The sequence below is a fragment of the Achromobacter sp. 1011811831 genome (genome assembly GCF_059760905.1).
Genome location: NZ_JCBANG010000005.1, coordinates 1 through 56,300 on the forward strand (window position 1 = coordinate 1; position 56,300 = coordinate 56,300).

The following is a 56,300-nucleotide window of genomic DNA, read 5'->3' on the forward strand; positions in this document are numbered from 1 at the left end:
CCGGCAATACCGGTCGGCGCCAAGCGCTGCGCGCAGTCGGGTTCAGCGGTTCAGGTCGGCCAGCGCGGCGTCGTACTCGGCGCGCGCCTCGTCCAGCTTGCGCTGAGCCTTGTCGATCTTTTCCTGCTTGCCCTTGGCGCGAGCCTGCTTGAGTTCGCCTTCGCGTTCGGCGACCTTGTTCTGTTTCTCGCGCACGTCGGCTTCGCGCTGGTTCTGCAGGCGGCTATCGGTGCAGTGCGCCTTGGCTTCGGCCAGCGCGCGGCGCAGGCCGGCTTCCTGGCGGCTGTTGCCGTGCGCCTGGGCCTGCGCGATGTCGTTTTCGATCTGGCAGAACTTGGCGGCGCAGCCGCGCGCGGCCGAGCAGTCGGCTGCCTGGGCGGAACTCGTGGCCAGCAGGGCAAAGGCGGCGGCCGTCATGAGCGTAGGGAACAGGGCACGCATACGGAAAACTCCTGGATGATCGAAGGAGCTTTCATCATCGCGCGGCGCGAGGCGCCGGGCAATGTGCCCGGCGCAAAGCCGGCCGCGATTTCAGACGATGGCTGATTGCTCAGCGGATCAAGGTGCCCGCCAGCGCGGCCGCGATCAACAGCGCGCCCAGCCACAGGTTGGCGCGGAACAGGCGGAAGTTGCGGGCAGGGTGCTGGATGTCGAAGACCTTGAGCTGCCAGGCCAGGTGCAGGGCCACGGCGGCGATGCCTACGTAGTAAGCCCAGGACATGCCGATGGCGTAGCCTCCCCAGGCCCACAGCACGACGGTGGCCAGGTAGAAGCCGCCGATCCACAGCTTGCCCTGGTCGCCGAAACGCATGGCGGTGGAATGCAGGCCCAGGCTGCGGTCGTCGCGCACGTCCACATAGGCGTAGATGCTGTCGTAGCCGACCTGCCACAGCACCGCGCCCAGCCACATCGCCACGGCGGCCAGCGGCACGTGGTTCTGCGTGTCGGACCAGGCCATCAGCATGCCCCAGTTGAAGCAGATGCCCAGCACCACCTGCGGCCAATAGGTCACGCGCTTGCACAGCGGATAGACGAAGACGAAGGGCAGCACGGCCACCGCCAGCCAGCGGCTCATGTCGTTCAGGAAGAACAGCAGCGAGCCGCAGACCAGCAGCTGGCCGATCAGGAACGCCACCGCCTGGCGCATGCTCAGCTGCCCGCTGGTCAGGGGGCGAAAGCGCGTGCGCTCGACGTGCTTGTCGAAGTCGCGGTCGCACATGTCGTTGACCGTGCAGCCGATGCCGCGCATCAGCAGCGCGCCCAGCGAGAACACGATCAGCCGTTGCAGGTCAGGCAGCCCGCCCGCGGCCTGGACCAGCGCGGCGATACAGGGCAGCAGCGTCAGCCAGGTGCCGATGGGCCGGTCCAGCCGGCACAGGCGGGCATAGGGACGCCAGGACTTGGGCAGCCAGCGTTCGACCCAGTCGGTGAAGACGATGTCGCTGAGGTCGACGGGGGATTGGGGCGAGGCGCTCACTGTCACGGGCTTGAGGAAGGGGGAAAACCGACAGCATAAAACAACAACGGCCGGGCATCCTGCCCGGCCGTGACTTCGATACCGCAGGTGGGCTTACCTTACACAGCCTCTTTCAGAAGCTTGCCGAGGATGGCGATGCCCGTGCGGATCTTGTCTTCCGGCACCGTGGCGAAGCTCAGGCGCAGGGTGTTGGCACGGCCGCCGCCGCTGTAGAACGGCGCGCCCGGCACGAAGGCCACGTTCTGGGCGATGGCCTTCTCCAGCAGTTTGGCGCTGTCCATGTGCTCGGGCAGCGTGACCCAGATGAACATGCCGCCTTCCGGCTTGGTCCAGCTCACGCTGGCCGGGAATTCCTTCTGGATGGCGTCCAGCATGCAGCTGCCCTGCGCGCGGTAGATCTCGCGCACGTTGGGCAGGTGCTCTTCCAGGAAGCCGTCCTTGACGATCTCATACACGGCCATCTGCGTCAGCGTGGGCGTGTGCAGGTCGGTTGCCTGCTTGGCTTGCACCAGCTTGTTGATGATGGGGCGCGCGGCGGCGATGAAGCCCAGGCGCAGGCCGGGGGCCAGCACCTTCGAGAACGTGCCCAGGCGGACGACGTTGGCGCCGTATTCGGCGGCCAGCGTCAAGAGGCCCGGCTGCGGTTCGCCCGCGTAGCGCAGTTCGCCGTAGGGATCGTCTTCGATGATGGTCAGGTTCAGCTCGGCGGCGCGCTTGACCAGCGCGATGCGGCGTTCCAGGCTGAGCGTGCGGCCGGTGGGGTTCTGGAAGTTGGGCAGCGCATAGAGGAAGCGCGCGCCGCTGGCCAGCTCGGGGGTGATGGCCTCGGGGATCAGGCCGCCGTCATCGGTGGGCACCGGCACGTACTTGGGCTGGTACAGGCTGAACGATTGCAGCGCGCCCAGGTAGCTGGGGTCTTCGACCAGGATCTTGCTGTCCTTGTCGATCAGCACCTTGCCCAGCAGGTCCAGCGCCTGCTGCGAGCCGGACACGATCAGGACCTGGTCGGGCGACACGTCGGCGCCGGCGCGGGTCAGGTCTTCGGCGACCCACTTGCGCAGCGGCGCGTAGCCTTCGGTCGGGCCGTACTGCAGCGCGGCGCGGCCGTTGGTGGACAGGACCTTGTCGAATGCAGCGCGTACCACTTCTACCGGGAAGCCGCCGGGCGCAGGCAGGCCGCCGGCGAACGAAATGACTTCGGGCCGCTCGGTGACCTTGAGGATCTCGCGGATGGCGGAACTGGTGAGCTGCTGGGCGCGTTCCGAGAAGGAAAACGCAGGTTCGAAAGGCTTGTCCATGGATGGGCTTCTTGACCAAGAAGGGTTGGGAAAGGGACGCCGGCACGGGCGCCGGCGAAAATCTATTGTCACACAGGCGCGCGGGCCGGCCCCTTTTATGCTGGCGGGCCCTAAAATCACTTGCATCGATAAGCGCCTGTACAGTTACATTTACTCATATGTTTGAAGCCGCCCCGATTTCCGCCGATTCCAAGCCCGCCCTGTACGCCGAGCTGGCCGCGCAGGCCCGCGCGCTGCTGGAAGGCGAACACGACCGCATCGCCAACGCCGCCAATCTGAGCGCGCTGGTCTACCAGGCCTTGCCGCAGCTGAACTGGGCGGGCTTCTATCTCTACGACGGCACCGAGCTGGTGCTGGGCCCGTTCCAGGGCAAGCCGGCCTGCGTGCGCATTCCGCTGAATCGCGGCGTGTGCGGCGCGGCCGCCAGCCAGCGACGCACGCAGCGCGTGGCGGACGTGCACGCGTTTCCCGGCCACATCGCCTGCGACGCGGCCTCGCGTTCCGAGATCGTGGTGCCGCTGGTTCGTGATGGCGAGCTGATCGGCGTGTGGGACGTGGACAGCCCGGTGCCCGACCGTTTCGACGCCGACGACCAGGCTGGCATGGAAGCGCTGTGCGCGATCTTCCTGGCCAGCCTGCGCTGAGCGTCCGTTGCGCAGGGGGCGGCCGGCGCCGTTGACAGCCTGCCTGCCGCCCGGTAGATTTCCGCATCCGCGCATGCCGCGCGGCGCTTTCCGATTCATGATGATCCAGGCCATTCAATCCGCTGCCCCGTTCCGCGCCCTGTGCGTGGCGCTGGCTGCTGCCGGCCTGAAATCCAAAAAACAGCCGCTCATCTGACCGGAGCATGCTGTTCCGTCAGATGGGCGACGGAACAGCGGCCTTCCCGGCGGCGCATGGCGCCGCCCGCGACCTCCCAGCGCATTCCCGAGCACTTCTGTACGGTCCAACCACGGTCCATACCGAAGGAGTGTTCTCTCATGCCGACTCAAACATCCCCGTTCCAGGGCATCTGGATTCCCCTGGTCACGCCGTTCTCGGGCGGCGCCGTCGATGGCGGCGCGCTGCGCCGGCTGGTGCGTTACTACGCCGCGGCCGGCGTTGACGGCCTGGTCGTGTGCGGCAGCACCGGCGAGGCCGCGGCGCTGGATGACGCCGAGCAGCTGGCCGTGCTGGACGCGGTGCTGAACGTCGCCGACGGCCTGCCCGTGATGATGGGCCTGGCCGGCAACCACCAGGGTCATGTGCTGCGCCGCCTGTCGGCCTTCGGCACGCGGCCGCTGGCGGGCATCCTGGCGCCCGCGCCGTACTACGTGCGGCCCGGACAGGCCGGCGCGTCCGCCTATTTCCGCTGCCTGGCCGACGCCTCGCGCTTCCCGCTGGCGCTGTACGACATTCCCTACCGCACCGGCGCCACGCTGGACACGGCCACGCTGTTGGAGCTGGCGGCGCACCCGAACATCGCGGCCATCAAGGACTGTGGCGGCTCGCTGGAAAAGACCGTGGCGCTGATCGCCGACGGCCGGCTGCAAGTGATGGCAGGCGAGGATTTGCAGACGCTGTCGACCTTGTGCCTGGGCGGCTCCGGCATCATCGCGGCCGCCGCGCACATCCGGCCAGACCTGTTCGTGGCGCTGTACCGCGCCGTGCGCGAACAGCGGCTGGACCAGGCCCGCGCCCTGTTCCTGGCGCTGGCGCCGATGATCCAGCTGGCCTTCGCCGAGCCCAATCCCGGGCCCGTCAAGGCGCAGCTGGCGCGGCAGGGCCTGCTGACCGACGAGCTGCGCGCGCCCATGCCGGCGGCCAGCGCCGTGCTGGCGGACCGCCTGCAGGCGGCGGTGGCCGAGCTGGACCGTGCGTTTCCGCCGCGTTGAGCGCGGCGCGGGCGCCTGCCGGCCGCGCGGATGGGGCGTCCGGCAGGCTTTGTCCGCTTCGGATTCATTTGGTAATACATGCCTCCCCCGGATGCTGACGGATTGCTTATGATGCGGCCATTCTCCGGGTGAAATAAAAATTCCATGGCCCAAGCTTTTCAAGCCTTGTCCGTCTGGCAGGTCATGCTGGCGGGGCTGCTGTTTTTCGGCGGTATCTACCTGCTGTTCGGCGCGGCCACCTGGCTGCTGACGCATCACATCCTGCCCGCGCTCGGCATCGGGCGCCCGCTGGATCCGCGTCCGCTGGCGCCGGGCCAGCTGCGCCGCGAGCTGGCGCAGTCCGGCGTGTCGGTGCTGTTGTTCGGCACCGGCATGGTCTTTCCCTGGGGGCTGCTGCAGCTGGGCTGGGCGCATCTGGATCCGGACGCCAGCTGGCAGAAGATCACGCTGGAGATCCTGTTCCTGCTGGCCTGGAACGACGTGCACTTCTGGGTCAACCACCGCCTGCTGCATACCCGGCCGTTGCGGCGCTTTCACCTGCCGCATCACCGCTCGGTGGTGACCACGCCGTTCTCGACCTACAGCTTCCATCCGATCGAGGCGCTGATGCTGGGCAACGTGATCATGCTGCCCATGATGCTGCACGACTTCAGCTTCTGGTCGCTGGCCTCGGTGCCGCTGTTCAGCCTGTTCTTCAACTGCATCGGCCACGCCAACTACGATTTCTTCCCCAAGGTGTCCTATGCGCACTGGTTCGCCGCCAGCCGCCGGCACCACCTGCATCATGCCTGCTACAACGGCAATTACGGTTTCCAGTTCACCTTCATGGACCGGCTGTTCCGCACCCGGCTGAAGGCCGACGCGGCCGCCGCCCAACTGCAGGCTCACCAGAAGCGAGAGTCGCTTGGCGGACGCGCGTAGCCGGCGCTTTGCGTTGCCCACGCTGCGCAACCGGCGCGACTGGCAGAGCCTGGCCTATCTGGCCGCGCTGCCGGCGCTGGCGGCCTGGCAATGGATCTACGGCTTCTGGTGGCCGCTGTATGCGCTGATGCTGTTCCTCACGCTGGGCATCGGCGTGATCCACCACAACCACACGCACCTGCGCATGTGGCGCGGGCGCTGGGCCAACCGCGCCACCGACTTCTGGATCACGTTGCTGCAGGGACACCCCACCTTCGTGTTCTATCCGGCGCACGTGGCCAACCACCATCGCTACAAGCACGGTCCGGACGACAAGGCGCGCACCTATCGTTTCGGCGGCGACACCAACCATCTGTGGGGCTACCTGATCCATCCGGCGCAGGCGGTCTGGGTGCTGTATCCGCTGTTCTTCACCTGGCTGGGCCGGCTGCGCCGGCACTGGCCCGGCGCCTGGCGCTACTGCATGGCGCAGTACGGCGCCTGGCTGGGCCTGTGGGCGGGGCTGCTGGCGCTGAACCCGGCCAAGGCGCTGGTGTTCGTGATCGTGCCGCAGCTGCACGGCCTGCACTGGCTGCTGGCCACCAATTACCTGCAGCACGCCCACGCCGATGGCGGTCCCGGACGCGGCGCGGCGCTGAGCTATGCGCGCAATTTCGAGGGGCTGCTCAATCCGCTGCTGTTCAACATCGGCCTGCACACCGCGCATCACGAGCATTCGCGCGCGCACTGGGCCGAGCTGACCGAGCTGCACTACGGCCGTTACCGCGACCAGGTGCCCGCCGCGCTGAACGAAGGCGGCCTGGTCCCCTACATGTTCCGCGTTTTCGTGCTGGGCGCGTTCTGCTCGCGCTTCCGTACCCGTTCCCGCATGGCGGCCGAGCACATCCGCTAGGCCGCCACGCACATCACCAGAGGTCGTCATGCCCATCGCGTTTCATCGTGTCTACCTGGAGAGCGCCGGCTATTTCATGCCGGGCGAGCCCGTGTCCAATGACGACATGGACCGCTACATCGCGCCGCTGAACCGCATCTCGGGGCGCATCAAGCAGCGCATCCTGGCCGAGAACGGCATCAAGCAGCGCCATTACGCCATCGGGCCGGAAGGCGAGACCGTGTTCAGCAATGCGCAGCTCGCCGCCAACGCCATCCGCGACTGCCTGCGGCGCAACGAATCCGAGCTGGCCGACGTGTCGATGCTGGCCAGCGGCTCGTCAGGCGGCGACGCGCTGATGCCGGGCTTCGCCAACATGATCCAGGGCGAGATGGCCGCGCATCCGATGGAAACCCTGTCGGTGCACGGCATCTGCGCCGCCGGCGTGTCGGCCATCCAGGCGGCCGCGCAGGGCGTGGAAATGGGCGGGCACGCCAGCGCCCTGGCCGTGGCCAGCGAGCTGCCCTCGCGCCTGTTCAAGCGCTCGCGCTTCGCGGCGCGCGACTATGACGCCGACTTCGATGCGCACTTCCTGCGCTGGATGCTGTCCGACGGCGCCGGCGCGCTGCTGCTGGGCAATTCCGGCCGCGCGCTGCCGGGCATTTCGCGCGGCGTGCGCCTGCGGCTCAAGTGGGTGCACCAGCGCTCGTTCTCGGGCGACTATCCGGTCTGCATGCAGCTGGGCCTGTCGGCCGACCGCCAGCGCGGGCACCTGGACTACCCGTCCTGGACCGATGCCGAGGCCGACGGCGCGCTGTCGCTGCGCCAGGACATCCGGCTGCTGCCGCACCTGTTCGACATCGGCATCCATGAATACGCCAAGCTGGTGCGCGACGGCTGGGTGGATCCGGACCAGATCGATCACTTCCTGTGCCATTACTCGTCCGAGAAATTCATCCCGGTGGTGGCCGACCTGCTGGATAAGGCCGGCCTGGCCATTCCGCGCGAGCGCTGGTTCAGCAACCTGGCGTGGCGCGGCAACACCGGCGCGGCGTCCATCCTCATCATGCTGGCCGAGTTCCTGGAAACGCGCGAGATCAAGCCGGGCGAACAGCTGCTGTGCTACATCCCCGAGTCGGGCCGCTTCATGACCGCGTACATGCTGTTCGAGGCCGAGGCCGTGCATGAACAGCCCGCGCGGGCCGTCGCGTCCACGAGCCCGGCGGCCGCGCAAGCGCACGACGCGCATAGCGCCGATGCCGATGCCATCGCGCCGCCGCACGATCCCGACAGCGCGCCGCAGGGCCTGGGCCAGCTGCTGACCGAGCTGGCCTCGATCTGGCATGACTACCGTTCGCGCGTCTGGCGCACGCCGGTGGTGCGGCGCCTGCGCGAGCGCCGTTTCCAGACCGCCGACTACCTGACCTGGATGGAAAGCTGGATCCCGCAGGTGCGCGAGGGCAGCAAGTGGATGCGCGAGGGCGCGGCCTCGCTGAGCGAGGCCTACCAGCCGCTGGCGGCGCTGATCGACGTGCACGCGGGCGAGGAACAGAACGACTTCAAGATCCTGTTCCAGGACTACCGCAACGCCGGCGGCCCGGTGGACGACATCGACGCGCTGCGCCGCAATCCCGGCGGCGAGGCGCTCAACGCCTACCTGCACAGCCTGGCCGCCACGCGCGACCCCATCGGCCTGCTCGGCGCGATCTACATCATCGAGGGTACCGGCCAGCGCATCGTGCCGGCCCTGCTGCCGCTGCTCAAGGCCAGCCTGCCGCTGCCGCCGGACGCCTTCCGTTTCCTGGAATACCATGGCCAGAACGACGAGCACCATCTGGCGCGCTGGCTGGCGGCGGTGGAGCTGGCGCTGGACTGCGACGAGGACGGCCGCGCGGAGCGGCGCATCGTGGACACCGCGCGCCGCACCGCCGCGCTCTACCTGATGCAGTTCCATCACGTGATGGAGGACGAGGCGCAATGAAGCAAGAACCCGAGTTCCTGGCCAAGGCGCACGATCCGCTGGATCCCAGCCCCTGGCTGGCCCTGTACCTGGACCGCAGCACGCCCCTGCCGGACAAGGTCAAGAAAGCCTGGCTGACGGATTCGAGCAGCAGCTCGCGCCAATACCTGCTGCCCTTCCTGCGGCCGCTGGCGCGCGCCTTCATCGTGCTGATACAGGTGGTCAAGACCTTCGTGCCGCGGCGCTGGTCGCACTCGAAGCTGCTGCATCGCATCCTGGCCTGGGGCCTGAAGCGCTTCGTCTCGCCCGAGGCCAACTGGCTGATCCTGCGGCACTTCCACCTGGGCGCGCAGATCCTGGCCTTCATCGCCGCCAATTCGCCGGTGCCGGTCAGCACCACGCCGCTGGAGCCGCGCGATATCGACGACCTGAAGGACGAACTGTTCGTCAAGCACGACCTGAACCTGTTCAACTTCGTCATCCGGCTCAACACCGCGCTGCGCGAGGCGGGCGTGGAGATGCACGCGCCCGAGCGGGTCGACTTCTCCATGATCCGCGATCCCGGGCTGCTGCTGGACGACATGCCGCAGGCGCGGCTGAACTTCCTGGACCTGCAAAGCGCCATCGAGCTGTTCACGCCGCTGTACCAGCTCATGCTCACTGACAACGACTTCTGGCGCGCGGCCAATTCGCTGCAGCTGGACGAGACCATCGGCATCTACGCGGCCAAGCTGCTGGGCGCGCCGCAGCACCTGATCCTGGTCAACAACAGCCATCCGCTGGTGCCGATGTCGACGCTGCGGGCCGGCTATCGGCTGGTGCTGCACGGCCTGTCCACCGAGATGCTGCACAGCCTGCTGATGGAGATGAAGGCGGCGCAGGACGGCGGCGATCCGCCCGCGCCGATCGCCTGAGCGACGGCTGCGCCGGTCGGACGTCATGTCCGGCCGGAGCGCCTGCCGTGCCCAGGCGGGTGATGGCAGCGCGCATGGCCGGCAGGCGCGCGCGGCCGCGCCGCGGCCGTGCTCTTAGTATTGACCCGGTGTCGCGGGGACGGGGGCCTACGTTATATTGCGGCCCTTGCCCTGCGTGCCTTCAGGCGGGCAGGGCGCAGTCATTGCCCCTGATCACGGAAGCCCAGCCATGCCCCAGCCCATCGAAGTCATCGCCACCCTGTTGTTCGCGGTGGCGGTCCTTCATACGTTCTCGGTGCCGTTCTTCGCGCGGCTGGCGCACAAGGGCGGGCCGCACGCGGGCTTCTGGCACCTGTTCGCCGAGGTCGAGGCGGTGTTCGGCGTGTGGGCCTTCGCGCTCATCGTCGCCATGGCGGCGCTGTCCGGGCCGCCCGCGGCCATCGAGTACATGGACACGCGCAACTTCACCGAGCCGCTGTTCGTGTTCGTCATCATGGTGGTGGCGGCCAGCCGTCCGATCCTGGAACTGGTGGGACAGCTGGTGCGGCTGACGGCGCGCGTGCTGCCGCTGCGCCGCGAGCTGGCCACGTTCTTCGTGATCATGTCGCTGGTGCCGCTGGGCGGCTCCTTCATCACCGAGCCGGCCGCCATGACGCTGGCCGCCATCCTGCTGCGCGACGCCTATTTCCGCACCAGCGGCCGGGCCGGCTTCAAGTACCTGACGCTGGGCGTGCTGTTCGTCAACGTCTCCATCGGCGGCGTGCTCACGTCCTACGCCGCGCCGCCCGTGCTGATGGTGGCGACCACCTTCGGCTGGGATTCCGGCTTCATGCTGCAGCACTTCGGCTGGCGCGCCGCCGTGGCGGTGTGCCTGAACGCGGCGCTGCTGACGCTGATCTGCCGCAAGGCGCTGCTGGGACACAGCGTGGGCACCGGCGGCGGCGTCGACGCACCGGAAGGCGCGGACCGGCGTCCGCCGGTGCCGGCCGTGGTCATGCTGGTGCACCTGGTGTTCCTGGTCGCCGTGGTACTCACCGCGCACCATCCCGCGATCTTCCTGGGCTTGTTGATGATGTTCATCGGCTTCACGGAAGCGTACAAGCGCCACCAGAGCCGCCTGATGATCAAGGAAGGGCTGATGGTCGGCTTCTTCCTGGCCGGGCTGGTGGTGCTGGGCGGCCTGCAGAAATGGTGGCTGCAGGACCTGCTGGGCGGCTTGCAGCCCTTCGTGCTGTTCTGGGGCGCGACCGCGCTGACCGCCATCACGGACAATGCGGCCCTGACCTACCTGGGATCGCTGGTCGAGGGCACCGGCGAGGCCTGGCGTTACATGCTGGTGGCGGGCGCCGTCACCGGCGGCGGCCTGACCGTGATCGCCAATGCGCCGAATCCGGCCGGCTTCGCCATCCTGAAGAACCATTTCCCGGACGGCAGCATCTCGTCCGGCCGGCTGTTCCTGTCGGCCCTGGGGCCGACGCTGGTGGCGGCGCTGATGTTCCTGCTGCCGGTCTAGGCGGTCCGGCGGGAGGCGCGGGACCGGCCCTGGCCGGCCTGGGAACTGTCCGGAAAGCCGTCCGGCGGCTCGCGGAAAGCGGCGTGGGGCGTCCAGGGCAGGGCCGGGCGTGGCGCCCCGGGGGACCCGCCGCCCGGGTCGTCTCCGGTTGTTCATGAAAAACCGCTAAAATTCAAGACTTTCCCGTATTTTTTTGGCCTTGCCTTCAGCGCGGCATCCGCCGCCGCGTCCGTGGCCAGGCCATGGCCAGACCGCCAGGCCGTCCGCCCGCCGTGATTTGGCGAACGGGCTTTTGGAACGGTCTCTTGATACGCCGGGCTCGCGCCCGGGAGCACGAAATGCCCATTTACGCTTATAAGTGCAGCGCCTGCGGCCATGCCAAGGATGTGCTGCAGAAGATCTCCGATGCGCCGCTCACGGTTTGCCCCGAGTGCGGCCAGAGCGCCTTTTCCAAGCAGGTGACCGCGGCTGGCTTCCAGCTCAAGGGCTCCGGCTGGTATGTCACGGATTTCCGCGGCAACGGCAACGGCGGCGGCGCGTCCTCGCCGGCCTCGTCCGAGAGCGCCGCTCCCGCGGCCGCGCCGGCCACGCCCGCGGCTCCGGCCGCGCCCGCCGCCACCGGGACCGCGGCTTCCTAGAGCCACGCGATGCGAATGCGCGTCATCAAGAAGTACTTCATCACCGGCCTGCTGATCTGGGTTCCCCTGGTCATCACGGTGTGGGTGCTGGGTCTGCTGGTCGCCACCCTGGAAGGGTTCGTGCCCGGCTTCCTGTCGTCCGAATCGCTGTTCGGCGTCGACATCCCTGGCTTCCGCTTCGTCCTGGTCGTGGCGGTGGTGCTGCTGACGGGCATTTTCGCCGCCAACCTGATCGGCCGCACGATGGTGGACCAGTGGGAATCCCTGCTGGGCCGCATCCCGCTGGTGCGCTCCATCTATAACTCGGTCAAGCAGGTCAGCGACACGGTGCTGGCGCCCAACGGCCAGGCGTTTCGCCGCGCCGTGCTGGTGCAGTATCCGCGCGCCGGCGCCTGGACCATCGCCTTCGTCACCGGCACGCCCGGCGGCGAGGTGGCGGAACAGCTGCCCGGCGAGCACATCAGCGTCTATGTGCCGACCACGCCCAACCCGACCTCGGGCTTTTTCCTCATGGTGCCGCGCACCGAGGCGATCGACCTGCAGATGAGCGTGGACGCGGCCCTGAAGTACATCGTTTCCATGGGCGTGGTCGCCCCGGCCGCGGCGATGCCCGCCGCCGACCGGCCCGCCCCGCCCGTACCGGCGCCCCACGCCGATTCGTAACCCTTTACGCTATTACCAAGCACACAACGGAGTCATCCCGCATGCGTACCTGCTATACCGGCCAGGTTTGCCGTGACCATCTCGGCCAGACCGTCACCCTGTTCGGCTGGGTGAACCGCCGCCGCGACCACGGCGGGGTCATCTTCATCGACCTGCGCGACCGCGCGGGCCTGGCCCAGATCGTGTTCGATCCGGACAACGCCGCCTTCGCCACCGCCGAGCGCCTGCGCAACGAATTCTGCATCCGCGTCACCGGCCTGGTGCGCGAGCGTCCGGCCGGCACGGCCAACGCCGAACTGGCCTCGGGCGAGATCGAAGTGCTGTGCAAGGAAGTCGAGATCCTGAACGCGTCGGTCACGCCGCCGTTCCAGCTCGATGACGACAACCTGTCCGAGACCACCCGCCTGACGCACCGCGTGCTGGACCTGCGCCGCCCGCAGATGCAGCGCAACCTGATGCTGCGCTACCGCGTGTCGATCGAAGTGCGCAAGTTCCTGGACCAGCTGGGCTTCATCGACATCGAAACCCCGATGCTGACCAAGAGCACGCCCGAAGGCGCGCGCGACTACCTGGTGCCCTCGCGCGTGAACGCCGGCCACTTCTTCGCGCTGCCGCAGTCGCCGCAGCTGTTCAAGCAGATGCTGATGGTGTCGGGCTTCGACCGCTACTACCAGATCACCAAGTGCTTCCGCGACGAAGACCTGCGCGCCGACCGTCAGCCGGAATTCACCCAGATCGATTGCGAAACCTCGTTCCTGAGCGAACTCGAGATCCGCGAGATCTTCGAGAACATGATCCGCCACGTGTTCAAGGTGGTGCAGGACGTGGACCTGCCGTCGCCGTTCCCGATCATGACCTGGACCGAAGCCATGCGCCGCTACGGCTCGGACAAGCCGGACCTGCGCGTGAACCTGGAATTCACCGACATGACCGACGTCATGCGCGACGTGGACTTCAAGGTCTTCGCCGCCGCCGCCACGGCGCCGGGCAGCCGCGTGGTCGCCCTGCGCGTGCCGGGCGGGGCCGAGATGTCGCGCAGCGAGATCGACGCCTACACGCAGTTCGTCGGCATCTACGGCGCCAAGGGCCTGGCCTACATCAAGGTCAACGAAGTGGCCAAGGGCCGCGACGGCCTGCAATCGCCCATCGTCAAGAACCTGCATGACGCCGCGCTGGCCGAGCTGATCAAGCGCACCGGCGCCCAGGATGGCGACATCATCTTCTTCGGCGCGGACCGCGAGAAGGTCGTGAACGACGCCATCGGCGCGCTGCGCGTGAAGATCGGCCACAGCGAATTCGGCAAGAAGACCGGCCTGGCGATCGCCGGCTGGAAGCCGCTGTGGGTGGTCGACTTCCCGATGTTCGAATACGACGAGGAAGACGGCCGCTACACCGCCGCCCACCATCCCTTCACCAGCCCCAAGGACGGCCACGAGGACTTCCTCGAATCCGATCCGAGCAAGGCCTTCGCCAAGGCCTACGACATGGTGCTGAACGGCTGGGAAATCGGCGGCGGCTCGGTCCGTATCCACCGCGAGGAAGTGCAGAGCAAGGTGTTCCGCGCGCTGAAGATCGGCGCCGAGGAAGCCCGCGAGAAGTTCGGCTTCCTGCTGGACGCGCTGCAGTACGGCGCGCCGCCCCATGGCGGCATCGCCTTCGGCCTGGACCGCATCGTCACCATGATGACCGGCGCCGAGTCGATCCGCGACGTGATCGCCTTCCCGAAGACCCAGCGCGCGCAGTGTCTGCTGACGCAGGCGCCGTCGGAGGTCGACGAGAAGCAGCTGCGCGAGCTGCACATCCGCCTGCGCAATGTAGAGAAATAGCCCACCCCCGAAGCGCCTTCGGCGCTTCCCCCTCAAGGGGGCGCCACTGCGGACCGGCAGAGCCGGATCCGCGTGGCCTTGCTTGTGGGGCACTGGTGGCTTGCGGGGATAGCGCCTCGTAGTGGTGCTTCATTCTCAGTGGCAGTCGCCGGGTTTGGGTAGCAGGCCGTGAACGCCCTGGACTTGTCCGGGGCGTTTCTGTTTCTGGCTGCGTCGGGGGCGGTAAACGGCAACTGAAATGCGGTAATCTGGCAAGCGCCGCCGGGTGTGGCGGCGTCGGGTCGGGGTGCGCTTGCGGGCGTCCGGGCCGGCGGGTTCCGTGTCTTGTAAGGCGCCATCGCTTCCATGTCGCTCATCCGTGTCGTCAGCTACAACATCCATAAAGGCCGCTCGGCGCTGGGCCGGCGCGACTCCCTGAACGAGCTGCGCCTGGGCCTGTACGGGCTGCGTCCCGATCTGGTCTTCCTGCAGGAAGTGCAGGGGCGCAACGAAAACAAGTCGCTGCTGGATGCGCAGCATGAATCGCTGGCCGCGGCGCTGCGGCTGGACGTGGCCTACGGGCGCAACGCCATCCGCCACCAGACCGACCATGGCAACGCGCTGTTGTCACGCTTTCCGATCGTCGAGCACGAGAACCAGGACATCTCCGACCACCGCCTCGAACAGCGCGGCCTGCTGCATGCACGCATCGAGCTGGACGGGCGCGCCGTGCATTGCTTCGTGGTCCACCTGGGCCTGTTCGCCGGCAGCCGCAGCCGCCAGATCCTGGCGCTGACCGAGCGCATCCGTCGCCTGGTGCCCGAGGGTGACCCCATCCTCGTCGCCGGCGATTTCAATGATTGGGGCGACCGGCTGGCGCCGCTGTTCGTGCAGCAGCTCGGCCTGTACGAAGTGTTCTCGCACGCGCCGCGCAGCCATGGCGGCGAACTGCCGCGGTTGCGCGACTCGGTCAAGCGGCTCACCAACGCGCTGCGCGGCGTGCCCAACGGCATCTCGGTCATGGAGCGCACCAACCAGCTTGGCATGGACGGCAGCTCGCGCCTGCTGCTGCCGCCGCCGCGCACCTTTCCCGCCGTGTTCCCCTGGTTCCGGCTGGACCGCATCTACCAGCGCGGCTTTGCCGTGCGCAGCGCGCGCGTGCTGCGCGGCCGGGAATGGGCCCGGCTGTCCGATCATTCCCCGCTGCTGGCCGAGCTGGAACTGCCGTGAAGCGCGAGCCGGTCAGGCTGGACTGGACGGATGGCAACGACATCCGGCTGTTGCAGAACGGCGCGGACTTCTTCCCGTCCCTGTGCGCCGCCATCGATGCCGCCACGGTCAGCGTGCACCTGGAAACCTATATCTTCATGCTCGATCGCAGCGGCGAGATGGTGCTGCGGTGCCTGGCCGAGGCCGCGCTGCGCGGCGTCAAGGTGCGGGTGGTGCTTGACGGTTTCGGCAGCGCTGCCACCGCCGACGAGGTCCGCGTCAGGCTCACCAACGCCGGCGCCCAGTGCCGCATCTTCCGGCCCGAGCCGCGCTGGTTCGCCAAGCTGATCCCGTCGCGCAGCCGCCTGCGGCGCCTGCATCGCAAGGTCAGCGTGATCGACGGGCAGATCGCCTATGTGGGCGGCATCAATATCGTTGACGACTACGATGACCTGGATCCCACCGACGGCCTGACCGCGCCGCGCTTCGACTTCGCCGTCCAGGTGCGCGGGCCGGTGGTCACCGACGCCGCCTACGCCCAGGACCTGCTCTGGGTGCGGCTGAACTGGGCGCGCCTGCGGCGCCATCCGCGCGACTGGAACCGCATGCGGCTGGCCAAGCCGCATCATGTCGCCGTGGCGCCTTGTGGCCAGATGCGCGCCGCGCTGGTGCTGCGCGACAACCTGCGTTTTCGCCAGACCTTCGAGCGCGCCTATCTGCTGGGCATCACCGAGGCGCGGCGCGACATCCTCATCGCCAACGCCTATTTCTTTCCCGGCGTGCAATTCCGCCGCGCCCTGGCCAGGGCGGCCGCGCGCGGCGTGCGCGTGCGGCTGTTGCTGCAGGGCAAGGTCGAATACCGCATGCAGTACCACGCCACGCGTTCGCTATACGACCAGCTGCTGCGCGACGGCATCGAGATCTACGAATACATGCCCGGCTACCTGCATGCCAAGGTGGCCGTCATCGACAACGTGGCCACCGTGGGCTCGTCCAACCTGGATCCCTTCAGCCTGCTGCTGGCGCGCGAAGCGAACGTGGTGATCGACGACCAGCCTTTCGCCTGGGACCTGCAGGAACGGCTGGAGACGGCCATCCGCGAGGGTGGCCGCTTCATCCGGCCGCTGGACTACCAGCGGCGCGGGCTGCTGCGGCGCTGGGTGGATGCGGCGTCGTATGTACTGCTGCGGATCGGCGTGGCGTTGACGGGAACCTCGGACAAGTACTGAGCCCGTTTCCGTCACGGCGCCGTGCGCGCTACGCGGGCTTGCGCCGCGGGCCGATCAGCCCCAGCGCCAGCGCCGTGCCCACCAGGATCACGCCGGCGCCCGCCAGGATGGGACCGGTGATCGCCTCGTTCAGGAACCACGCGCCCCACATCACGCCGAAGATCGGCACCAGGAAGGTGACGCTGACCGCGCCGGTGGGGCCGACGTTGGCGATCAGGCGGAAGAACACGATATAGGCCGCGCCGGTACAGACCACGGCCAGCAGCACGGTGGCGCCCCAGGCCATGGCCGCGACCGGCGCCTGCGGCCAAGTCATCACGGCGGCCGGCAGTAGCACCAGCGAGGCGGCGACCATGCTGCCGGTGGCGTTGGTCAGCGCGTCCACGCCTGTCAGGAAGCGCTTGGTCCAGTTGGCCGCGATGCCGTAGAACACGGGCGCGGACACGGCCGCGAGCACGGCCGGGCCGGTACCGCCGGAGGTGAAGCTGAGCTTGTCCCAGACCAGCACCACGATGCCCAGCAGCGCGATCAGCAGGCCCAGCGAGCGTGACCAGGGCAGCTTGTCCTTGAGCCAGAGCCAGCCGATCACGGCGCCCCAGACGGGCGTCACCGCGTTGGATACCGACAGGAAGCCCGCGCCCAGCGATTGCGCCGAATAGGCATACAGGACGAAGGGCAGGGCGGCGTTGAGCGTGCCCACCACCAGGATGGCCTTCCAGTGCCGGGCCATCAGCGGCAGCCTGCCGCGCCAGATCGCGGCCGGCAGCAGGAACAGCGCGGCCAGTCCGACGCGCAGCTCGATCAGTGGCACCGGCCCGAATTCGGGCACGGCGATGCGCATGAACAGGAACGAGCCGCCCCATACGGCGGCCAGGACCAGCAGGTCCAGCAGATCGCGACGACGCATGTGCAGTCCAGTCTCAGGAGGGTTTCCGGGCAGAAGCCAGGTTCTTCATCTTCACCCGGTGCGCGAGCACCGCGCAGGTCAGGGACAGGGCAATACACAAGCCCAGGCCGGTCCGCACTCCGTTTAGTACGGAACTATGCGAAATCAGGATGCCCACCAGCGCAGTGCCCAGCGCGCTGCCGATCGCGCGCGTGGTCTGGACCAGGGCCGAGGCCACGCCCACGTCGCGTCGCTCGCTGAGCATCTGCATGAACAGGGTCAGGTTGGGCAGCAGGAAGCCCAGCGCGCAGCCGTTCACGAAGAAGGCCGACAGGATCCACAAGGCCGAGGTGCCGGGCGAGATCAGCAGCACCATCAAGGTGCCGGCCGCCAGCAGACAGGCGCCGAAGACCATCAGGCGCTGGGGCTCGGTCTGGCGGTGGAACAGCCGGCCGTTGATGATGCTGCCCACCGAGATGGCCGCCACCAGGGGCGTGAGCAGCAGCCCGGCCTGGCTGGGCGTATAGCCCAGAACCTGCTGCAGCAGCAGCGGGCTGTAGAAGATCAGCACGAACATCACCGCGCCCACGGTCATCGCCGCCAGGTTCAGCAGTTGCGGTTCGCGGCCCGCCAGCACGCGCAGCGGGAAGATCGGCGAAGCCACGCGCCGTTCGATCGGGACCAGCAGGGCGATGGCGGCGATGCCCGCCACGGCCAGGCCCAGCGCCAGACCGGGGTGGGCGTGATCGCCGCTGGCAAAGCCCAGCTCCAGCGCCGCCAGCGGCGCGCCCACGGCCACGACCAGCAGCAGGGCGCCCAGCCAGTCGATGCGGCGCTCGCCGGTGTGGACGGGCTTGATGCGGGGGAAGTAGCGCGCCAGCAGGAACAGCGCGACGGCGGCGGCGATCGGCGATATGAAAAAGGCGGCGCGCCAACCCAGCGCCTGGGTCGCCGCGCCGCCGAGCACCGGGCCGATGCCGCTGGCCATGGCGAAGGCGGCCGACACCAGCGCCATCCAGCGCACGCGCTGCTTGGCGTCGGGGAACAGGTCGGCGGGCGCGGCGAAGGCGGTGGCGATCATCATGCCGCCGCCGATGCCCTGCAGCGAGCGGAACAGGATCAGCTGGCCCATGCTCTGCGACAGCCCGCAGGCGATCGAGCCCAGCGCGATGATGAGCACCGACACCAGCATCAGCGGCTTGCGCCCGAACATGTCGCCCAGGCGGCCGAAGATCATGATGGAGGCGGCGGTGGCGAGCAGGTAGCCGGTGCCGACCCAGGCGTACAGCGCCATGCCGTTCAGCGCCTCGGCCACGCGCGGCAGGGTGGTGCTGATGATGGTGGAATCGAAGGCAGCCAGCACGACGGTGGCCGAAACACCGGCCATGGCCATCAGCAGGTCGCGGCGCGATGGCGGCGGGGTGGCGGGCTGAGCAGAGGGAGGCGGGTCTGGCTGGGGCTGCGGCGTAGGCGGGGGCGTGCTCATTTAGTTAGCATATCACCGCCGAATGGCCGCAACCGTCCCGGTTGGCCCGGCTGTCCACTACTTGTAGAGGGTGTGGTAACTCAGGAATACGGCGATCACCACCAGCACCAGCGCCCAGGACCAGCGGGAGTTGGACAGGCCGCGAGGCTCGGGCTCGGGTGGCGGGGGCGGCGGCGCCAGCCGCGGCTGGCCGGCCATGTAATCGATGAACGCGGCGAAGAAGCGCTCGATGATCTTCTCGCCCGCCTTCAGGATCAGGCTTTCACCGCATTCGGCCAGCTTGCCGCCGGTCATACCCGCCACGGTGTAGGCCACGCGGGTGCCCTGGTCCTTGGTGCTGAGGTTGACCTGGGCGGTGCCGATGGCCAGGCAGGCCGCCCGGCCCTTGCCCTCGAACACCAGGGTGCAACTGTTGGGGGGATCGATGTCCGACAGCAGAATCTCGCCGTCGTAGTCGGTGTCGATGCCGGCGACCTTGGCACGCAGGGTGACGGCGTACTCGGTGGGGGAGCGCTGCGTGACGTTGACGCATCCGGGGATGCATCGCTGCAGCACGGCAGGATCGGTCAAGGCGTCCCAGGTCTGGTGCTGGGTTGACGGGATCCATTGGGCATCGGCAATGCGCATGGCTGTCTCCTTGTAGAAACCGCTATATGGCCCATTCTTGCTCCGATTGGCGTTTTTCGCCACTGCATTGTGGCGCCGGCGGGCGAGTTCAACGCTGGCAGGCGAGGCCGGAATGCGGTTTCGGAGCGGCGTTGCGGCCTGCCAAGCTAAAATTGCCGCGCCCACCGAAGCGCAGGCCCCTGGCCAGGGGCCGGTCGCCGATAAGGCGTCCCGCGCCGGGTGGAGCGCCAACCGGCCGGAAGCCTCGGCTCTGCTTGCGTAGTAATAAATTGCACGTCGGTCGCCGTAGAACGTGCTCAGCCACTAAAATTGCGCGAAATTTCAAATCCGGTACTTTTATGGTTTATGTGCTAGTAGCATTTCTGATTTCGCTGGTGGTTACGCTGCTGCTCGTGCGCTACAACACCTTGCATGCGAAATATACGGCAGACCACGACTTGTCGGGCGTGCAGAAGTACCATGCGATACCCGTTCCGCGGGTTGGCGGGGTGTCGATAATGGCCGCGATGTTTGGTGTTTGCATGTTGGCGGTATTCCGGGAGCCCGCGCTCCGGCATGAACCGTTGATATTGATGGCTGTATCCATGCCCGCTTTCCTTGGGGGGCTGGCGGAAGACCTGACCAAGAAGGTCAGGGTGCTGGTGCGTCTCGGGCTGGCGATGATATCGGGGGCGGCAGCGTATTATTTTCTCGGCGCTCAACTGACGCGCCTGGATATTATTGGCGTGGATTGGCTGTTGCAATTTACCGTGGTTTCCTTCGTGTTCACGGCGGTGGCCATGGCCGGCGCAGCAAACGCCATCAATATCATCGACGGCTACAATGGCCTGGCGGCTGTCGTTTCCGCAATGATATTCGCTGGTTTTGCCTACGTTTCCTATTATCTTGGCGATCGCCTGTTGCTTGTCACCTCCGTTGGGATGATTGGTGCCATAGCAGGATTCCTGGTCTGGAATTATCCGCGCGGCCTGATTTTCCTGGGCGACGGCGGGGCGTATTTCATTGGATTCATGATCGGCGCGGTGTCGGTGCTGATGCTGGCCCGGCATCCGCAGGTTTCCGCGTGGTTCCCGTTGTTGCTCTGTATTTATCCTGTCTTCGAGACCTTGTTTTCCATTTATAGGAAAAAGTTTCTGAGGGGGCAATCTCCCGGCATGCCCGATGGAGTGCATCTGCATATGCTAATTTATAAGAGATTGATTCGGTGGGCAGGGGGAGAGGAACACCGGTATCAGGCCAAGAGAAATGCAATGACATCGCCTTATCTGTGGCTGTTGTCTTCCTTCGCGATCATTCCGGCAGTGCTGTTCTGGCAGTATCAATATGTGCTCATATTCTTTGTTTTTCTATTTTCTGCAACCTATCTGGTCCTGTACAGAAAGCTGGTGCGCTTCGATATGCCCAGCTGGCTGGTGATGCGGCCGAAAAAGAGGTTGCGGACGAAGCGGCGGCATCGTTGATGTTTCTGCCTGCAGTGCCGAAATCGGGATCAAATATCTGTTGATAGACAAATAAGAACAGGAAGAATCAGTGTTTTCTAAAGGAAAATGTGCCGTCATATCGGCGTTGTTTGCCCTGCTGTTCGTGGTCATGCTGCCGTTGCGGCCTCAATATGACGTCGCAGCGGGATTCAAAATAACAGCGACAGGCGAGCGCAATCCCGCAGCCAAGGGTGCGGAAGTGTGGCTGTCCTCGGCGCTGTTGACCGCGAACGAATCGGCGGTACAGCGGGATGGAGGGTGGGAGCGACGCGGCGAAAGCCTGGTCTCGTACCAGGGCCAGCCGGCGACCATTCTCTCGAACGCGGCCATTACGCCAGAAGACTTTCTGGTCTTCACCAAGCACGAATATTCAGGAATCGTCGAGATCTCCAGCGGGGATTTCAAGCGCCGCTATGATCTCTATTCCGCGACGCCCGGTTCGCTGCGTATCGATTTCTACGGTACGTTGCCGTTGAAATTGAACCCGTGGCGCACGCTTGGGCTGGGTTTGCTGATCTACGCGGCAGCGTTCGCCGCTTTCTTTGCCGCGACATCGCTGTGCCTTCGCGCCGGGGCGGGTGCCGGGCAAGCAGCACAGAATCGCAAGCCGGGCTGGAGCCTGTGGCTGATGGCGCCCAGCATCGCGGTTTACGGATTGGCCCTGGCCGCCTATTGGCCTGCCCAGATGTCGCCGGATTCAATAGACCAATGGCGGCAGATCGTGAATGGATACTATGCGGATGCCCATCCCGTACTGTCCACCTTCTTCTACAAGTTGGCGTATTTCGTATATCCCGCGCCCCAGGCGGCGGTGATTTTCCAGATACTGGTGTTTTCGCTGGTGACCTGGTTCTTCCTGCGGGAAATGATGGCTTGGGGCGTGCCGCGCTATGTCGCTGCGATCGCCGCCATCATCATCCCTGTGTTTCCTGCCAATTTCATGCTGGTCACCACGCTATGGAAGGACGTGCCGTTTACCATCGGCATCATCCTGCTGAGCGGGCTGGCGGCACGGGAAGTGCGGTTGGGCCTCACCCTCAAGTGGGGCTCCCTGATCGCGATGGGCTTGGCCGGAGTGCTGATCTTCGGCGTCCGGCACAATGGGATTGTCATCGTCGGCCTGTTTTTCGCGCTGCTGCTCTTGTTCGCAGCCGGCCGCCGCGCCAAGATCCGGGCGGCGGGGGCCCTGGTGGCTTCGATCGCCATTTTCATCTTCGCGAAGACGCTCTTGCTGAGCATGGTCGCGGCGGAGCCTGTGGCGCCGCACTACCGTTCCATCTTTGCGCTCCATGTGCTGGGAGCAATGGAGAGCGCCGGAGTGGAGTTTGACCCGGCTGACCAGGCGCTCATGGACAAGACGCTGCCGCGTCAGGAATGGCTGAACGGATACAACTGCAAATCCGTCGTTCCCCTTTTCTGGAACAAGCACGTTTCCTATTCCTTCCTGGCCACCAATGCGGCAGAGTTGAACCGTCTGATGTTCAAGGAAATTGTCCGTCATCCGGGAGTATTCCTGCGGCATCAGCTTTGTGTGACCGGATTGATCTGGCGCATCGGCGGAGAGCCTGGAGAGTTCACGATGCTCTCGCCGGGCGAAATCACCCAGATGAAGGAAAGCAAGGAGCTTGGGCTCAAGACGCGTTCGCTGTTGCCGGAATTGAAGTTGACGCTGGACACCTGGCATAGCCAGATATTCGCGCCTGCGGAAATCTATACGCGTCCTGCCTTGTACCTCCTGGTCGGACTGTGGGCCGCGCTGATGATGGTCTATCGCAGCTCCCGGGCATTCGTTCTTGTCGTCGCGCCGTCCTTGTGCAATTGCGTGGGCCTCGGCGTATTGATGAGCGCTCAGGACTATCGCTATCTATGGCCGTCGGTGGTGCTGGCCCTGTTGACGTTCATCATGGCTATCGGCCTGGCCATGTCCGGCAGGCAACTTGATCCGACGCTTACTCGAGCCAAATGATGTCGTCAAAAATTGCGGTTGTTATTCCAAGCTATAAAGTAAAAAGGCACGTGCTTGATGTCATCAAGCACATTGGCCCCGAAGTCTGCCGGATCTATGTCGTGGATGATTGCTGCCCGGATGGCTCCGGCGACTTTGTCGCTGAGAATTGCAGTGATCCCCGGGTAACGGTATTGCGCAACGAGCAGAACCAGGGCGTCGGCGGCGCAGTCATGACCGGCTATCTGGCGGCAATTGAAGATGGCATGGACATCATGGTGAAACTGGATGGCGACGGACAAATGGATCCGAAGCTGATTCCCGATTTCGTCGAGCCCATCGTCAGGGGGGAGGCGGATTACACGAAGGGAAACCGGTTCTTCGATCTGGAAGAGATCCGCGCAATGCCGAAAATGCGCCTCTTCGGAAATGCGGTGCTTTCCTTCATGACCAAGCTGTCTTCGGGTTACTGGAATTTGTTCGATCCCACCAATGGATACACGGCCATACACCGTGAGGTGGCGAAGCATCTGCCGATGAAGAAAATAAGCCGGCGCTATTTCTTTGAAACAGACCTCTTGTTCCGGCTCAACACGTTGCGAGCCGTGGTCGTTGATGTCCCGATGGATGCCAAGTACGGCGATGAAGTCAGTAACTTGCGGATTGGAAAGATAATCGGCGAATTTATGGCCAAGCACGCTCGGAATTTTTTCAAGAGGATTTTCTACAATTATTATCTGCGCGACATGTCCCTGGCTTCCATCGAGTTGCCGCTGGGCGCATTGTTGGTGCTGTTTGGCAGTGTTTTTGGAATTTATAACTGGATCGTGGCGGCCAGCCACGGCGCAACCACCTCCGCGGGCACCGTCATGCTGTCCGCGCTGCCTATTATTTTGGGACTTCAACTGATACTGGCCTTTCTCGGGCACGATATCAGCACGGTCCCTACCAGGCCATTTCACCGGATTCGAGGCAATTCGGCGTGCGGTTTGAAAAATTCGGAGAAATGAATTGCATAACGAGGATAAGGCTTGGTCGGATTATCGGGAAAAGTTCGCCGATGTCTATGACGAGAGAAACTACGAGAGCCCACTGCAATCCTGGGTGATGAGGGCCAGCCACAAGCTGACCGAGCAACCGTTCGGACCGGGTACCAAATTCGGCAAGGTGCTTGAGATCGGAGCGGGCACTGGCGAGCATCTGTCGTTCGTGCGGCACCAGTTCGACGAATATGTCCTGACGGACATGGATCCCAAGACGCTCGATATCGCCGCAAAGAAGATCGGCGACAAGTACGACGGCCGGATTTCCTATTCTGTTCAGGCCGGAGCCGATATCGCCAGCGAGGACAACAGCTACGATCGAGTGATCGCGACGCATGTGCTCGAGCATATTTACTATCCTCACCTGGCATTGAAAGAGTGGCAACGCGTCCTGAAACCGGGCGGCACGCTCTCCATTCTCATTCCGACGGATCCTGGCTTCGCCTGGCGTCTCGGGCGACGGCTGGGGCCGCGCAAGGCTGCGTTGGCGATGGGAATTCCCTATGACTATGTCATGGCCCGCGAGCACGTCAATCCCTGCAATAACCTGATGGCGATCTTGCGGCATTACTTTCCGAATGCCCAGGAATCGTGGTGGCCGACCAGGCTGCCCGCGATGGATCTGAATCTGTTCGTCGCATTCCATGCGGTTGTCGAAAAGAGCGGCGTGAAAAGCAAATGATGACTTATGTTGCCGCAGTGCTGTGCGTGGTGGGCCTGGCCATCGGACAGATCCTGTTCAAGGTCAGCGCATCCGCTCTCGCCCAGACGGGCACTTTCTTTTCCTGGCGGCCGCTTGGGGCGCTGTTCGGCGCGATGGTGCTGTATGGCCTCACGTCGATTGCATGGGTCTGGGTATTGCAGCGGGTCGAACTGGGCCGTGTGTACCCCATCATGGCGCTGGCGTTCATCCTGGTGCCCCTTGGTAGCCATCTGATTTTCGGCGAGCGTTTCAGTACCCAGTATTTCGCGGGCATTGCCCTGATCATGGTGGGAATCGTCGTGGCCGGGAAGAGCTGACGTTTCGGTGCGCCCGGCCTGGGCTTCCGAATGTCTGAAAACGCAAGAAAGCGCAAGCTCGCGGCCCGGCCTTCCAGGAGGCGTGTATGCTTCGGTGCGTTTTGAGGCCATCCTGCGGGGCAGGGAGGCCGGGCCGGCGAGGAGCCGGGAATGGCTGGCTGGCCAGGGTGGGCCAGGGGGCTTTTGATCTAAAATGCCCTCGGCCTTTTGTCCAGGGGATCGCTCGCGCTTGGCCTGTGCCGAGCCTGCATTTCCCAGGCTGCCGTGGCAGCACCCGACCGGAATCTGCATTGATCCGCCGGTTTGTAGATTAGCACTTCGAATCCTCCTTTTTCATGACATCTCATTCGACGAAATCCCCGTCGGCGCTGGAGCACGGCGCTTCATCAGTGGCAGAAGCCGAAGCGGCAAGGTTGCGCGTGGAGCTGGACAACGCGAAGGCATTGCTGGTGGACGCGGCACAGCGCTACCGCGAGATCGAAGGGTCCGTTGCCTACAAGGTCGGCCTGCGCCTGTCGCAGGGGCCGCTGGGCAAGATCTACCGCACGTTCCTGAAGCGTCGCCAGGAGGCGACGGTTCAACCGGCCGCTCCGGCGGTGAACACGGCGGCGCCGCAGGCCAGCGGCACTACGCGCCCAGAGCTATTGCCGGACGCAGCGCTACAAGCGCTGCCTTGCGATGTGCCTGTTGCGATCGCCCATCCCGACTGGCTGGGAATCCGCAGCTCGGCGGCCCAGATGTTCGAGCATTTGCTGCTGCTGACGGACGAATTGACCGCCGATGACGGCGAACGCATCGCTTCAGGCTTGATCGCGCGTCGCCCTGTCGCGGTCGTTCTGCAGGGCTTTCCGTTTTCCTATCAGCACCTGGTGCGCGCTCTGCACCGCCAGGCGCCGGACCTGCCGGTGCACGTCGTCTGGCATGGCACGTTCATGCAGGCGAGCGAGGACTATGCCTGGCGCAGCTTCCGGCTGATGTGCTCGCTGCAGGAGCAGGGCAAGATCCGGCGCATCGGCTGCGTCAAGAAAGGGCAGGAGCAGATTCTTCGCCATCGTGGCCTGGACGCGCACTATCTGCTGAATATGTATCGCGCCATTCCGGAACGGGCATCCCCGGTTCCGGTGGCTCCGATCAAGCTCGGAATTTGGAGCATTTCCGAATTGCGGCACAAGCCGCCATATGAAATGCTGGCCGCCGCCTCCACCATTGAGGGCGCCCAGGTTGTCGGGTCCGTTGCATCGGAGCGGATGCTCGAGTTCTGCAAGGAATTCGGCCTGAGCCAGGATTTCCTTGGCCGCATGGTGCCGCAAGACGAGATGCTCGCCCGTCTTGCCACGACGCACCTTAATCTATACGTGACGTTGAACGAGTGCGCGCCCATGTTGCCGCTTGAGAGCTTCGCGGCAGGCGTGCCTTGCGTCATCGGTCCCAATACCCCGTATTTCGAGAAGCACTCCTATCTGCGCGATCGCCTTGTGGTGGCGGCTCCTGACGATTCCTATGCGATCGCACAGAAAATCCGATTGGCGCTGGACGAACGGGAGCAGATCGTATCCGCCTACCGTGAATACGCGATTGAACATAACGCGGAGTCTGCGCTGATCTTGAAACGGTTCTTGAACTGATGCAGACAACCTGCTTTGTCAGCTATGAGTTGTTTCCCGTCACCCGCGGCGGTTGCGGCGCGTTGTTGCACAACGTGGCGGTGCAGTTGCTGGACGCAGGCGCACGTGTCGTTTTTCTGCTTGACGTCGATAAGGACGTCTTTGCAAGATTCAATTCCGTAGAACGGCTCAAGCTGCCAAACCCGAACAATTGCGTTGCCTACCGGGTAGGCGATCTTTGTGGCGATGATCTGCTGCCGCGGGAGCGTTTCTCCTCGTGGTACGAATGGCGTTCCTATATCTTGAACGTTGCGGCACTGAAGGTGCATGAGCGGGAACGGCCGCAACTGATCGAGTTTTTCGATTACCACGGCGTTGCCTACTATGCCCTGTGCGAAAAATTAGCGTTGGGAGCCTATGAGGGCACGCGTATCGCCGTTCGCTATCACGCGACGATAGAGGCGATGGATCGCGTGGACCTGACGAATTCGCTGCATCCCGAGCTATATCTGCTGTATTCCATGGAGCGCGCTGCGCTGCGCCTTGCCGATGCGGTTCTGGTGCCCTCGGAATCCGTCTTGAAGCGGACCCTGGCGAGCCTCTATCCCAAGGTCGAAGCGCATCATGTATTGGCGGTGCCGCCGTTGCAGAAGACGCTGAAGAAGCACGGCTCGGATGGCACCGAAAACGGCATTCTGTTCTACGGCAGGCTGTTTTCAATCAAGGGCGTCGATCTTTTGGTGGATGCCGCCGTGTTGTGGATGCGGCAGCGTCCGGATCTTTCGCCCGACTTTTATTTCGTAGGCGGGGATTCCAGGCAGCCGCCGGATGGCAGCGGCCTGTACGCCGACTATTTGAAGCGTCGCATACCCGCGGACCTGCGCGCGCGTTTTCATATTCTTGGGCATCTGTCCCATGAACAGACGGAAGCGCTATTGGAGAAGATCCGCTTCGCGGTGTTCCCGAATCGCGCGGAATCGTTCTGCTATGCCGCGCACGAGCTGTACGCGGGAGGCGTGCCGCTGGTCGTCTCCGACATTCCCGGGTTCGAGGACTTTTTCCAGCACGAGAAGAACTGCCTGGTATTCGATTGCGAATCATCGGATATGCTGGCCGCGACCATCGATCGTCTCTGGGACGATGAGGCGTTGCGTGAACGCCTGGCTTTTCCGTATCCCGTCGTGCCTGACGAGATCGCGCCCATCTATGACATGAAGGCTGGCGCGCCGGAGTGCGGCGATGAGCCGAAGGGTGATCAGACTTTTGGGATTCTTGTCGTCGTGCAGGCGGAGACGCTGTCCCGGGTTCAGCCGCTGTGCGCGCAACTCGCGTCCCGCGGATATGAAAGCGTGATCCTGCTGCCGGCGTTGCGCACGGAGTTGGAAGTTTCCGCCTTCCTGTTGGGACGCAATGTCCGATGCGTTGATCGTACCGGTCTGGCCATTGACTTGCACGCCATGAGGACGTCAGATGCGATGGTCATTCTGTCGGAAGGCGATGCCGTCGACCCGGATTATCTGGACATCGCGGCGCGCGTGCTCCGGACGCGCGCTGACATTCCGTTTGTGTCGGCGTGGTCCATCCGCACGCACGCTGCGGGCGAGCGGGCGATAGATCCCTACTCCCTGCCCCTGGCGCTGGATGCCGCGCCGATGAATGGACGCGGTCCCAGGACTCGCGCTGTTTTCCGTACGAGAGCCGGGCGGCCCGTGCTCGATATTTTCGACACCGGCCTTGCCGAGTATGCTGAATTCAAGCGCCTGTGGGCATTGGCCCAGGACGGCGAAGCCGGCCTGTTGATCCCGCGCCCATTGCTGGAATTGCCGGCCGAGGAGGCCGGCTATCCGAGCGCAAAGCAGATTTCCTATCTGTTGAACGGCGATGACAGCGCAGACCGCCGGAAAAGGCTTTCGCAGAGCAGCGTGGCGCATTGGAACGCCAGTCCTCTGGCGTCCGAGGGGGCGGTCCCGGTCAGGAAGCTGATGGACGAGGCGGGTGCTTTGCCGCCTGACCTGCTTCGATTGTTGCTGCGCATGGGCAACATGGTCGTCAGGATTTACCGGCGGTTCAGGGTGGCGCGGCCGATTGTAGGCTTCGCCAAGAGACTGCTGCGTCGCGGTGTCGCGAGCGCAGACAGATCCTAGTCGTAGAAATACCAGTGAGTTTGAGAGGTCACTCTTGATTGCCGAAGTGCTTCAAGTTGCGCGTGATATGGCTACGCGCCATCGCCAGCTAATTCTGCAGATGATCAAGCGCGAAGTGCTGGGCCGTTATCGCGGTTCGGTGTTTGGCCTTGCATGGTCTTTTTTCAATCCGTTGCTGCTGCTCATCGTCTACACCTTCGTGTTTTCCGTGGTGTTCAAGGCGCGCTGGGGCGGCGCGGGCGCGGCTGCGCCGCAATCCCACGGCGATTTCGCGGTGATCCTGTTCGCCGGGCTCATCATGAACAATCTCTTCGTGGAGTGCATGAACCGTGCGCCCGCGCTGATATTGTCGAACGTTTCCTACGTGAAAAAGGTGGTGTTCCCGCTGGAGACCCTGGCGGTGATTGCCCTGGGGTCAGCCGTTTTTCATCTGCTGGTCAGCCTGATCGTGCTGATCGCCGCACAGCTCATATTCATGGGCAGCGTGCCCTGGACCGTGGTGTATTTCCCGCTGATCCTGGTGCCTTTGCTGTTCCTGTGCCTGGGCTTGTCGTGGTTTCTCGCAGGGCTGGGCGTATACATCAGGGACATGACGCAAGCCGTATCGCTGTTCACCATCGTGCTGACGTTCATTTCGCCGATCTTCTACCCGCTTTCGGCGATCCCGGAGAGCATGCAACGCTACGTGAAATTGAATCCGATCACTTTCGTGGTTGAAGAGACGAGAAACGCGGTAATTTTCGGAAAGCCGTTCAATTGGTCCGGCTGGTGCGTGTATACGATCGTCGGGCTCGTGATCGCCGGCATTGGACTGATCTGGTTTCAGAAGGTGAGGAAAGGGTTCGCGGATGTGCTCTGATACGGTTTCCATACACGTCGAGAACCTCGGGAAAAGGTACTCGATCTATTCCAAGCCCCAAGACCGGCTCAAGGAAGCCTTGATGGCGCGCAGCGCCGGCCTGTTTGGTCGCGGCGTGAAGAGCTACGCGCAGGAATTCTGGGCCCTGTCGGGCGTTTCCTTCGACGTGAGAAAGGGTGAGACGGTAGGCATCGTCGGTCGGAACGGTTCGGGAAAATCGACGTTGCTGCAAATGATCTGCGGCACGGTGACGCCGTCCACAGGCTCCGTGAAGACGAATGGCCGCGTTGCCGCCCTGCTCGAGTTGGGCGCCGGCTTCAATCCGGAGTTTACGGGGCGCGAGAACGTCTACCTGAATGCTTCGTTGCTGGGTTTGACGCATGCCCAGATCGATGAGCGCTTCGACAGCATCGCGGGGTTCGCGGATATCGGCGAGTTCATTGAAAGCCCGGTCAAGAAATACTCCAGCGGCATGTTTGCGCGCCTGGCCTTTTCCGTGGCGATCCATACCGAGCCTGATATCCTCATCGTTGACGAAATCCTGGCCGTGGGAGACGCCGCCTTTCAGCGGCGCTGCCTCAAGAAGTTCTATGAGATCCGCGATATGGGTTGCACGATATTGTTCGTTTCGCACGATCAGTATCAGGTCAAGTCCATATGCCAGCGAGCGCTGTATCTTGAGAAGGGCGCGCAGAAGGCGTTCGGGCCCGCCGGCAAGGTGATTGACCAGTACACCATTGATATGCAGGCCGCCCTGCGGGAGTTCGAAGCGAAGGATGAGGCTGCCGGCAAGCATGCGGCCCACCATGCTCCCGCGGAGCTGGATGAGTTGGACAAGTCCAACCCTCCTGGCACGTCAGGCGCTGACGAAGGCGGGGCCGCGGCGCCGGTCGCGGCCGCGAAGTACCGAAAGGAGCCGGATCGTCTCTATGAGATTGACGAGGTCTGGCTTTCTTCGCCCGAAGGCGGGTCGGTGGACCATATCCGCACGGGCGGTTCCCTTACGCTGAATGCGCGATTCCATGCCGTCAGCGCCATCGTGCCGGAGCACATCAGCTTTGTGTTCAATCTGTACCGGCATGATGATCTTTACATCTGCGGTACGACGACCTTGATGGATGGCTATCAGGCACACGCAGGAGTGTCATCAGGCCAATTTAGCATCACGTTCCCCAACATCCCGCTGCTCAGCGGATCTTACAAGTGGCGCGTTGCCATCAATGACGGCGGGGGGTTCGTGGTGCACGCCGAAGCAAACAATGTCTGCCCTTTCCAGATTCTGGACGATTTCGAAGCTGTTGGGGTCATGAGTCTGCCGCGAGAATGGACTTTCGACGTTGCTTCTCGAACTGATTAAATCTGCTAATAAGCGTGCATAGAAAATGGAACGATTGAGTTTTGGACAAAGCAGCCGCTACGATGGAATGGAGGCGGCTATCCACATTGCCCGCTATTCATTCGCGAAAGAGCTGTGTGTCGGCAAGCGTGTGCTTGATGCCGCCTGTGGGGAGGGCTACGGTTCGCGCTTGCTGGCGAACTGGGGTGCAAAGGAAGTGGTGGGGGTCGATATCTCGGCCGAGGCGATCGAGAGCGCGCAGCGGCATTTCGCCAGCGATAGCGTGCGCTTCATTCAGAATGACGCTGAAACCCTGCCTCGTCACTTCGAACCTCACAGTTTCGATTTGATCGTATCGTTCGAGACCATCGAACATGTGCAGGATCCGGAGTTGTTCCTGCGTAACATCCGTGGCCTGCTCAAGCCGGGCGGCATGGTGGCCATCAGCTGCCCCAATGATTGGTGGTACTTCCCCACGGAGGCGGAGCGCAACCCCTTCCATCTGCGCAAATATCATCTGGAAGAATTCCAGGCTCAGGCGGAAGGCACCCTGGGCAAGGCGTCCGCTTGGTTCGTGGGCGGTCCCATCACGGGATTCGCCAACCTGCAGTTGAACAAGTATCTGGCCGACGACGGCGATTCGGGACAGATGCAAATGTTGCAAACTTCCCAATCCCTGCATGCGCAGTATGTTCCCGCGGAACTGGATGCCGGTCCGGGCCCCATCAATGCCAGTTACTTTGTCGGAATCTGGGGCGTTCCTGCGTATGAGTCCGCTGCCAATGCCGGGGCGGCGATCCTGCCCTTGTCGATGGACTGTTTCAAGAAGGGCATCTTCCAAGGGCATCTGCCGCGGGAGCAAGCCCAGCCGGCGCAGGCGGCACAGCCGCTGTCGGCAATTGACCTGTTCGACGCGATTTCTTCCGGAGATGTCGACCGGGCGGTAAGGGACGCGGCCTTGCGCGCGCAGGCGGCGAATACGGAGCTGGAGCTGGTGCACGGCATCATCGGCGAGCGTGACGCGCAATTGCGGGCCAAGGATGCAGAGGTCGCCGCCCTGCGCGATGATCTGGCCGCACTGCGGGCGGAAATCGATCACCTGGCTTTGCCGGCCGCCCGATACTTCCGCCTCAGGGACAAGATTCCCTCTTGGCTGCGCATCGTGGCGCTCAAGGTGTTCAAGGGTTCCAAGGGCCATTGATCGTGGGACATAAAGCGAACCTGGCGCCAGGGGTTACAGCGTATTCCTACGCGGCCGACCCGCGTCATTGCATGCTGGCGAGCGATGCGGCCAACATCGCGGGTCCGAACATCGGACGCAATGGCGAAAACCTGACCATTACCTGCCTGTCGCTCAATCGCAGCGAACTGACGCTGCGGCTGTTGAATTCGATTGCGGCGCAGGTTCCCTATTTCGCCGGGGAATTGCTGATCGTCGACAATGGCTCCACTCCGGAAGAGCTGCAGGTACTGCGCGCGGGTTGTGCAGGGTTGCCTTTCGAATGGCGCATCGTTGAACTGGGCAAGAACTACGGCGTTGCCGGTGGACGAAACCGCGCTTTCGCGGAGGTGCGCAGGGATTGGGTGCTTTGCCTGGACAACGATATCTACTTCCTGGCCAATCCCCTGCCCAGGATCCAGAGCGATATCGCGGTACTGGGCTGCCATTTCCTGAATCTGCCGCTGTTGGAGCCGGACCATGAAACCGTTTTCTCGTTTGGCGGACATCTGCACGTCGGCATCTCGGTCGGGTCCCTGCAGGTCGGCGCGAGCAGCGCCCTGGCGCAAGGACCGGCCCAGGATCGCGTCGGCGATCCTTTCCTGTCGACGTTCCTGCTCGGAGGCGCCTGCGTATGCAAGCGTGCCACGTTTGAACGCCTGGGCGGCTATGACGACAACATGTTCATCGGATTCGAGGACGTCGATTTCTCGATACGGCTGTTCCAGGAAGGCTACAAGATTGGTGTGACCGGACATGCGGTCCTGGTTCACGATCATCCGCCTCCGGAAAACGAAACGGACCACGCATACGAACGCCAGCGGTTTTCACGCCAGATGATTTATGAATCTGCGCGATACATGGAGAAGAAGCACGGTTTTGATGTCTGGAATGATGGCGTCGAGGGATGGATTGCGCGCCGGCACGAGCAGCTGGGTTTGACGCCAGAGACGGCGGCGCAATCGGGAGGCCCGTTGATCGCGGCTCGCACGGACAAGCCAAGAATCGCGATCGTCATCGATCTGGACGATTGGGCTTTTGGCAACATCGCGCGTCAGATCAAGCGGCACCTGTCCCACAAGTTCGACTTCAAGATCATCTCCTCCAGCGTGCTGGAGCATGTCGATCATATTTTCCTGGCTGCCGCAAAGTGCGACATGGTGCACTTCATGTGGCGCGAGTACTACCGGATCATCGACAGCGCCTGGTGCCGCAATCATGTGGAGCGCACCGGCGTGCCGTATGCGCTGTTCGATGAGCGGTTTGTCCGCAGCAAGCCGGTGACGACCAGCGTATACGACCACCTGTATCTCGAGCCGGCGGCGGTGCGCGAACGCGCCGCGTTCTTCAAGGACCGGGTCACGGCATACACCGTCTCGTCGAAGCGCTTGGAGTCCATTTATCAGGATCTGGAAGGGTTCCCCGCTCCGTCCACGGTCACCCGGGACGGTGTCGACCTTGCCTTGTTCCGGCCGTCCAATCTGGAGCGGCTGGACCAGGTGGGAGGCCGCCCCTTTGTCATCGGTTGGGCCGGCAACAGCAAATGGGCCAGGGAGCTGGAGGACGCCAAGGGATTCAACACGATCCTGCTGCCCGCCATTGAGCGGTTGCGGGCGGAGGGATACGCCATCGAGACGAGCTTTGCCGATCGTCAGGTCAGGTGGGTGCCGCACGATGAAATGCCGGCGTTCTACAACGGCATCGACCTGTACGTATGTCCGTCCTTGTTCGAGGGCACGCCGAATCCCGTGCTCGAGGCAATGGCGTGTGGCGTGCCTGTCCTCAGCCATGATGTCGGCGTCGTGCCTGAAGTATTTGGTCCGCAGCAGCGAGAGTTCATCGTCAAGGACAGAAGCGTCGAGGCGTTCGTCGAAAAGATGCGCGTGCTGTTGGAACAGCCGGCCATCCTGCGTCGACTTTCCGCAGAGAACCTGGAGCAGATCCAGCAATGGGACTGGAGCATCGCGACCAAGGCCTATGAGGCCTTCTTCGACGGGATCCTGGCACAGCGCCTGGGCTAGGGACTGGTTTCGTTCGCAACCAGACAGAGATGGTGGATTGAACGGCCGGCAAGCCGGCTGGTACGCATATGAGTTTAAAAAATATCGGCGTCTTCGCCAGTTTTGGGAACGTACAACGCGGCCCCCTCGGACAATTGGACCAAGCGCTGGATCACGCGCCGGCGCCCTATTGGTCCGAGGACCTGGACCGCTATCTGAATGAGCGGCAAGCGCGGCAGGCGGTGCTGTTCGGCCCCTTTGCTCCGCAAGCGCAATCGATAACGTTCATTCAATATGGAGAGCAGTGGCAGGCGCAAGCGGGCCAGGCGCCCGGCCTGTGGATGCTGGACAACTGGACGGGCCAGGTGGATGCCTTGGTGCGCTCGTGCAATGCGCCCGACACAGCATGGATCGTTTCGGCGAGCCTGATCGCCAGACTGGCGGATCCGCGGCCCCTGTTGCTCGCGCTGAAGCGGCTATGCCTGGACGGCAGCGGCCGGGTGCTGTTCGTGGTCGAAAGCGATCTGGCGCGATTGCGGGCGTGGAAACCGAAGGAGTTCGCGGCGTTCCTGGGCCAGAACGGGTTTTCCGTGACAAGCCGGCAAGCGACCGGTGCTGCCTTGTTGCTCGAGGCTGGCGTCGAGCGCGAAGCCTATGGCCGTTATCTGCGGGAATTGGGCCTGGCGCCGCAGCTTCTGGACGCAGACCTGCTGTTGCTGACGACGGAGGATGCCACCGTCAGGGCCACGGGGGGCATCGGCACCTACGTCAAGAACATCAAGGCCGTGGATCCGCGCGCCGCCGTACTGATGTGCGACGTCGACCTGAGTCCCGCTGCGCTCGATGGCAGGACGTTCGTGCCGCGCATGTTCGTGGACGGGATCGGCAAGGATAGCTTCTTCGATGGCCTGGGCTTGCTGGAAGTCCTGAAGGCCATTCTGTATGTGTTGCCGCGCCTGGCGGTGGTGGAAGCGCAGGACTACAAGTCCATCGGCTTTCGTGTCGTGCAGGCCAAGCGCACCGGCGCATTGCCGGCGTGGTTGCATACTCGCGTATTCATGCATGGTTCGATCGACTACGTGAAGTATGGCGTACAGAACGAAACCGCCATGGACTACACCCCGCACGAGTTGGCCTGGGCCGTGCGGGATAGTTATCTATTCAGGTTCGCGGACGAATGCTACGCGCCTTCACGCTATCTGGGCGAACGTTTGCTGCAGCAGGAGTTCGGCTACGAGCTGAACAACTTGTCCATTACCCGGCTGCCGTTCGATCTTGCGCTTATGCCCCAGGCGCGTCCGGTCGAATTCGGGAAGGTGAAGCGCATCGTCTTCATCGGGAAGTACAACCAGCTGAAAGGCTGGCCGGATTTTGTGGCCGCCATGGAGTCCCTGGCCGAGCAAGGCCTGTTGCGGGATATTGCCGAGGTGATATCGCTCGGGCCGCTGGGTCCGGGCAATGAAGACCGGCAGCGGCTTGATGCGATCTGTACCTACAAGGACATGCATCTGACGCACGAGCAGCTGCTGTCCTTCGCAAATGAACGCTTGGCCGATACCCTGTTCGTCGTGCCATCGCGTGGCGAAAACTATCCGTTTGTCATTCTGGAGCAGTTGCTGCTGGGCTCCTTGTTCGTCGCATACAACACCGGCGGCGCAGTCGAGGTGGTGGACGACCCGGATCACGTAGAGCGCTTCTTTTCGGATCCGAATGCGGTCGCGCTGGCGGCGAAGATGGGCGAAGTGCTGCGTACTTCACCCGTAGTTTATGGCCCCGATCTCAATGCGTCGCGCGAGCGTGTGCGTGCCAGGCAGATTGGCATCAATACCGGTTGGAGCCGCGCAGACCAGATTGCGCATGCCCACGCGTGGCCGGCTTTCAATGCCCAGCCGGCCTGCGACGTTTCCGTCGTCGTGCCGGTGTTCAATACGCCGTTGGGCTATGTAGAGGAGCTGCTTTCCTCCGTGCTCCGGTCGCGGCTCAAGCCCGCCGAGCTGATCATTATCGACGATGGTTCTGCCGCGGAATATCACACGCAGCTGGCCGAGTTGATCGAGCGCGTGCTTGGCGATGCGATGAGCGTGCGACTGCGGCGCCAGGAGAACAAGGGCCTGGCCGGAGCGCGCAATGAGGGGCTCGCGCTGTCGAAATCCGCATTGACCTTCTTTATCGACAGCGACGACGTGCTGTTGCCGCAAACGCTGGAAGAGGCCTGGACCGCGATGACGCTTGATGCCTCGCTCGTTGCGGCGACGGGGTTCGCCCTGCATTTCAGCGATCTGCCATCCCTGCCGAAAACGGCCGAGCCCCTGCGCGACGGCTGGTTCTGGAAACCGCTGGGCGTGCCGGAAGCCAAGGCGTTGGCCATACTGGAGAATCAGTACATTACGGCGAATGTCATGGTACGGACGGCGCGCCTGCGCGAGTTGGGCGGCTGGGACGATACGGACAGGTCGGTATGGGAGGATTGGGCGTTCTTCGCGAGACTTGCGTGGTCCGGACAGCGCTTTACGCTGATTCCGTCGTTGGGCTACCTCTATCGTAATACGCCGGGCAGCATGTCCAAGACTTACAACAAGTACTTTGGACGCAGACGCCTGGTCCGCAATCTGGCGGGCTTCAGCAAATTGGACGCCAACATCCTGTTCAGCCTGGCGAATGGGGGCGGCGGCGGCAAAGGCAGCGCGCAGCTTGCCGGCGCCAGCTTGTCTGAAAAGGAAATCGAGCTCATCAACCTGATCCGGTCGATGATCCAGAAGCCAAAGCTGCGTCGCATTGTGGTGGCGCTATATCGCGGCTATACGCGGATGCGGAGACTATTCCGATGAGTATGGTGCGGCGGGAGGTTGGCGCCAGCGCCGCGCGTCTTCCCGCGGTTCGGTTTTCCGTGCTCATGTCGGTCTATCACGGGGAACGGCCGGAGTATCTTGACGCCGCCTTGACCAGCTTGCAATCGTCCAGGGTTGCCTTGCCCGAAGTCGTATTGGTCGAGGATGGGCCTTTGCCGGACGCGCTGCATGTCGTTATCGGCCGCCATGCCGGCGTCCTGAATTTGCGGCGGGTCGTCTTGCAGGAGAATGCGGGATTGGGACCGGCGTTGACGGCGGGGCTGCAGCAATGCAGCCATGAGTGGGTCGCTCGTTTCGATACTGATGACTTGATCGTCGCGGACCGGTTCGAGCGGCAGCTCGAACAGATACGGCAGTTTCCCGATATAGACGTGTTCGGCGGCTGGATCCGCGAGTTTGACAATGACCTGAGCGAAGACAGCATGCGCTTGCGCCGCGTGCCGCGGGATCATGCGGATATCGTCGACTATGCCAAGGGGCGCAATCCGTTCAATCACATGACGGTTATGTTCAGGCGGGAGCTGGCGTTATCCTTGGGCGGGTATCGGAATGAATACCTGTACGAAGATTATGCGTTGTGGGTCAGAATGATCCAGGCGGGCGCCAGGACCGCCAATCTGCCGGTCGTGCTGGTGAACGCGCGGGCTGGGGCGGGGATGTACGGCCGGCGGGGTGGCTGGCGCTACGTGACGGGCGAAATCCGGGCGCAGTGGGGCTTCTACAGAACCGGATTCATCGGTTTGCCTCGATTGGCAGTGAATCTGCTGTCCAGAGTGCCGGTCAGGCTGATGCCCGGCGCAGTGAGGCGGTTCATCTATGAGCGCGTGTTGCGCGTGCACGGAAAATAAATAGGTCAGGTATGGACAAAACACTGCTGGTCACTGGCGGAGCCGGTTATATCGGTTCGCACACATTGCTGGCACTGATGGCGGCTGGATATCGGCTTGTCGTGCTGGATAACTATTCGAACAGTTCGCCGGAAGTGCTGCGGCGGGTGGAGCGGCTGAGCGGGCAGGCGGTCGAGTTCGTGCTGGGCGACATCCGTAACGCGAATCTGCTGGACAGCCTGTTCCAGGCTCAGGCAGGGGCTGCTCATCCCGTGCACGGCGTGGTGCATTTCGCCGCGCTCAAGGCTGTCGGAGAGTCGGTGGCGAATCCCCTGGCCTATTACGACAACAATGTCGGCGGCACCGTGGCCCTGTTGGCGGCGATGGATCGCGCCGGTGTACGCAACATCGTGTTCAGTTCTTCCGCGACGGTATATGGCGAGCCCGTCGATTTGCCGTATACGGAACAGCACAGGATCGCGCCCACCAACCCTTATGGTTGGAGCAAGGCGATGGTCGAGCAGATCTTGCGGGACTGGGCCGCGACGGGCGAGCAGCGCAGGGCCGTGGCGTTGCGCTATTTCAATCCCATTGGCGCGCACGCCAGCGGCATGCTGGGCGAGGCGCCACAAGGCCGGCCGAACAATCTCTTTCCGTTCATCACGCAAGTGGCGGTCGGCAAGCGGGAGTGCCTGTCGATCTATGGCGATGATTACGAAACCGAAGATGGCACCGGCGTGCGGGATTACCTGCATGTCGAGGACCTGGCGGACGGCCATGTGTGCGCCGTCAAGTACGCCGCAACGGCGTCCGAGCCTTTTTCGGCGATCAATCTTGGAACTGGCAGGGGCACCAGCGTGCTGCAGCTGGTGAGGGCATTCGAACAGGCCAGTGGCGTGTCCATTTCCTGTAAGGTGGAGGCCCGGCGGCCTGGCGATATTGCCGCTGCCTGGGCCGATCCTGCGCTGGCCCACCGGCTGCTGGGTTGGACGGCCGAGCGGTCGATCGAGCAGATGTGCATTGACGGCTGGCGCTGGCAGTCGAACAATCCGGACGGATACGGCAGTTGATCCTGCCGGGACCGGCGGGAGGCCGCCATGCGTTGTTTGTTTCCTTCGGCCTCGCAGGCTTTCAGGCTGGCGCAGCGGTAGCGGCGAAAACTCGAATCGGGCGCAAGCCCGCCCTAGCGGGCTCCACGGACGACAACATCTTATACGTATGGAAATCAGACCTATCCAATTCGACGAGAACTCGCTGAAGAGCTATTCATCGCTTTTTGCGCAGTGTTTCCCGCCTTCGGCCAAATTCGGCCTGGATGCCCTGAACTGGTTGTATACGCAGAATCCCGCGGGCAATGCGGTGGGATTCGACGCCTGGGAAGGCGAGCAGCTCGCGGCTCATTATGTGTGCGTGCCCGCGGTCATATCCTATGGCGGCAAGCCGAGCCGGATGCTGCTGTCGTTGAATACGGCAACCCATCCCTCCTTCCAGGGCAAGGGCTTGTTTACCAAGCTGGCGCAGGCCACTTATGACGCGGCGGCCGAGCTTGGGTTCGACGCCGTCCATGGGGTGGCGAATGCCAATAGCACGCCGGGTTTCATTCGCAAGCTTGGCTTTACGTTGGTCCAGCCCCTTGAGGCGCGTGTCGGGCTCGGCAACCTGGGCGTGGACAAGGCGCGGTTGGCGGCCAGCGCGCAATTTCAGCGGGTATGGACCGAGGAGCATCTGGCTTGGCGTTGCGCCAATCCGGTAAACAGGATTTCCGCGCGCGCCAGTGGCGGGGCAAGCCATTTTTTTGCAGCCGCCAAGGGCAAGGCCTTGCCGGTGTACGCGCGCCTGGAAAACAGCGAACTGGCCTCGGCTGCGGAAGCCCAGGGCCTCGCCTCCCCGGCAAGGCTGTTTCTTGGCCTGTACCCGGGCGATGCTTGCGGCTACGCCGGGTACTTTAATGTTCCGCAGCGCTTTCGCCCATCTCCCCTGAATTTCATTTTCCGCCCCCTGAAGGCCGGTTTGGCGCCCTTGGCGGCGGGGGGCGTCGCCTTTTCCTTCCTGGACTTCGATGCATACTGAGACTCGCGTTTCGGAGCCGGTCGCGCTGTTCTTCTTCGCTCATCAGGATGACGAGTTTGGCGTCTTTCAGGCCATCCTTGACGAGCGTAGCCAGGGCAGGCGCGTAATCTGCTGCTATCTCACCGACGGGGGCTTCGGCGGCGTATCCGTGACCCGCAGGAACAACGAATCCCTGGCCGTGCTGGGCAAGCTCGGCGTGGCCGGTGACGATGTCCTGTTCGCCGGGGAGGCCTTGTCCATCGCGGACGGGCGCCTGCCCGAGAACATGGAGCAGGCAGGCGCATGGATAGACGCCTGGCTGGCCCGATTCGATTCGATTCAGGCCATATACGTGACTGCCTGGGAGGGAGGGCATCACGATCATGACGCGCTGCACGCAATCGTGGCGACTGTCGCGCAGCGGCGTGGCCATCTGGCGCAGTGCCGCCAGTTTGCTCTGTACAACGCGTTCCATTGCCCTGGACCGCTGTTCCGGGTTCACAGTCCGTTGGCGGAAAACGGGGCAGTGGCATACACCGCTGTCCCCTTTGCGGACCGCCTGCGTTTCCTGAGGCTCTGCCTGAGCTATCCCTCGCAGGCCAAGACATGGATCGGCCTGTTCCCGTTTGTCGTGATCCACTATCTCACTGACGGACGTCAGGCTACCCAGGGCATGGACCTGCGGCGACTGTCGCAACGGCCGCACGACGGACTGCTCTACTACGAGAAGAGGCAGTTCTACCAATGGGAGAAAATGCAGGCGTCCGTGCAGTCGTGGCAAGCCAAATTTGGCGGGCTGGTGTAGATGATCCAGGCGCGCGACCCAAGGGGGATCCGGTCCCCGTTGGCTCGGCCATGCCTGGCAGCGTTTGTTGTACATTCGCTGCTTCAATCGCATGATCGTCAGTCTTGATGCCCACTCGTATCCTCATTGTCCGCACCTCGTCCCTGGGCGACCTCGTGCACATGCTGCCCGCCATCTCGGATATCGCTCGGCACGTCCCGGACGCTGAAATCGACTGGGTGGCCGAAGAGGCATTCGCCGAGATCCCCGCCTGGCACCCCGCCGTGAACGAGGTTATCAAGGTCGCTCACCGCCGTTGGCGCAAGGCATGGTGGTCGGCCCAGGTGCGGGCCGAGCGCAAGGCGCTGCGCGAGCGCCTGCGCGCCAAGAAATACGACATCGTGCTGGACATGCAGGCCCTGCTCAAGTCCGCCTGGCTGGTGCGCCAGGCGCGCGGCGTGCGCCATGGGCTGGACTGGCGCTCCGCGCGCGAGCCGCTGGCGTCCCTGTTCTACAACGTCCGCCACAAGGTGGAGTTCTGGCAGCCGGCGGTGATCCGCCAGCGCAAGCTGGCGGCGCTGACCTTCGGTTACCAATATGCCGGGCAGCCAGACTTCGGTTTGCAGTCTTTTGCACGGCAAGGCGGGCCGGGCTCGGTCGGCGATACGGTCCACGATGTCCCGAGCGAGGGGCTCAACGTATCCGACATGCCCAAGCTGCACCATCTGGACCTGGACCGGGGCTATGCCGTGGTCATGCCGTCCGCCAGCCGGGACGACAAGCTCTGGCCCGAGGACGACTGGCGCGCGGTGTTCCGCCGCCTGCGCGACGCCGGTTGCGCGCTGAAGCTGCTGGCTGGCAACGAACAGGAGGCCGAGCGCGCCCGCCTGCTGGTCGCCGGCATGGACGGCGCCGAGGTCTTGCCTCGCATGAGCCTCACGGACGTTGCCCGTCTGCTGGCCGGATCCCGTCTCATGGTGGGCCTGGACAGCGGGCTGACGCATCTTTCCGCCGCGCTGGGCCGCCCCACGATCGGCATCTACCGGGCCTCGACCCCGGTCCGCACGCCGCTGGTCGGCTCGAACTACACCGCCAGCCTCGGCGACCGCGGCGCCTCGCCCTCGCGCGAGGCGGTCATGGCATCGGTCGAGCAGGCGCTGGCCGCCAAATGACATGAACCGCGGTGTCTATACCCTGGCGCTGCGGGCCGCCTCGCCCCTGGTCTGGCTCTGGATGGCCCATCGGGCGCGCCGCGCCGGCGGGCATTGGCAGATTTTCTCCGCCGAACGTTTCGGCCGCGGCGCAGCGCCACCGGCCTCGTTCGCCTCGCCCGTCTGGGTGCATGCCGTGAGCCTGGGCGAGACGCGCGCCGCGCAGCCGCTGCTGCAAGCCTTGCTGGACCGAGGCCTGCCGGTGCTGCTGACCCACATCACGGCCACGGGACGGGCGGAAGGCGAACGGCTGTTCCCGGCCGCCGTTGCGAGCGGCCAACTGCGCCAGGCCTGGCTGCCCTACGACTTTCCCGGCGCCACCCGCCGTTTCCTGGCGCGCTGGCGGCCGCGCTGCGGCCTGTTGATCGAACGCGAAATCTGGCCGAACCTGCTGGCCGCGGCGCGCCGCGCGCGGGTGCCGATGGGCCTGGTCAGCGCCCGCTATTCCGAATCGTCGCTGCGCCAGGCCCGCCGCATGGGCGCGGTGATGCGCGAAGCGCTGGCAGGCCTGGACCTGGTGCTGGCGCAGACGCCGCAGGACGCGGAGCGGTTGCGGCAGGCAGGCGCGCCCCGGGCGGTGGTGACAGGCAGTTTGAAATTCGACCTGGCGCTGCCGTCGGCGCGCGTGGACGCCGGACGCCAGTGGCGCGCGGCGCTGGGCCGGCCGGTCGTGGCCGTGGCCAGCACGCGCGAAGGCGAGGATGCGGCTTTCATCGAGGCGATCAAGCGCGCGTCGGCCCTGCCGGGCGCGCCCTTGTTCCTGCTGATTCCCCGGCATCCGCAGCGCTTCGACGAAGCGGCGGGCCTGCTGGACGAGGCCGGGCTGCCCTTTGTCCGGCGTTCCCGGGATGTATCGCCGGGTCCGGACACGGCAGTGCTGCTGGGCGACAGCCTGGGCGAAATGGCTTTCTACTACGCGGCCTGCGATGTGGCGATCGTCGCCGGCAGCTTCGCGCCGCTGGGCGGGCAGAATCTGATCGAGGCCTGCGCGGCCGCGGTGCCCGTCATCGTGGGACCGCATACGTTCAATTTCCAGCAGGCGGCGATCGAGGCCATCGAGGCCGGCGGCGTCCTGCGCGCGGCCGACGCCGGGCAGGCGGTGCAGGCCGCGCTGGCATTGCTGCAAGACGATGTGCGTCGCCAGTCGATGGGGCGGGCCGGGCGGGCGTGGTTCGAGACGCATGCCGGCGCCGTGGCGCGCACGATGGACGCCTTGTCGCCCTGGTTGGCCTGAGCGCGCCGCCCAGTGCCCGGGCGGCATGACATCTCCGGGGGGGAGGGGCGTGGCGCTCGGCCGTCAGTGCTGCGGCGCGGCCTTGCCGGTGAGCGTGACCGCCCCGGCGTTCAATTCCTGGTTCAGGCGCCGCGCGTCGCGGCCCTCGTCTTCGGGACGCATGCCCAGCATGCCCTGTCCCAGCGCATAGGCCCACAGGTTCGCCAGCAGGATCAGGATGAACAGCACGCGCATGGACGGTTCGTCCCTTCAGTCCGGATGGCCGGCCGTGGCGCGGGCCATGGCGGCCAGGCCGTCGAGCACTGGGTGGTCCAGGTAGACGGGCACGGGCGTGGCGCCGAAGGCGCCGCCGGCGTCGGCGAGCAGGCGCTCGATTTCCTGGTGGACTTCGGGCCAGCCGCCGCCCGCGGCGAAGATCTGCGGGGTTTCGCCATAGCGCTGGCGGCCGGCCAGCCATTGGCGTACCACCGCGCCGGCCTGCGCGGCGGCGATGCCGGAGGCGATCGCCTCGTGCGTGTCGGCGGGATAGGCGACGACGCGGCCGTCGGCGACCGGCAGGTTGGCGGTGCCGTGGGCCAGCGCGTTGCGCATCATGGCGGGGCCGGGCAGGATCAGGCCGCCGACGAATACGTTGTCGGGGCCCACGGTGTCGATGGTGGTGGCGGTGCCGAAGCTGGCCAGCAGGAAGGGCGGATGCGCGCCGGGCAGGCGCGACAGCACGCCCAGCAGCGAAGCCCACCGGTCCGAGCCCAGCTGGGCCGGCTGGCGGTAGCCGTTGGTCAGCCCCAGCGTGCTGGGCTGCGAGCGGGCCCAGGTCACGGCGCAGCCGCGCTTGAGCAGGATCTCGGCGATGGCCGCGCCGCGCGCGTCGCCGGCCACGTTCACGCCCAGGGCGCGCAGCGGGCGGCGGGGCAGCCCATCCAGCCAGCGGTCCAGCGCCGCCAGGTCCAGCCCGTCGAACGCGACGGCGGCCGGCTCGCGCGGCATGTCGGGATTGCTGGCGTCGAGCCAGCCGACCTTCAGGCGGCTGTTGCCGGAATCGATGAGAATGATCATGCTTGTGGCCGAATCGAGATTTCGCCGACCGAGACGGGCATGTCGCCGGCCTCCGTGCGCAGCAGCAGCCGGCCTTGCGCGTCGACGCCGCGGGCGGTGCCGCTCATCAGCACGGTGCCCTTGTCCAGCACGTTCACCGGCCGTCCGGCCAGCGCATCCACGTCGGCGTAGCGTTGCGCGAAGGCGCCGAAGCCCTCGCGTTCCAGCGTGCGCACCGCGTCGTGCCAGGCCATGGCCGAGGCGCAGACCAGATCCGCGGGCGTCGAGGGCCGGGCGTCCGATTGCGCGGCCACGCGGGTCCAGTCGGCCACGTCGCGGCCCAGGGCCAGTGATAGCGCGTCGGCGTCGATCAGGTTCACGCCCATGCCGATGACCACGGTGTAGCCGGTGTCCGCGCCGCCCGGGTTGCGGGTGGTTTCCACCAGCACGCCGGCCAGTTTGGCATCGCCCCACTGGACGTCGTTGGGCCATTTCATGCACAGACCGGGCCGCGAACCGGGACCCGCGACGGACCGCAGCGCCTCACAGGCGGCGACCCCGGCCAGCGGGGACAGCGCGGGCAGCTGGGCGGCGGGCAGGTGCACGTCGAAGGCGCAGGAGAACATCAGGGTCGCGCCCGAGCGGTTCTGCCAGGGGCGGCCGGCCCGCCCGCGGCCGGTTTCCTGCAGGTGCGTGCCCAGCAGCCAGGGCTTGCCGGCGCCCTGTCCGGCGCGGGCGCGGCCCAGCAGGTCGGCATTGGTCGAGCCGGTGCTGGCCGTCCAGGCGACGTCTTGAAAGGCGGGCAGGCGCGAGCCGAGTTCCCGGGCCAGGGCTTCGGGCGCGGGCAGCGCGGCGTATGGGTCTTGAACGGGCATGCCCGCGATTGTAGGGCAGGAGCGCCGGATCCCGGCAAAAGGCGGCCCGGGCCGTTCCCCGTATGACCGCCGGGTCTCTGCGAGGCGCCAGTGATGCCTCGCGAGTGAAACGCGGCAGCGTATATGATGGCGGATACATTTTTTGCATCGGTGTGTCCTCCCTATGCCCCATTCCAACCCATGTCCGCCCGGCGCCGCGTCTTTCCGCAAGGAAGGCGGGGTGTGCCATGTGGCGGGAGACTGGAGCGTGCTGGCGCTGGCCCAGCCCGGCGAGGTCGAGCGCCGGCGCGAGGCCATGGCCCGCGCCGCGGGCGGCGAAGGCGTGCGCTGGGACCTGCACGGCATCAGCCGGCTGGACACCATCGGCGCGCTGCTGATCTGGCAGGCCTGGGGCGAACGCCTGCCGGATCGCGTGCGCTGGGCGGCCGGCCAGCAGGACGTGTTCAACGCGCTTTCCCTGAACAAGGGCGGCACCCGCGATGTGCCGGCCAAGGAAGATCCCTGGGGCTGGGTGCGCGCCGTGGGCGATGCCGTGTTCCGCGCGGCCGGCAATGGCCGCGCGCTGCTCATCATGCTGGGACAGCTGATCCTGGACCTGGGTGCCATGCTGCGCCGCCCTCGGTTGGGGCCGTGGCGAGAGATCTCGGCCCAGGTATACCGGGCCGGCGCGCAGGCGCTGGGCATCACGGCGCTGGTGGGCTTTCTGATCGGTGTCGTCTTGTCCTATTTGTCGGCGCAGCAATTACAGATGGTCGGCGCCGACCGCTTCATCGTGCGCCTGCTGGGCGTGTCCATCGTGCGCGAGCTGGGGCCGGTGCTGGCCGCCATCCTGGTGGCGGGCCGCTCGGGCTCGGCCATCACCGCCCAGATCGGCGTGATGCGGGTGACCCAGGAGCTGGATGCCATGCTGGTCATGGGCATCTCGCACGGGCAGCGCCTGATCCTGCCGCGCGTCGTGGCGCTGGCGGTGGTCATGCCGCTGCTGGTGCTGTGGACCGACGCCATGGCGTTGCTGGGCGGCATGCTGGCGGCGCAGGCGCAGCTGGGCGTGTCGGCGCAATGGTTCCTGACCTCGTTGCCGGACGCGATCTCGCTCACCAATTACTGGATTGGCATTCTCAAGGGAGTGACTTTCGGCGTGCTGATCGCGCTGATCGCCTGCCATTTCGGCCTGCGCATCCAGCCCAATACCGAAAGCCTGGGGCGCGGCACCACCACTTCCGTGGTTACGTCCATCACGGGAGTGATCCTGCTGGACGCCCTGTACGCGGTGATTTTCAGCACGGTGGGCATCTGATGGGACGGGGCCGATGAACGCCGCGACCCAGAACCGCCTGTTCGCCGAGGACGGCGTCACCACGGAACCGGTGATCTCGGTGCGCGGCCTGCGCACGGCCTTCGGCGACCACGTGGTGCACGACAACCTGGACCTGACCGTCTTTCGCGGCGAGATCATGGTGCTGGTGGGCGGTTCGGGCACGGGCAAGACGGTGTTGTTGCGGCAGATCATCGGCCTGGAGCGGCCGGCGGCCGGCGTCGTGCGGGTGCTGGGACAGTCCCTGTTCGACCTCGCGCCGGCCGAGCGGCGGCGCCTGTCGTACCGTTGGGGCATGCTGTTCCAGGCCGGGGCGCTATTCTCGGCGCTGTCGGTGTACGACAACGTGGCCCTGCCGCTGCGCGAACTGCGCACCATTCCCGAGGATCTGGTGCACGACGTGGTGATGTGCCGGCTGGCCATGGTGGGCCTGTCGGCGCAGGACGCCGGCAAGCGGCCGTCGGACCTGTCCGGCGGCATGGTCAAGCGGGTGGCGCTGGCGCGCGCGCTGTCGCTGGATCCCGAGCTGGTGTTCCTGGACGAGCCCACCGCGGGGCTGGATCCGCTGCGCTCGGACGAGTTCGTCGACCTGGTGCGCAGCCTGCACCGGCAGCTGGGGTTCACCGTTGTCATGGTGACGCACGACCTGGACACGCTGCTGGCGCTGGCCACGCGCGTGGCGGTGCTGGCGGACAAGCGGGTGATCGTGTGCGACACGGTGCCGGAAGTCCTGAAATTCGACCACCCGTTCATTCATACATTCTTCCTGGGCGAACGCGGCCTGCGCGCGCTCGGGGATCTGGCGCCGAAGGGATTGCAACATGGAAAACCGTAGTCATGCGCTCATGGCCGGTATCTTCACGCTGGTTTTGCTGGCCGCCGCCGCGCTGGTGGCCATCTGGATCGGACGGGACCGGACCCAGCTGCAGCCATATGAAATCGTCTCCGCCACCGCCGTCAGCGGCCTGAACTCGCAGTCGACCGTGCGCTACCAGGGCGTGCCGGTGGGCAAGGTGCAGTCGCTGGCGCTGAACCCGGACAAGCCGGGCCAGGTGCGCATCCGCATCGGCGTGGCGCCGTCCACGCCGATCACCGAATCGACCTGGGCCGAACTGGGCGTGCAGGGCGTGACGGGCTTGGCCAACGTCGAGCTGCGCGACGACGGCAGCTCGCTCAAGCGGCTGACCTCGACCGCGGCGCAGCCCGCCGCGATTCCGCTGCGGCCGGGCTTTTTCGAACGGCTCGAGCAGCGCGGCGGCAAGCTGATCTCGAACGTCGAGGAAGCAACCAACCAACTCAAGCTGGTGCTGAGCGAGCAGAACGTGCAGGCGCTGGGCACGGCGCTGCGCAACGCCGGCGAGCTGACCGAGTCGCTCAAGAACGCCAGCCGCGAGCTGCAGCCGGCCATGGCCAAGATCGGGCCGCTGGTCGATTCGCTGGGCGACGCCTCGCGCCAGGCCGGCCGCGCCGCGCGCGAAGTGGGCGATCTGGCGCAGCAGGCGCGCCAGTCCCTGGCCCGCCTGAACGCGCCCGACGGTCCGCTGGCCGTTGCTTCCCGCAGCCTGAGCGACATCGCGTCGGCCGCGGCGCGACTGGACGGCGAGACCCTGCCGGCCATTACCGGCATGGCCCAGAACATCGGCCAGGCCGCCCGCGGCGCCACCTCCACCCTGCGCCGTGTGGACAGCACGCCGCAATCCTTGCTGTTCGGCCCCGCGCCGGCGGCGCCCGGACCCGGCGAAGCCGGATTCGCCGGCTTTGGGAGCACGTCCAAATGAAGATGCGCAGCGCGTTTCTGGTCTTGACGCTGGCTTTGGCCGGCTGCGGCGTGGGCCGCGTCGGCACGCCGCCATCCGTGTTCGATCTTGGGGCCGACCTGCGGCCCGCCTTGCAGTTGCCGGCGCGCGCGCCGATCGCACTGGCCTACACATCGGTGCCCGCGCTGTCGGACACCGGCATCATCTGGCGCGTCGGCGACAGCGCGGCGCCCAAATCCTATGCCACTTACCGCTGGGCTTCCTCGCCGTCGGACCTGGTGCGCCAGCGCCTGACCGAGCGCCTGTCGCGCCAGGGGGCGGTGCTGGGCGAACGGGTCAACGGCCAGACGCCGCAGCTGCAGGTCCAGCTGCAGCAGTTTGAACAGGTCTTCGCGCCGGACGGCGCATCCAGCCAGGGCCGCGTGGTGCTGCAGGCGGTGCTGGTGAACGGGCACAAGGTGCTGGGCCAGACCCGCATCGCCGTCCAGGCGCCCGCGCCGACGCAGGACGCGGCCGGCGGCGTGGCCGCGCTGCGCCAGGCGACCGACGACGCCGCCGACCAGCTGGCGCAATGGCTGGCGACCGCGCTGCCGTCCGCCGGTTAACATCGCTGCTTTCCGCTACACCGCTTGAGTCCGCCCATGTCCGCACGCACCGAAACCCTGGCTTACACCGGCGCCGCTGGCCGCATCGATTGCGCCGTCGATTGGCCCGACGGCACGCCGCGGGGCTGGGCGCTGGTGCTGCACCCGCATCCGCTGCAAGGCGGCGCGCGCGAGAACAAGGTGGTCACCACCATCGCGCGGGCCTGCGTGCAGCATGGCCTGGTCGCGGTGCGCCCCAACTTTCGCGGCGTCGGTCTGTCCGAAGGCGAATTCGACAAGTCCGTGGGCGAGACCCGCGACATGTTGGCCCTGGTGACGCAGGTGCGCGAGCAGCTGCCCGAGCTGGCGCAGGCACCCTGGGTGCTGGCCGGCTTTTCCTTCGGCACCGCCGTCGCCGCGCAGACCTATGCGGCGCTGGCCGAGCAGGGCGATGCGCCGCTGCCCTCGGCGCTGATGCTGATGGGCCCGGCAGTGAACCGGTTCCAGTCGCACGAGGTGCAGGTGCCGGGCGACACGCTGATGGTGCATGGCGAGCAGGACGAAGTCGTGCCGCTGTCCGAGGCCATGGACTGGGCCCGGCCGCGCTCGATCCCGGTGGTCGTGATCCCGGGCGCCTCGCATTTCTTCCATGGCAAGCTGCTGGTGCTGCGCGAACTGGTGCAGGCGCGCCTGACGGTCGCGCTGGGCTGACGGGCGCCTGACCGCGGCGCCGCGGCCGCGCGGCGTTGCAACAGGTTGCATGTTGGAGCACGCGGGGAACCCCCCGCGCGCGGGACGGGTCCTATCGACTGCCTATAATTGTCAGCCACTTGCCCCGCGCCGGCGGGCGTCTTTCCTGGACCCACGTTGCCGATGAAGAATTTGCCTTACTCCGCCCAATCCCCCGTTGTCTTTGCCCGCCGTGCCCTGTCGGGCGCCGTGCTGGCCGCGCTGCTCGCCGCCGGCGCGCCGGTCCTGGCGCAGCAACAGGCGCCCGCCGCCGCGACCGCACCCGCGGCCGCCGTGCCGGCGACGACGGGAGTGGTGCCGGTGGGCGACGTGTCGGCCGTGCCCGCGCCCACCATCGCCGCCAGGGCCTGGATCGTCATCGACGTGAACAGCGGCCAGCTGCTGGCCGCGTCCAACCCGGACCAGAAGGTCGAGCCGGCCTCGCTGACCAAGATCATGACCGCCTACGTGGTCTTCAATGCGCTCGAGGAAAAGCGCCTGACGCTGGAGCAGACCGTGCCCGTGTCCGAGCACGCCTGGCGCACCGGCGGCTCGCGCATGTTCATCGAGCCGCGCAAGCCGGTCACGGTGGACGAGCTGAACCAGGGCATGATCGTGCAGTCGGGCAACGACGCCTCGGTCGCGCTGGCCGAGGCCGTGGGCGGCAGCGAGACCGCCTTCGCCGCGCTGATGAACCAGGAAGCCGAGCGCCTGGGCATGAAGAGCACGCACTTCATGAACGCCACCGGCCTGCCCGATCCGCAGCACACCACCAGCGTGCGCGACCTGGCCACGCTGTCCTCGCACCTGATCACCGACCATCCGCAGTTCTTCCACTACTACAAGCAGAAGAGCTACACCTACAACAAGATCACCCAGCCCAACCGCAACCGCCTGCTGTGGGCCGACCCGTCGGTCGACGGCATGAAGACCGGCCACACCGATTCGGCCGGCTACTGCCTGGTGTCGACCGCCATGCGCGGCGACCGCCGCATCCTGGTGGTGGTGGTGGGTACCGATAGCGAAGCGACCCGCGCCGAGGAAAGCCTGAAGCTGCTGAACTGGAGTTTCCAGAACTTCGACACGGTCAAGCTGTTCGACAAGAGCCAGCCGGGCATCGACGCCCGCGTCTGGGAAGGCACCGTCGAAACCGTCAAGCTCGGCCCGCCCAACCCGGTCTCGATCGCCGTGCCGCGCGGCAAGGCCGGCGAGCTCAAGCCGGTGGCGCAGCGCAACGATCCGCTGATCGCGCCGCTGGCCAAGGGCCAGCAGGTCGGCACCCTGCAATTCACGCTGGACGGCAAGGTGCTGCGCACCGAGCCGCTGGTGGTGCAGGACGCGGTCGAGCGCGCGGGCTTCTTCGGCCGCATGGTCGATACCGTCAAGCGCTGGTTCAATTAGGCTCACCCCCGAAGCGCCTTTGGCGCTTCCCCCTAGGCGGGCCCCCCTCGAGGGGGCGCCACTACGGACCGGCGGAGCCGGATCCGTGTGGCCCCGCTTGTGGGGCGGTGGTGGCTGGCGGGGGGCGTGCCTCGAACTCTCTTGAGTGTTCTTGGCTGTGGTTGTGCTGTCTCGTGGCTTTGTGATTTGAAGTTCCCACTTTGAAGAACCTCATCGTTTCTGCGCCGCCGTTGGCGGCGCGGGTGTAAGCTTGCTACGGGCGTTTCCCTTCGGGGGCGCCCGTTCTCCATTTGGGCGCGCGCCGGGCGGCGTGGCCCTGTCCAATTCATATTCTTGGGGGTTTCATGATTCCGGGCGTGCAGGGCGACAGCCAGGCTTATCTCAATGGTGATTTCCTGCGTATCGACGAGGCCAGGATCTCCGTGCTGGACCGGGGCTTCATCTTCGGCGACGGCATCTATGAAGTCGTGCCGGTGTACCACGGCAAGGCCTTCCGCATGGCCGAGCACCTGAACCGTCTGGATCGCAGCCTGGCGGCGCTGCGCATCGCCTCGCCCCACGACCGGGACGGCTGGGTCAAGCTGGTCAATGAGCTGTTGGCCCGCAATACCCAGGAGACCTGCATCGTCTACCTGCAGGTGACGCGCGGCGTGGCCAAGCGCGATCACCAGTTCCCCGCCGTGCCCGTGCCGCCCACGGTGTTCGGCATGGTCTCGCCCTGGGCGCCGCCGTCGGCCGCGCAGCGCGCCAGCGGCATGACGGCCATCAGCATTCCCGACGAGCGCTGGCTGCACTGCGAGATCAAGTCCGTGTCGTTGCTGGGCAATGTGCTGGCCAAGCAGCAGGCCGTGGATGCGCAGGTCGATGAAGTGGTGCAGTTCCGCGACGGCTTCCTGACCGAAGGCGCGTCCACCAACGTCTGGGTGGTGTCCGGCGGCAAGCTGCTGGCCCCGCCCAAGAACAACCTGATCCTGGAAGGCATCCGCTACGGCCTGATGGGGGAGCTGGCCGCCGAGGCCGGCATCCCCTTCGAGTCGCGCCGCATCACCCGCGAGGAAGTGGAAAACGCCGACGAACTGCTGATGTCCTCGGCCACCAAGGAAGTGTTGCCGCTGGTGGCACTGGACGGCAAGCCGGTGGGTTCGGGCAAGCCTGGCCCCGTTTATGAGCGCCTGCGCGCGGGTTATGATGCCCGCATCGCCGGCCTGTAAGCAGGCCGCAGCACGCGCCAGTTCCCACGCTTTCGTCGGTGCTGGCGCACCACCCGCGACGCCTGGACGGGCATCGCTACGCGGGTGGGTTTCACATCAGGCTTCCATCATGCACATCCCGCCCGAAGAATCCCTCATCGAGTACCCCAGCGACTTTCCCATCAAGGTCATGGGCAAGCAGCATCCCGAGCTGGCCCAGACGCTGACCGAGCTGGTGTTGCAGTTCGACCCGGGCTTTGACGCCGCCACTGTCGAGATGCGGCCCAGCAAGGGCGGCAACTACATGGGGCTGACCTTCACCGTGCGCGCCACCTCGCGCGAACAGCTCGATGCGCTGTACCGCGCGCTGCATGGCCACCCCATGGTGTCGATCGTCATCTAGGCCGGCATGGCTGTGATCAAGTGGCTCGCGAGTCCGGCCGACTACCTGTCGGTCTGGCGCGACATGCAGGACTACACCAACCTGCGCGGCGCCGACACGCCGGACGAGATCTGGCTCTGCGAGCACGCGCCGGTCTACACGCTGGGGCAGGCGGGCTCGCCCGAGCATGTGCTCAATCCCGATGGCATCCCCATCGTGCATTGCGACCGGGGCGGGCAGGTCACGTATCACGGCCCGGGCCAGGTCATGGCCTATGCGCTGTTCGACCTGCGGCGCGTTGACATGTACGTCAAGGAATACGTCACGTTGCTCGAGGGCGCGGTCATCGATACGCTGGCCGGGGCCGGCGTGGCGGGGGCCTGCCGCAAGCCCGGCGCGCCGGGCGTGTATGTGCCGGATCCCGACGGCGGCGGCGAGCTGGCCAAGATCGCCGCGCTGGGCATCAAGATCCGCAACGGCCGCGCCTATCACGGGGTGTCGTTGAACGTGGACATGGACCTGGCGCCCTTTCTGGGCATCAATCCCTGCGGCTACGCCGGCCTGCGCACCGTCGACATGGCGGCCTGCGGCGTGCGCCGCGAGCTGGCGGACGTGGGCGAGGCGCTGGCGCGCAATCTGGTTGCCGCCTGGCGCCGCGCACGGCCCACGGCGGTCGGCGGCGAACCCGCCTGTAGCCCCGTCTGAACGCCGGTTCAGACGCAGCCCCCGCCATCCGCCGTCCCGCCAGATCCTTCTCGTCCAACATGAAACCCATCACCGCGGCAGACATTTCCGCCACCACGCCCGAGCAGCTCGCCGCGCTGCGCGCCGGTCCGCCAGAGGCCTACGCCGCCTGGATCCAGGCCGCCGCCGACCTGGGGCTGCTGGAGGCCCAGGCCATCCTGGGCCAGATGCTGCTCGACGGCCATGGCATGGCGCGCGACGCCGAGGCCGCGCTGGGCTGGTTCAAGCGCGCCGCGCAGGCCGATCACCTCATGTCCATCAACATGGTGGGCCGCTGCTACGAGAACGGCTGGGGCGTGGCGCGCGACGAGACCGTGGCCGCCTATTGGTTCCGGCTGGCCGCCGATCGCGGCCTGGACTGGGGCATGTACAACTACGCCCACATGCTGCGCGATGGCCGCGGCGGCGTGGCGCAGGATCCGGCCGCCGCGCTGGCCCTGTACCAGCGCGCGGCGCAGTCCGGGCACGTGAAGTCCATCGGCGTGGTGGGGCGTTTCCACGAGGCCGGAAGCGTCGTGCCGCGGGATCTGGAGCAGGCGTTCGACTGCTACCGGCGCGCCGCCGAGGGCGGCGATTTTCGGGGCATGTTCCATCTGGGCCGGCTGCTGCTGCAACGCGGCCGGCGCGACGAGGCCAAGCCTTGGCTGGACCGCGTGCCCCAGACCGCCACGCCAGCCTTCCTGCGCGAAGCGGATGCCATGTTGCGGGACATGGGCGAAGCGGCGCGCTACGGCGCAGCCACCGTCCAGGGCGCGTAATCCGGCTCCGTCCGGCGGCTTTGCGCCGGACGCCGAGCGGTTCGCGTGGCTGGGCGAAGGTCGGTCACGCAGCCTGCTTCGTGCCTGCCGCATCGTCGGTGCGGCAGCCTGCAGCGCTCAGGTGCTGAGCCGCGCTTCCAGGACCGCCTCCAGCATGATGCGCGCGCCCGGTCCGCGATCGCCCGCCAGCCGTTCCAGCAGCAGCAGGCCGGCGCGCCGGCCCACCTCCGCCGCGCTGGCCGTGAGGGTGCTCAGGCCCGGCGCCCACTGCGCCGCGCTGCCGTCCTCCGAAAACCCCAGCACCGCGACATCCTGCGGCACATGCAGATCGCGGTTGTGGGCCTCGGACACGCAGGCGGCGGCCAGCAGGTCCGAACTGGCGAACACGGCGTCGAACAGGGTATTGGTGGCTAGCAGCCGCAGGAAGGCCATCCGGCCGTCGTTCAGCTGCCAGGCCTCGGGCTGCACGATGTCGGCTGCCAGTTCCAGGCCCAGCGTCCGCGCGGCGTCGAGGAAACCCTGGCGGCGCTCGCGTTCCCACGGCGTGTCGGCGCTGACGCAGGCGACGCGCGCGTAGCGCTTGTCGGCGAAATGGCGGGCAGCCAGGCGGCCCGATTCGGCATTGGCGAGCAGCACGGCGCTGTCCAGCGGGCCGGCGGGCGCCGCCCAGGTTTCCACGACAGGGATTTCCAGCGCCGCCAGGGCGGCGCGCAGGCCGGGAGGGTCCACCGGTCCAAGGCTTAGCGCGGCGGCCGGGGCCAGCGCATGCAGTCCTGGCCCCGATGCCGGCTCATGCCAGGGACCGGCCGCCAGGTAGTAGCCCGCGCCGGCCAGGATGCCGGCGCAGGCCTGGGCGGCTTGCGCCGCCGGCCCCGTGTCCAGGCGAGGGGCGATCAGGGCGATGGGGCGGGGTGTTGCGGACATGGGCGCGAGTCAAGGAAAACGACAGCCGTGACGATAACCCAGGCGCCGGCGTCGCCCCTGGATGGCCCCCCGGCGGGCGCGGCGGGGCCATGGAGGGTAAAATGCCCTTTTTTGTCTCGGACCGGGCGCCTGGGCGCGCCGGTCATGAAGGTGCCTCATGTCCACGCTTGTCGAGTCCCCTGTCCCCTCGGACGAATCCGCCGCCGCTTCCGCCGCGGCCTACGATCCGACGCAAAAGCAGAAGTCGCAGGCCAAGACCGCGCGCATTCCGATCAAGATCGTTCCGGCCGAACGCCTGAAGAAGCCGGAATGGATCCGCGTCAAGGCCGCCGCGCCCGGCTCGCGCTTCTACGACATCAAGCGCATCCTGCGCGAGCACAACCTGCACACGGTCTGCGAGGAAGCGTCCTGCCCCAACATCGGCGAATGCTTCGGCAAGGGCACGGCCACGTTCATGATCATGGGCGACAAGTGCACGCGCCGTTGCCCCTTCTGTGACGTGGGCCACGGACGTCCCGATCCGCTGGACCCCAAGGAACCCGAGAACCTCGCGCGCACCATCGCCGCGATGAAGCTGTCCTACGTGGTCATCACCTCGGTCGACCGGGACGACCTGCGCGACGGCGGCGCCGGCCATTTCGTCGATTGCATCACGCATATCCGCGAACTGTCGCCCACCACCCGCATCGAGGTGCTGGTGCCCGACTTCCGCGGCCGCCTGGACCGCGCGCTGACCATCCTGAACGCCGGTCCTCCGGACGTCATGAACCACAACCTGGAAACCGTGCCGCGCCTGTACAAGCAGGCTCGTCCGGGTTCGGACTACCTGCACTCGCTGAAGCTGCTGGCCGAGTTCAAGAAGCTGCATCCCGAGGTGCCGACCAAGTCCGGCCTGATGCTGGGCCTGGGCGAGACCGACGAGGAAATCCTGCAGGTGATGCGCGACATGCGCGAGCACAACGTGGACATGCTGACCATCGGCCAGTACCTGCAGCCGTCGGAGCACCATCTGCCGGTGCTGCGCTACGTGCATCCGGATACGTTCGCGATGTTCGAGCGCGAGGCCTATGCGATGGGCTTCACGCACGCGGCGGTGGGCGCGATGGTGCGGTCTTCGTACCATGCGGACGAGCAGGCGCACGCGGCGGGCGTCAACTGAGCGCCGGGGCCGGCGACGGCCCGGCCGCATTCACGGCCATGACGGACCGGACAGGGCTCTACGCCCGTCCGGTCCGTTTTTCTTTGCACGGCCGCAGGCGTCAGGGGAAATACTCCGCCGCCGCGAACGGCGGGGCCTGCTGGTCCTTGGCGGAAAGCTGAGGGTCCATGCCGGCGGGCCAGTCGATCGCCAACCGGGGGTCGTTCCAGATGATGCAACGCTCGAGGTCGGGTGCGTAGTATTCCGTCGTCTTGTACAGGAATTCGGCGGACTCGCTCAAGACCAGGAAGCCGTGGGCAAAGCCGGGCGGGATCCAGAGCTGGCGGCGATTCGTTTCGCTGAGCTCGGTGCCGACCCATTGCCCGAAGCTGGGCGAGCTCTTCCGGATATCGACCGCGACATCGAACACCGCGCCGCGCACCACGCGCACGAGCTTGCCTTGCGCCTTTGGCGCCAGCTGGTAGTGCAGGC

Annotated in this window: 52 protein-coding genes (1 of these 52 running past the window's edge); 41 read left to right on the top strand and 11 right to left on the bottom strand. The window is 65.6% G+C overall.

The annotated features are described in order from the left end of the window. Positions 1 to 42 precede the first annotated feature (42 nt). From AC6LJ9_RS03260 to AC6LJ9_RS03270, 3 genes are all read right to left on the bottom strand, one after another. On the bottom strand, positions 43 to 441 hold the full coding sequence (locus AC6LJ9_RS03260) for a DUF1090 domain-containing protein (protein WP_498146399.1): 399 nt from the start codon (positions 439 to 441) through the stop codon (positions 43 to 45). 109 nt (positions 442 to 550) lie between these two features. Then, a complete protein-coding gene (ubiA, locus tag AC6LJ9_RS03265; protein WP_498146400.1) occupies positions 551 to 1,477 on the bottom strand; it encodes a 4-hydroxybenzoate octaprenyltransferase in 927 nt (308 codons plus the stop codon). A 98-nt stretch (positions 1,478 to 1,575) separates the two neighbouring features. Next, on the bottom strand, positions 1,576 to 2,775 hold the full coding sequence (locus AC6LJ9_RS03270; protein ID WP_212312716.1) for an aminotransferase-like domain-containing protein: 1,200 nt from the start codon (positions 2,773 to 2,775) through the stop codon (positions 1,576 to 1,578). Between the two features lie 158 nt (positions 2,776 to 2,933). On the opposite strand from AC6LJ9_RS03270, the gene AC6LJ9_RS03275 reads away from it, so the two are divergent. From AC6LJ9_RS03275 to clsB, 12 genes are all read left to right on the top strand, one after another. Further along, the gene (locus AC6LJ9_RS03275) at positions 2,934 to 3,419 is read left to right on the top strand and encodes a free L-methionine (R)-S-oxide reductase MsrC (protein ID WP_212312715.1); all 486 of its coding nucleotides are present in this window, start codon (positions 2,934 to 2,936) and stop codon (positions 3,417 to 3,419) included. A gap of 336 nt (positions 3,420 to 3,755) precedes the next feature. Then, positions 3,756 to 4,649, top strand: a complete 894-nt coding sequence (gene dapA / locus AC6LJ9_RS03280) for a 4-hydroxy-tetrahydrodipicolinate synthase (protein ID WP_498146401.1) — start codon at positions 3,756 to 3,758, stop codon at positions 4,647 to 4,649. A gap of 144 nt (positions 4,650 to 4,793) precedes the next feature. Next, a complete protein-coding gene (locus AC6LJ9_RS03285; protein WP_212312713.1) occupies positions 4,794 to 5,570 on the top strand; it encodes a sterol desaturase family protein in 777 nt (258 codons plus the stop codon). Beyond that, positions 5,554 to 6,462: a fatty acid desaturase gene (locus tag AC6LJ9_RS03290; RefSeq protein ID WP_498146402.1), complete on the top strand. Its 909-nt coding sequence runs from the start codon at positions 5,554 to 5,556 to the stop codon at positions 6,460 to 6,462. The genes AC6LJ9_RS03285 and AC6LJ9_RS03290 overlap by 17 nt, the downstream gene beginning before the upstream one ends. Before the next feature lie 28 nt (positions 6,463 to 6,490). Continuing rightward, positions 6,491 to 8,422, top strand: coding sequence for a 3-oxoacyl-[acyl-carrier-protein] synthase III C-terminal domain-containing protein (locus AC6LJ9_RS03295; RefSeq protein ID WP_498146403.1), 1,932 nt, complete (start codon positions 6,491 to 6,493; stop codon positions 8,420 to 8,422). Continuing rightward, a complete protein-coding gene (locus AC6LJ9_RS03300; protein ID WP_212312711.1) occupies positions 8,419 to 9,315 on the top strand; it encodes a DUF6999 family protein in 897 nt (298 codons plus the stop codon). The genes AC6LJ9_RS03295 and AC6LJ9_RS03300 overlap by 4 nt, the downstream gene beginning before the upstream one ends. A 229-nt stretch (positions 9,316 to 9,544) precedes the next feature. After that, positions 9,545 to 10,828, top strand: coding sequence for a putative Na+/H+ antiporter (locus AC6LJ9_RS03305; RefSeq protein WP_498146404.1), 1,284 nt, complete (start codon positions 9,545 to 9,547; stop codon positions 10,826 to 10,828). Between the two features lie 338 nt (positions 10,829 to 11,166). Next, complete coding sequence (locus tag AC6LJ9_RS03310; RefSeq protein WP_498146405.1) at positions 11,167 to 11,466, top strand: FmdB family zinc ribbon protein; 300 nt, start codon at positions 11,167 to 11,169, stop codon at positions 11,464 to 11,466. A 15-nt stretch (positions 11,467 to 11,481) separates the two neighbouring features. Then, positions 11,482 to 12,129 carry a DUF502 domain-containing protein gene (locus AC6LJ9_RS03315; RefSeq protein WP_212312706.1) on the top strand — a complete coding sequence of 216 codons (648 nt, stop codon included), beginning with the start codon at positions 11,482 to 11,484 and terminating at the stop codon, positions 12,127 to 12,129. Positions 12,130 to 12,170: 41 nt separating this feature from the next. Then, positions 12,171 to 13,955: an aspartate--tRNA ligase gene (aspS, locus tag AC6LJ9_RS03320; RefSeq protein ID WP_392410468.1), complete on the top strand. Its 1,785-nt coding sequence runs from the start codon at positions 12,171 to 12,173 to the stop codon at positions 13,953 to 13,955. A 345-nt stretch (positions 13,956 to 14,300) separates the two neighbouring features. Next, positions 14,301 to 15,164 carry an endonuclease/exonuclease/phosphatase family protein gene (locus tag AC6LJ9_RS03325; RefSeq protein WP_498146406.1) on the top strand — a complete coding sequence of 288 codons (864 nt, stop codon included), beginning with the start codon at positions 14,301 to 14,303 and terminating at the stop codon, positions 15,162 to 15,164. Then, positions 15,161 to 16,372 (top strand): cardiolipin synthase ClsB, encoded by a 1,212-nt coding sequence (clsB, locus tag AC6LJ9_RS03330; RefSeq protein WP_103271665.1) that lies wholly within the window; start codon positions 15,161 to 15,163, stop codon positions 16,370 to 16,372. The genes AC6LJ9_RS03325 and clsB overlap by 4 nt, the downstream gene beginning before the upstream one ends. Before the next feature lie 28 nt (positions 16,373 to 16,400). Here the strand turns inward: clsB and AC6LJ9_RS03335 are convergent, their stop codons facing one another. Genes AC6LJ9_RS03335 through AC6LJ9_RS03345 form a run of 3 tightly spaced genes read right to left on the bottom strand, consistent with a single transcriptional unit; the run spans position 16,401 to position 19,371 of the window. Further along, complete coding sequence (locus AC6LJ9_RS03335) at positions 16,401 to 17,279, bottom strand: DMT family transporter (protein ID WP_498146407.1); 879 nt, start codon at positions 17,277 to 17,279, stop codon at positions 16,401 to 16,403. Positions 17,280 to 17,292: 13 nt separating this feature from the next. After that, positions 17,293 to 18,744: an MFS transporter gene (locus tag AC6LJ9_RS03340; protein ID WP_498146408.1), complete on the bottom strand. Its 1,452-nt coding sequence runs from the start codon at positions 18,742 to 18,744 to the stop codon at positions 17,293 to 17,295. Between the two features lie 57 nt (positions 18,745 to 18,801). Next, positions 18,802 to 19,371, bottom strand: a complete 570-nt coding sequence (locus AC6LJ9_RS03345; protein WP_498146409.1) for an SRPBCC family protein — start codon at positions 19,369 to 19,371, stop codon at positions 18,802 to 18,804. A 338-nt stretch (positions 19,372 to 19,709) separates the two neighbouring features. On the opposite strand from AC6LJ9_RS03345, the gene AC6LJ9_RS03350 reads away from it, so the two are divergent. The 18 genes from AC6LJ9_RS03350 to AC6LJ9_RS03435 all read left to right on the top strand — a co-directional run bounded on the left by AC6LJ9_RS03350 (position 19,710) and on the right by AC6LJ9_RS03435 (position 42,976). Further along, positions 19,710 to 20,831 carry an MraY family glycosyltransferase gene (locus tag AC6LJ9_RS03350; protein ID WP_498146410.1) on the top strand — a complete coding sequence of 374 codons (1,122 nt, stop codon included), beginning with the start codon at positions 19,710 to 19,712 and terminating at the stop codon, positions 20,829 to 20,831. 70 nt (positions 20,832 to 20,901) lie between these two features. After that, a complete protein-coding gene (locus tag AC6LJ9_RS03355) occupies positions 20,902 to 22,818 on the top strand; it encodes a hypothetical protein (RefSeq protein ID WP_498146411.1) in 1,917 nt (638 codons plus the stop codon). Beyond that, positions 22,815 to 23,807: a glycosyltransferase family 2 protein gene (locus AC6LJ9_RS03360; RefSeq protein ID WP_498146412.1), complete on the top strand. Its 993-nt coding sequence runs from the start codon at positions 22,815 to 22,817 to the stop codon at positions 23,805 to 23,807. Before AC6LJ9_RS03355 ends, AC6LJ9_RS03360 begins: the two co-directional genes overlap by 4 nt. A gap of 1 nt (position 23,808) precedes the next feature. Next, complete coding sequence (locus AC6LJ9_RS03365) at positions 23,809 to 24,522, top strand: class I SAM-dependent methyltransferase (protein WP_498146413.1); 714 nt, start codon at positions 23,809 to 23,811, stop codon at positions 24,520 to 24,522. Further along, the gene (locus AC6LJ9_RS03370) at positions 24,519 to 24,860 is read left to right on the top strand and encodes a DMT family transporter (protein ID WP_498146414.1); all 342 of its coding nucleotides are present in this window, start codon (positions 24,519 to 24,521) and stop codon (positions 24,858 to 24,860) included. The genes AC6LJ9_RS03365 and AC6LJ9_RS03370 overlap by 4 nt, the downstream gene beginning before the upstream one ends. Positions 24,861 to 25,195: 335 nt before the next feature. Further along, entirely contained in the window at positions 25,196 to 26,485 is a 1,290-nt protein-coding gene (locus AC6LJ9_RS03375) for a hypothetical protein (RefSeq protein WP_498146415.1), read from the top strand. Next, entirely contained in the window at positions 26,485 to 28,608 is a 2,124-nt protein-coding gene (locus AC6LJ9_RS03380) for a glycosyltransferase family 4 protein (RefSeq protein WP_498146416.1), read from the top strand. Before AC6LJ9_RS03375 ends, AC6LJ9_RS03380 begins: the two co-directional genes overlap by 1 nt. 34 nt (positions 28,609 to 28,642) lie before the next feature. Next, a complete protein-coding gene (locus tag AC6LJ9_RS03385) occupies positions 28,643 to 29,467 on the top strand; it encodes an ABC transporter permease (protein ID WP_498146417.1) in 825 nt (274 codons plus the stop codon). Between the two features lie 82 nt (positions 29,468 to 29,549). Further along, positions 29,550 to 30,824, top strand: a complete 1,275-nt coding sequence (locus tag AC6LJ9_RS03390) for an ABC transporter ATP-binding protein (RefSeq protein WP_498146418.1) — start codon at positions 29,550 to 29,552, stop codon at positions 30,822 to 30,824. 25 nt (positions 30,825 to 30,849) lie between these two features. Continuing rightward, positions 30,850 to 32,004, top strand: coding sequence for a class I SAM-dependent methyltransferase (locus tag AC6LJ9_RS03395; RefSeq protein ID WP_498146419.1), 1,155 nt, complete (start codon positions 30,850 to 30,852; stop codon positions 32,002 to 32,004). A 71-nt stretch (positions 32,005 to 32,075) separates the two neighbouring features. Then, complete coding sequence (locus AC6LJ9_RS03400) at positions 32,076 to 34,043, top strand: glycosyltransferase (RefSeq protein WP_498146420.1); 1,968 nt, start codon at positions 32,076 to 32,078, stop codon at positions 34,041 to 34,043. 134 nt (positions 34,044 to 34,177) lie between these two features. Beyond that, entirely contained in the window at positions 34,178 to 36,850 is a 2,673-nt protein-coding gene (locus AC6LJ9_RS03405) for a glycosyltransferase (RefSeq protein ID WP_498146421.1), read from the top strand. Continuing rightward, positions 36,847 to 37,719 (top strand): glycosyltransferase, encoded by an 873-nt coding sequence (locus AC6LJ9_RS03410; RefSeq protein WP_498146422.1) that lies wholly within the window; start codon positions 36,847 to 36,849, stop codon positions 37,717 to 37,719. Before AC6LJ9_RS03405 ends, AC6LJ9_RS03410 begins: the two co-directional genes overlap by 4 nt. An 11-nt stretch (positions 37,720 to 37,730) precedes the next feature. Beyond that, on the top strand, positions 37,731 to 38,768 hold the full coding sequence (gene galE, locus AC6LJ9_RS03415) for a UDP-glucose 4-epimerase GalE (protein ID WP_498146423.1): 1,038 nt from the start codon (positions 37,731 to 37,733) through the stop codon (positions 38,766 to 38,768). Positions 38,769 to 38,916: 148 nt separating this feature from the next. Then, entirely contained in the window at positions 38,917 to 39,768 is an 852-nt protein-coding gene (locus tag AC6LJ9_RS03420) for a GNAT family N-acetyltransferase (RefSeq protein ID WP_498146424.1), read from the top strand. Beyond that, positions 39,758 to 40,552, top strand: a complete 795-nt coding sequence (locus tag AC6LJ9_RS03425) for a PIG-L deacetylase family protein (RefSeq protein ID WP_498146425.1) — start codon at positions 39,758 to 39,760, stop codon at positions 40,550 to 40,552. The genes AC6LJ9_RS03420 and AC6LJ9_RS03425 overlap by 11 nt, the downstream gene beginning before the upstream one ends. A 107-nt stretch (positions 40,553 to 40,659) precedes the next feature. Further along, on the top strand, positions 40,660 to 41,703 hold the full coding sequence (gene waaC, locus AC6LJ9_RS03430) for a lipopolysaccharide heptosyltransferase I (RefSeq protein ID WP_498146426.1): 1,044 nt from the start codon (positions 40,660 to 40,662) through the stop codon (positions 41,701 to 41,703). Position 41,704: 1 nt separating this feature from the next. Further along, complete coding sequence (locus AC6LJ9_RS03435; protein ID WP_498146427.1) at positions 41,705 to 42,976, top strand: 3-deoxy-D-manno-octulosonic acid transferase; 1,272 nt, start codon at positions 41,705 to 41,707, stop codon at positions 42,974 to 42,976. A gap of 63 nt (positions 42,977 to 43,039) precedes the next feature. Here the strand turns inward: AC6LJ9_RS03435 and AC6LJ9_RS03440 are convergent, their stop codons facing one another. The 3 genes from AC6LJ9_RS03440 to AC6LJ9_RS03450 are packed head-to-tail and all read right to left on the bottom strand — an operon-like array spanning position 43,040 to position 44,886. Then, entirely contained in the window at positions 43,040 to 43,210 is a 171-nt protein-coding gene (locus tag AC6LJ9_RS03440; protein ID WP_212319168.1) for a hypothetical protein, read from the bottom strand. Positions 43,211 to 43,225: 15 nt separating this feature from the next. Beyond that, the gene (locus AC6LJ9_RS03445) at positions 43,226 to 44,032 is read right to left on the bottom strand and encodes a type III pantothenate kinase (RefSeq protein ID WP_498146428.1); all 807 of its coding nucleotides are present in this window, start codon (positions 44,030 to 44,032) and stop codon (positions 43,226 to 43,228) included. Beyond that, on the bottom strand, positions 44,029 to 44,886 hold the full coding sequence (locus AC6LJ9_RS03450; protein WP_498146429.1) for a biotin--[acetyl-CoA-carboxylase] ligase: 858 nt from the start codon (positions 44,884 to 44,886) through the stop codon (positions 44,029 to 44,031). The genes AC6LJ9_RS03445 and AC6LJ9_RS03450 overlap by 4 nt, the downstream gene beginning before the upstream one ends. A 163-nt stretch (positions 44,887 to 45,049) precedes the next feature. Here AC6LJ9_RS03450 and AC6LJ9_RS03455 point away from each other — a divergent pair, with 163 nt between their 5' ends. The 10 genes from AC6LJ9_RS03455 (at position 45,050) to AC6LJ9_RS03500 (ending at position 53,746) form a co-directional block, all read left to right on the top strand. Continuing rightward, positions 45,050 to 46,183 carry an MlaE family ABC transporter permease gene (locus tag AC6LJ9_RS03455; protein ID WP_498146430.1) on the top strand — a complete coding sequence of 378 codons (1,134 nt, stop codon included), beginning with the start codon at positions 45,050 to 45,052 and terminating at the stop codon, positions 46,181 to 46,183. Positions 46,184 to 46,196: 13 nt separating this feature from the next. Further along, positions 46,197 to 47,036, top strand: coding sequence for an ABC transporter ATP-binding protein (locus AC6LJ9_RS03460; RefSeq protein ID WP_498146431.1), 840 nt, complete (start codon positions 46,197 to 46,199; stop codon positions 47,034 to 47,036). Beyond that, a complete protein-coding gene (locus AC6LJ9_RS03465) occupies positions 47,023 to 47,979 on the top strand; it encodes an MlaD family protein (RefSeq protein WP_212319179.1) in 957 nt (318 codons plus the stop codon). Before AC6LJ9_RS03460 ends, AC6LJ9_RS03465 begins: the two co-directional genes overlap by 14 nt. Continuing rightward, positions 47,976 to 48,563: an ABC-type transport auxiliary lipoprotein family protein gene (locus AC6LJ9_RS03470; protein WP_498146432.1), complete on the top strand. Its 588-nt coding sequence runs from the start codon at positions 47,976 to 47,978 to the stop codon at positions 48,561 to 48,563. Before AC6LJ9_RS03465 ends, AC6LJ9_RS03470 begins: the two co-directional genes overlap by 4 nt. A 36-nt stretch (positions 48,564 to 48,599) precedes the next feature. After that, entirely contained in the window at positions 48,600 to 49,253 is a 654-nt protein-coding gene (locus AC6LJ9_RS03475) for an alpha/beta hydrolase (protein ID WP_498146433.1), read from the top strand. Positions 49,254 to 49,415: 162 nt separating this feature from the next. Further along, a complete protein-coding gene (locus AC6LJ9_RS03480) occupies positions 49,416 to 50,672 on the top strand; it encodes a D-alanyl-D-alanine carboxypeptidase family protein (protein ID WP_103271643.1) in 1,257 nt (418 codons plus the stop codon). Between the two features lie 344 nt (positions 50,673 to 51,016). Continuing rightward, the gene (locus AC6LJ9_RS03485) at positions 51,017 to 51,883 is read left to right on the top strand and encodes a D-amino acid aminotransferase (protein ID WP_498146434.1); all 867 of its coding nucleotides are present in this window, start codon (positions 51,017 to 51,019) and stop codon (positions 51,881 to 51,883) included. A 109-nt stretch (positions 51,884 to 51,992) separates the two neighbouring features. Next, positions 51,993 to 52,265 (top strand): YbeD family protein, encoded by a 273-nt coding sequence (locus AC6LJ9_RS03490; protein WP_103271641.1) that lies wholly within the window; start codon positions 51,993 to 51,995, stop codon positions 52,263 to 52,265. Between the two features lie 12 nt (positions 52,266 to 52,277). Continuing rightward, complete coding sequence (lipB, locus tag AC6LJ9_RS03495; protein ID WP_212319206.1) at positions 52,278 to 52,949, top strand: lipoyl(octanoyl) transferase LipB; 672 nt, start codon at positions 52,278 to 52,280, stop codon at positions 52,947 to 52,949. Positions 52,950 to 53,008: 59 nt separating this feature from the next. Then, on the top strand, positions 53,009 to 53,746 hold the full coding sequence (locus AC6LJ9_RS03500) for a tetratricopeptide repeat protein (protein ID WP_498146435.1): 738 nt from the start codon (positions 53,009 to 53,011) through the stop codon (positions 53,744 to 53,746). Positions 53,747 to 53,863: 117 nt separating this feature from the next. On the opposite strand, the gene AC6LJ9_RS03505 is transcribed toward AC6LJ9_RS03500, so the two are convergent. Then, positions 53,864 to 54,670, bottom strand: a complete 807-nt coding sequence (locus AC6LJ9_RS03505) for a LacI family DNA-binding transcriptional regulator (RefSeq protein ID WP_498146436.1) — start codon at positions 54,668 to 54,670, stop codon at positions 53,864 to 53,866. 157 nt (positions 54,671 to 54,827) lie between these two features. Here AC6LJ9_RS03505 and lipA point away from each other — a divergent pair, with 157 nt between their 5' ends. Further along, positions 54,828 to 55,829, top strand: a complete 1,002-nt coding sequence (gene lipA / locus AC6LJ9_RS03510; protein WP_212319191.1) for a lipoyl synthase — start codon at positions 54,828 to 54,830, stop codon at positions 55,827 to 55,829. A 100-nt stretch (positions 55,830 to 55,929) separates the two neighbouring features. On the opposite strand, the gene rfbC is transcribed toward lipA, so the two are convergent. Next, positions 55,930 to 56,300, bottom strand: partial view of a dTDP-4-dehydrorhamnose 3,5-epimerase gene (rfbC, locus tag AC6LJ9_RS03515; RefSeq protein ID WP_498146437.1) — the 3' portion only. 178 nt of this gene lie beyond the right edge of the window; only the last 371 of its 549 coding nucleotides appear in the window; its start codon lies beyond the right edge, outside the window — the gene reads right to left on this strand; the stop codon is at positions 55,930 to 55,932.

What these genes read in the sequence shown, in the direction of transcription:
- AC6LJ9_RS03310 (WP_498146405.1), top strand. Translation starts at nt 11,167, where the DNA reads ATGCCCATTTACGCTTATAAGTGCAGCGCCTGCGGCCATGCCAAGGAT.
- AC6LJ9_RS03345 (WP_498146409.1), bottom strand. Translation starts at nt 19,371, where the DNA reads ATGCGCATTGCCGATGCCCAATGGATCCCGTCAACCCAGCACCAGACC.
- AC6LJ9_RS03400 (WP_498146420.1), top strand. Translation starts at nt 32,076, where the DNA reads ATGCTGGCGAGCGATGCGGCCAACATCGCGGGTCCGAACATCGGACGC.
- AC6LJ9_RS03350 (WP_498146410.1), top strand. Translation starts at nt 19,710, where the DNA reads ATGGTTTATGTGCTAGTAGCATTTCTGATTTCGCTGGTGGTTACGCTG.
- AC6LJ9_RS03300 (WP_212312711.1), top strand. Translation starts at nt 8,419, where the DNA reads ATGAAGCAAGAACCCGAGTTCCTGGCCAAGGCGCACGATCCGCTGGAT.
- AC6LJ9_RS03270 (WP_212312716.1), bottom strand. Translation starts at nt 2,775, where the DNA reads ATGGACAAGCCTTTCGAACCTGCGTTTTCCTTCTCGGAACGCGCCCAG.
- AC6LJ9_RS03480 (WP_103271643.1), top strand. Translation starts at nt 49,416, where the DNA reads ATGAAGAATTTGCCTTACTCCGCCCAATCCCCCGTTGTCTTTGCCCGC.
- AC6LJ9_RS03465 (WP_212319179.1), top strand. Translation starts at nt 47,023, where the DNA reads ATGGAAAACCGTAGTCATGCGCTCATGGCCGGTATCTTCACGCTGGTT.
- AC6LJ9_RS03450 (WP_498146429.1), bottom strand. Translation starts at nt 44,886, where the DNA reads ATGCCCGTTCAAGACCCATACGCCGCGCTGCCCGCGCCCGAAGCCCTG.
- AC6LJ9_RS03410 (WP_498146422.1), top strand. Translation starts at nt 36,847, where the DNA reads ATGAGTATGGTGCGGCGGGAGGTTGGCGCCAGCGCCGCGCGTCTTCCC.
- aspS (WP_392410468.1), top strand. Translation starts at nt 12,171, where the DNA reads ATGCGTACCTGCTATACCGGCCAGGTTTGCCGTGACCATCTCGGCCAG.
- AC6LJ9_RS03470 (WP_498146432.1), top strand. Translation starts at nt 47,976, where the DNA reads ATGAAGATGCGCAGCGCGTTTCTGGTCTTGACGCTGGCTTTGGCCGGC.
- galE (WP_498146423.1), top strand. Translation starts at nt 37,731, where the DNA reads ATGGACAAAACACTGCTGGTCACTGGCGGAGCCGGTTATATCGGTTCG.
- AC6LJ9_RS03500 (WP_498146435.1), top strand. Translation starts at nt 53,009, where the DNA reads ATGAAACCCATCACCGCGGCAGACATTTCCGCCACCACGCCCGAGCAG.
- AC6LJ9_RS03305 (WP_498146404.1), top strand. Translation starts at nt 9,545, where the DNA reads ATGCCCCAGCCCATCGAAGTCATCGCCACCCTGTTGTTCGCGGTGGCG.
- AC6LJ9_RS03370 (WP_498146414.1), top strand. Translation starts at nt 24,519, where the DNA reads ATGATGACTTATGTTGCCGCAGTGCTGTGCGTGGTGGGCCTGGCCATC.
- AC6LJ9_RS03375 (WP_498146415.1), top strand. Translation starts at nt 25,196, where the DNA reads ATGACATCTCATTCGACGAAATCCCCGTCGGCGCTGGAGCACGGCGCT.
- AC6LJ9_RS03440 (WP_212319168.1), bottom strand. Translation starts at nt 43,210, where the DNA reads ATGCGCGTGCTGTTCATCCTGATCCTGCTGGCGAACCTGTGGGCCTAT.
- AC6LJ9_RS03380 (WP_498146416.1), top strand. Translation starts at nt 26,485, where the DNA reads ATGCAGACAACCTGCTTTGTCAGCTATGAGTTGTTTCCCGTCACCCGC.
- AC6LJ9_RS03335 (WP_498146407.1), bottom strand. Translation starts at nt 17,279, where the DNA reads ATGCGTCGTCGCGATCTGCTGGACCTGCTGGTCCTGGCCGCCGTATGG.
- AC6LJ9_RS03485 (WP_498146434.1), top strand. Translation starts at nt 51,017, where the DNA reads ATGATTCCGGGCGTGCAGGGCGACAGCCAGGCTTATCTCAATGGTGAT.
- waaC (WP_498146426.1), top strand. Translation starts at nt 40,660, where the DNA reads ATGCCCACTCGTATCCTCATTGTCCGCACCTCGTCCCTGGGCGACCTC.
- AC6LJ9_RS03445 (WP_498146428.1), bottom strand. Translation starts at nt 44,032, where the DNA reads ATGATCATTCTCATCGATTCCGGCAACAGCCGCCTGAAGGTCGGCTGG.
- AC6LJ9_RS03435 (WP_498146427.1), top strand. Translation starts at nt 41,705, where the DNA reads ATGAACCGCGGTGTCTATACCCTGGCGCTGCGGGCCGCCTCGCCCCTG.
- AC6LJ9_RS03360 (WP_498146412.1), top strand. Translation starts at nt 22,815, where the DNA reads ATGATGTCGTCAAAAATTGCGGTTGTTATTCCAAGCTATAAAGTAAAA.
- AC6LJ9_RS03490 (WP_103271641.1), top strand. Translation starts at nt 51,993, where the DNA reads ATGCACATCCCGCCCGAAGAATCCCTCATCGAGTACCCCAGCGACTTT.
- AC6LJ9_RS03420 (WP_498146424.1), top strand. Translation starts at nt 38,917, where the DNA reads ATGGAAATCAGACCTATCCAATTCGACGAGAACTCGCTGAAGAGCTAT.
- dapA (WP_498146401.1), top strand. Translation starts at nt 3,756, where the DNA reads ATGCCGACTCAAACATCCCCGTTCCAGGGCATCTGGATTCCCCTGGTC.
- AC6LJ9_RS03425 (WP_498146425.1), top strand. Translation starts at nt 39,758, where the DNA reads ATGCATACTGAGACTCGCGTTTCGGAGCCGGTCGCGCTGTTCTTCTTC.
- AC6LJ9_RS03285 (WP_212312713.1), top strand. Translation starts at nt 4,794, where the DNA reads ATGGCCCAAGCTTTTCAAGCCTTGTCCGTCTGGCAGGTCATGCTGGCG.
- AC6LJ9_RS03340 (WP_498146408.1), bottom strand. Translation starts at nt 18,744, where the DNA reads ATGAGCACGCCCCCGCCTACGCCGCAGCCCCAGCCAGACCCGCCTCCC.
- AC6LJ9_RS03315 (WP_212312706.1), top strand. Translation starts at nt 11,482, where the DNA reads ATGCGCGTCATCAAGAAGTACTTCATCACCGGCCTGCTGATCTGGGTT.
- AC6LJ9_RS03275 (WP_212312715.1), top strand. Translation starts at nt 2,934, where the DNA reads ATGTTTGAAGCCGCCCCGATTTCCGCCGATTCCAAGCCCGCCCTGTAC.
- AC6LJ9_RS03455 (WP_498146430.1), top strand. Translation starts at nt 45,050, where the DNA reads ATGCCCCATTCCAACCCATGTCCGCCCGGCGCCGCGTCTTTCCGCAAG.
- AC6LJ9_RS03295 (WP_498146403.1), top strand. Translation starts at nt 6,491, where the DNA reads ATGCCCATCGCGTTTCATCGTGTCTACCTGGAGAGCGCCGGCTATTTC.
- AC6LJ9_RS03325 (WP_498146406.1), top strand. Translation starts at nt 14,301, where the DNA reads ATGTCGCTCATCCGTGTCGTCAGCTACAACATCCATAAAGGCCGCTCG.
- lipA (WP_212319191.1), top strand. Translation starts at nt 54,828, where the DNA reads ATGTCCACGCTTGTCGAGTCCCCTGTCCCCTCGGACGAATCCGCCGCC.
- AC6LJ9_RS03505 (WP_498146436.1), bottom strand. Translation starts at nt 54,670, where the DNA reads ATGTCCGCAACACCCCGCCCCATCGCCCTGATCGCCCCTCGCCTGGAC.
- AC6LJ9_RS03390 (WP_498146418.1), top strand. Translation starts at nt 29,550, where the DNA reads ATGGCGCGCAGCGCCGGCCTGTTTGGTCGCGGCGTGAAGAGCTACGCG.
- AC6LJ9_RS03460 (WP_498146431.1), top strand. Translation starts at nt 46,197, where the DNA reads ATGAACGCCGCGACCCAGAACCGCCTGTTCGCCGAGGACGGCGTCACC.
- AC6LJ9_RS03395 (WP_498146419.1), top strand. Translation starts at nt 30,850, where the DNA reads ATGGAACGATTGAGTTTTGGACAAAGCAGCCGCTACGATGGAATGGAG.
- AC6LJ9_RS03475 (WP_498146433.1), top strand. Translation starts at nt 48,600, where the DNA reads ATGTCCGCACGCACCGAAACCCTGGCTTACACCGGCGCCGCTGGCCGC.
- AC6LJ9_RS03260 (WP_498146399.1), bottom strand. Translation starts at nt 441, where the DNA reads ATGCGTGCCCTGTTCCCTACGCTCATGACGGCCGCCGCCTTTGCCCTG.